The organism is Microvirga yunnanensis (assembly GCF_025460875.1).
In genome coordinates, this window is record NZ_JAMXFI010000011.1 from 1 (window position 1) to 56004 (window position 56004).

Genomic DNA, 56004 nt, shown 5'->3' on the forward strand with positions numbered 1-56004 from the left:
TGCGCCGGTCAAGAGAAGGAGCCTCGGATGAATCCCAAAAGTGGTGTCCACTTTTTGGGTCCGAGGCTCTAGCCGGCTCTCTGCAGACTCGAAGCCTGACTGAACAACCACCCGTTCGTCATCACCGGCCTCGTGCCGGTGATCCCGATCGGAAAGGCACGGCGCTCCAGACGATCGGGATGGCCGGGACAGGCCCGGCCATGACCTGGGAGGATTATGCGCCGAAGGCTGACAAACCCCTGCTTCCCGGCTCCGAGCCTCACCCGACGTGATCCCAGATGTCGTCCTGCGGCTCGTAGCCGATCATCCGGCGGGTGGTCTCGATGTCCCACGGCATGCCGCGGTTCGCCGACATGCCGTTGACCACGATGCCGGGCTGCCCCCAGGATCCGGCATCGGCGCGCAGCGCCCGCTCCATGACGGCCGTGAAGTCCCGGTTCGAGAGCCACATGTTGCGGAACCAGCGCAGGTCGCGCTCCGTGTCCGGGCCGACATTCGGCTCCTCGCCGGGCAGGCCCGACGTGTTGATCGTCTCCGGCCGGTTCTCCCCCGGCTGGCACCAGCCGATCCGCACGCAGACCGCCGTCAGCGTGCCGTTCGAGCGGTGCGCCTCCGCCAGGCAGGCGCGCTCGCCCATGAGCTTGGACGCCGCATAGGCGGTGCCCTGGAGCATCTCGCGGCCGTTGAACCAGCGCGTTCCGGGCCCCGGCTCGAGGGATGTCGTCAGGCCGCCCGGCGTCAGCGTATCGGCGAGAGGCGCATCCTTGTACTGCCCCATCACGTGGTTCGACGAGGCGAACACGATCCGCCGCAGTCCCGTCCGTCCGGCTGCGCCGAGCAGGGCCAGGGTCATGTCGAAGGACGCGCAGGCATCGCTCCAGGGCGCATCCGGGTACGGGTTCTGAGCCGCGAAATGAACCGCGGCGTCGACCCCGCCCAGGGCCTCGCGCCATGACGCGTCGGCGGGATCGGCGAGGTTCCCGGCGACCCATTGGACCCGGTCGCCGGGCGCGGGCGATGCGGGCGCCGAGCGGTCGAGGGCGACGATCCGCCCGCACCAGTCCTGCGCCAGGAGATGGGCGATCAGCTTTTGACCGAGATTGCCGCCTGCGCCCGTGATGAGGACGGAGCGGACCGGGTTCGGGGACGTCATGATCGTGCGGAATCTCCTGGATGATCGAGCGTGAGTATCGCGCCCCGGCGTCCGGCTGTCACCAGTTGGTCACCGAGCCGTCCCGTCTGCGCAGATGCGGCGCCTCCCAGAACGCGAAGCTCTGACGGGCAATCAGCTCCTCGTTCACCTCGATCCCGAGACCGGGCGCATCGGGCACGACGTAATGCGCGCCTGCGAGCCGGGGCTGGACCGGGAAGAACTCCGCATTGTCGAAGCCGAGATGCGTCTCCGCCGGGCTCGCGCGGGTTTCGAGCCAGGAGAAGTTCGGCACCGCGGCCGAGAAATGGATGGTCGCGGCCGTGCAGACGGGGCCGAGCGGGTTGTGCGGCATCATGTCGACGTAATGCGTCTCGCTCCAGGCGGCGACCTTCATCGACTCGGTCAGGCCGCCGACATTGCACACGTCGAGGCGGTTGAACTGATGGATGTCGCGCTCGATATAGGGCTGGAACTGCCATTTCGAGGCGAATTCCTCGCCGATGGCGAAGGGGATGTCGGTGAGCCGCCGCAGCGCCTCGTAGGAGCCCGGCGACTCGTCGCGGATCGGCTCCTCGAGGAAGTCGAGGGTGCCGGACGGCATCTTCTGGCAGAAGCTCGCCGCCTCCGCGACGCTGAGGCGGTGGTGGTAGTCGATGCCGAGCACGACGTCATCGCCGAGCGCCTCGCGGGCCTTCACGCACCACTTCGCCGTGGTGGCGATGTGCTCGCGCGGCTCGTAGATGTCCTTGTTCTCGTGACCGGCCGGCGAGAGCCGCATGGCCGTCCAGCCGTGCTCGACCAGCATCCGGGCCTGCTCGATCATCGCGGGACCGGGCTCCGCGAAGGTCGTGGCGAAGGTCGGGATCCGGTCGCGCTGCTTGCCGCCGAGCAGCTCGTAGACCGGCACGCCGAGGGCCTTGCCCTTGATGTCGTGGAGCGCGATGTCGATGGCCGAGATCGCCGCCTGCAGCACGCGCCCGCCCTCGAAATACTGGCTGCGGTACATCTCCTGCCACAGGCCGCCGATCCTGAACGGATCGCGGCCGCGCAGGAACTCGGCGTAGTGCTCGAGCGCGCCGACGACGGCCTTCTCGCGGCCGGACAGGCCGCTCTCGCCCCAGCCGAAAATGTCCTCGTCGGTCTCGACCTTCACCAGAAGCTGGTTGCGGATGCCGACCTTGACGGCATAGCTCTTGATCGCGGTGATCTTCATCGTGTCCTCGGATTACCAATGCCACAGGGTGCCGTCTTCGAGACGGTTCACCGGCAGATAGGCGCGCTGGTATGGGTACTTCTCCGCCAGCCTCTCGTCGATGTCGACGCCGTGGCCGACCGCCTCGCCCGGGTGCAGGTAGCCGTAGGACAGGCTCCAGGCGCCCGGGAAGACCTCGAGGATTTCCGGCAGGTAGCCGGAATATTCCTGGATGCCGAAATTGGGCACCCACAGGTCGAGATGCAGGTTGGCCCCGAGGCAGATCGGCGACATGTCCATGGCGCCGTGGCAGGCGGTGCGCACGTTGTAGACGCTCGCGAAATCCATGATCCGGCGCAGCGCCGTGACGCCGCCCGCATGCACGGTGGTCATGCGGATGTAGTCGATGAGCTGCTCCTCCATGAGGAGCCGCGCATCCCAGATGGTGTTGAACACCTCGCCGACCGCGAGCGGCGTCGTGGTGTGCTTGCGGATCAGCCGGAAGCCTTCCTGGTGCTCGGCCGCCACCGCGTCCTCGAGCCAGAACAGGCGGGCGAACTCCAAGTCCTTGCCGAGCCGGGCCGCCTCGATGGGCGTCAGGCGGTGATGGGTGTCGTGCAGGAGCTCGATGTCCGGGCCATGGGCCTCGCGCACCGCCTTGAACAGCTCGGGCACGTAGCGCAGGTATTTCGACGTGGACCAGGTCTCCTCGTGCGGGACCGCGTCGTCGAGGGCGTTGTTGGTGACCGATTTCGCCCCCGTGCCGTAGACGTCCGGGAGCCCGGGGATGCCGACCTGGACGCGGATCGCCCTGTAGCCCTGCTCCCTGCGCCGCCCGACCGCCTCGACCGCCTCGGCGATGTCGCGGCCCTGGGCGTGGGTGTAGCACAGCACCTTCTCGCGGCTCGCGCCGCCGAGGAGCTGATAGAGCGGCATGCCGGCCGCCTTGGCCTTGATGTCCCACAGGGCCGTGTCGATGCCGGCGATCGCCGCCATGGTGACCGGGCCGCGGCGCCAGTAGGCGCCCCGGTAGAAATACTGCCAGATGTCCTCGATGCGGCTCGGGTCGCGGCCGATCAGGAGCGGCGCGAGATGGTCCTTGAGGTAGGACGCAACCGCGAGTTCCCGGCCGTTCAGCGTCGCGTCGCCGACCCCGGTCAGTCCCTCGTCGGTGACGATCTTGACCGTGACGAAGTTGCGCCCCGGCGAGCAGACGATGATTTTGACGTCGGTGATTTTCATCGATTTATCCGTTGGCTGAAAGCGTGCGGCCGGGTTCGTACCGGAAGCGGTTGTGCATGCGCCGATGGTTGGGATCGGGATGGGGAATGGCCGAGAGCAGCGCCCGCGTGTAGCCGTGCTGCGGGTCGTTGACGACCTGGTCGGTCTCGCCCAGCTCGACGATCCTGCCGCGATACATGACCGCGACGCGGTCGCACATGTAGCGGATCACCGACATGTCGTGGGAGATGAACACATAGGAGAGGCCGAGCTCGTCCTGCAGCTTCATCATGAGATCGAGCATCTGCGAGCGCAGCGACACGTCGAGCGCCGAGGTCGCCTCGTCGGCCACGATGAGGCGGGGCTTCAGGGCGATGGCCCGGGCGATGCCGATGCGCTGGCGCTGGCCGCCGGAGAAGGCGTGCGGATAGCGCTCGCGCCAGGCGGGCTCCAGCCCGACCTGCCGCATGAGGTCGGCGACGCGTTCGTCGAGCGCCCTGCCCTTCACGCCGGCGATCCTGAGCGGCTCGGCGATGATTTGGCCGACGGTCTTGCGCGGGCTCAGCGACCCCACGGGATCCTGGAAGATCATCCGGACCTCGCGGCGGACCTTCTCCAGGTCCGCCTTGTCGGCCGTGCGGATGTCGACCGTCCGGCCATCGGGGCGGCGGTAGTCGATGGCGCCTTCCTGCGGGTCGTAGATGCGCAGCAGGCAGCGGCCCATCGTGGTCTTGCCGGAGCCGGACTCGCCAACGATGCCGAGGGTCTCGCCGGGACGGACGCTCAGCGACACGTCGTCGACCGCCTTGACGCCCGACGGGAAGGTGAGCGAGAGGTTGCGCACCTCGAGGAGCGGCGGGGTTCCGGCCGGGATCGGCGCGCGCGTCAGCCGGACATCGGCCTTTTTCTCCAGCTTGACGACCGAGCCGATCAGCCGGCGCGTATAGGCGTCCTGCGGGGCGTGGAAGATCTGCTCGACCGGTCCGCGCTCCATCACCTTGCCGCGATACATGACCAGGACCTCGTCGGCGATCTCGGCCACCACGCCCATGTCGTGGGTGATGAACAGCACGGCCATGCCGTGGCTCTTCTGCAGCTTCTTGACGAGGTCGAGGATCTCCGCCTGCGTGGTGACGTCGAGTGCCGTGGTCGGCTCGTCGGCGATGAGCACCGACGGGTTGCAGGCGAGCGCCATGGCGATCATGACGCGCTGGCGCATGCCGCCCGAAAACTCGAAGGTGTAGCGGTCGATGGCGGATTCCGGACGCGGGATCTCCACCTGCCGCAGGAGCTCGAGGACGCGCTCGCGCTGCTCGTGCCTGGGCGTGCCGAAATGGATGCGCAGGGCCTCGCCGATCTGCGTGCCGATGCGGTGGACCGGCGAGAGCGAGCTCATCGGCTCCTGGAAGATCATGGCGATCTCCTTGCCGCGCACGCTTCGGATCTCCCGGCCCCGCGGATCGAGCCTGGCCAGATCGGTCGTCGAGCCGTCGGGCCGGCTGAGCAGGATCGAGCCGCTCTCGATGCGGCCGGGCCGGTCGACGATCTGCAGGATCGACCGCGCCGTCACCGACTTGCCCGAGCCGGATTCGCCGACCACGCAGAGGGTCTGGCCGCGCTTCAGGTCGAACGACACGCCGTCGACCGCCCTGAAGAGACCGGTGCGGGTCGGGAAGACCGTCTTGAGATCCCTGACCTGCAGGATCGTATCCGTGATCGTGCTCATGATACCGACTCGTAGGGATCGGCCGCATCGCGGAGGCCGTCGCCGAGGAAGTTGAGGGCAAGGACCGAGATCACGATGGCGGCGGCCGGCGTGAAGAGCAGCCACGGCGCCTGTGCGACCGCGCGGATGTTCTGCGCCTCCTGCAGCAGGACGCCCCAGGAGATGATCGGCGGCTGCAGGCCGATGCCCAGGAACGAGAGCGCGGTCTCGGCCAGGATCATCGACGGGATCGCGAGCGTCAGGGTGGCGATGATGTGGCTGATGAAGGACGGCACCAGATGGTGGAAGATGATGCCGATCTCGCTCATGCCGTCGAGCCGGGCGGCGATCACGAAATCCTCGTTCCTGAGCGACAGGAACTTGCCGCGCACCTCGCGGGCCAGGCTCGTCCAGCCGATCAGCGAGACGATCAGCGTGATGACGAAATAGGTCCGCAGCGGCGGCCAGCCCACCGGGATCGCGGCCGCGAAGCCCATCCAGAGCGGGATGGTCGGGATCGAGCGCAGGAGCTCGATGAGGCGCTGGATCGCCAGGTCGACCCAGCCGCCGAAGAAGCCCGAGATGCCCCCGATGGTCACCCCGAGGATCAGGCTGATGAAGACGCCCACGAGCCCGATGGAGAGCGAGATCTTGGCTCCATGGACGACCCGCGAGAAGATGTCCCGGCCCAGCCGGTCGGCGCCGAAGACGTACAGGCTGTCGCCCGGCTTCGGGTTCGTGAGGCCGAAGAGCTTGGTCCGCATCGGGATGACGCCGAGCAGATAATAGGGCTGCTGAGCCGGCACGAAGAACGAGACCGACAGCGGCTTCGCCGGATCGGGCGTGAACTCGCGACGCATCGACTCGGTGTTGAGCGTCATCTTGAGCTGGTTCACGTGCGGCTCGAACGACCCGTCCCGGAACAGCGAGAGGCTCTGCGGCGGCGCATAGGTGAAGCGCGCGTTCGTGGCGTTGGGATCGAGGGGCGCGATGAAGTCCGCGAAGGCCGCGACGAGATACATGAACAGGATCACCACGAGGCTCAGAAGCGCGATCTTGTGCTTCTTGAACTTGAGCCAGAACAGGCGCCACTGGCCGGCGACGGCCATGTCCCGGCCATGCAGGTCGAGCGACGTGGTGGTTTCGGGCGGCAGGCTGGTGATGTCGGTCATTGGAGCCGGATCCGCGGGTCGGTAATGGCGAGCAGGATGTCCGAGATCAGCGTGCCGATGATGGTGAGCACCGAGATCAGCAGGATCAGCGAGCCGGCGAGGTACATGTCCTGGGCGAGCAGCGCCCGGAGCAGCAGCGGTCCCGTGGTCGGCAGGCTCATGACCACCGACACGATGATCTCGCCCGAGATGACCGCCGGCAGGATCCAGCCCAGGGTCGAGATCAGGGGGTTGAGGGCGAGACGAACGGGATAGCGCAGCAGGAGCTCCAGCTCCGACATGCCCTTGGCCCGGGCCGTGGTGACATAGGGCTTGGAGAGCTCGTCGAGCAGGTTGGCCCGCATGATGCGCACGAGCGCCGCGAGGGACCCGAGGCCGATCACCACCACGGGCAGCCAGACGTGCTGGGCGAAATCGGCCAGCTTGCCGAGGCTCCAGGGCGCGTCCACGTAGTCGGGCGAGAACAGCCCTCCCACGCTCTGCCCGAACCAGGCCGACATGACGTACATGGCCGAGAGCGCCATCAGGAAGTCGGGCACGGCCAGGAAGAAGAAGGCCAGGAAGGTGGCCGCGTAGTCGGAGATCGAGTACTGGCGCACCGCCGACAGGATCCCGATCGGGATGGCGATCGCCCAGACGAAGCACAGGGTCAGCAGCGAGAGCAGCAGCGAGAAGCCCAGGCGGTTCCAGATCAGTTCCGTCACGGGCTTGCCGAGCTCGAACGAGATGCCGAAATCGCCTCTCGTCAAGATCCCGGCGATCCACTTGAAGTACTGGACGTAGATCGGCTGGTCGAGGCCGTAGCGCTCGCGCATGGCCGCCACCGTGCCGGCCTCGACGGCGCCGCCCTGGCTCGCCCAATCGGCCATCAGGGTCGTGAGATAGTCGCCCGGCGGAAGCTGGATGATGATGAAGGCCACGATGGAGACGGCGAACAGTGTCGGAATCGCGAACACCATCCGCTTGGCTATGTAGCGAAGCATGAACCTGACCGCTCGATGGGATCGAAGAGGCCTCCGGCGGCAGGTTCGCTGCCGCCGGAACCGGACGGCGCCTTATTTGGCCGGCTTGTCGAAGTACCACTGGGTCAGCGTCGGGGCCGGATGCCAGAGGTTGCCGGTGATCGGGATGCCGTTGACGACGTTCTTCAGGTTGTTCGACGTCATCATGTATTTCGGCATGGGACGGGAGATGCCGATATTGAGGAAGTTGTCGGCCGACAGGTTCAGAAAGTCCTTCATCTTCTGGCGGCGGTCGTCGTCCGTGACGGCGGCGTTGACCTTGTCATAGGCGGCCATCAGGGTCTTGATCCCCTCCGGGGGCTCCTCGCCGGTGGCGTGGTTCGAGTACCACTCGCTCCACTTCATGGCGAAGAAGATGTCGGCCTTCTGGAACGGCATGTAGCAGCGCGGGTCCGTGTAGACCTCGGAGAGGCCGCCGACGCAGTTCCAGATATAGGCGTCCTGCTCGTTGGCCGACCACATGGTGTTGAGGCGGGCGCGGTCGGTGGTGCGCAGCTGGATGTCCACGCCCACGTCCTTGGCGTATTGCTGCACCATCTGCATCACGTCCGGATAGGACAGGCCGAACACGTCCGCGACCATGAAGTTGATGGTGAAGCGCTTGCCCGCCTCATCGAGGCGGAAGCCTTCGGGGTCCTTCTTCGGCATGATCCTGTCGAGGATCTCGGCCGCGCGCTTGGGGTCGTACTCGGTGTACTGGTTGGCCTGGCGCTCGTTGAAGAGTTCGTGCTCGGGCTGCACCGCCACCTGGGCCGGAGCGCCCTGCCCCACATAGACGAGGTCGATGATCTCCTGCCGGTTGATGGCATGGCTGAGCGCGATGCGGAAATCCTTGTTCTGGAAGATCTTGCGCTTGACCGGGTCGGTCGAGTTCAGGTTGAGCAGGATGACCGCGTCGTTCGCCGGCAGGTCCTTCACGTCCACGAAGTGATAGTTGCCGGTCTTCTGGCCGTCGAAGAGCACCGACTTGAAGGTGGAGTTGTTGATGTGCCGGAACGCGAAGTCGAACTCGCCCGAGGTCATCTTGAGCGCCATGAGCTGCGGGTCGTCGAGCTTGGCCCAGGTGATGCCGTCGATGTAGGGGAGCTGGTTTCCGGCCGTGTCGACCTTCCAGTAATAGGGGTTGCGGGTCGCGACCACGCGCTCGCTGTCCGCATAGGGAACCGTCAGCACCCAGGGATTGAGGGTGGGGAGCGCGAGGTTCTGCCAATAGGGCGGCTGGAAGGTCAGGGAGACCTTGGAGTTGAACAGCGCCACCCAGTCGCCGGCCGCCGGGTTGGCCTTCAGCAGCGCCGGGATGCCTTCCTTGTTGTACTTCTCGTGGAACTGGCTGAGGTAGTGCTTGGGATAGATGACCGGAAGGTGGCCCTGGCCGTAGGCGAGCTGCTGCAGGAAGAGCCCGTAGGGCGTCTCGAACTTGAACTCCACGGTCAGGTCGTCGATCTTGGTCACCTTCACGGGCTTGCCGGCCACCGTGAAGGTCGGGTTCTTGGCGGGCGACAGCGCGTTGTTCATGAACACGTCTTCGTACCAGAACATGATGTCGTCGACGGTGAACGGCTGACCGTCGCTCCACCTCAGGCCCTTGCGGAGCTTGAACGTGTAGGTGGTCGCATCCTCGGACGCCTTGAACTCCTCGGCGAGCGACGGCATGACCTTCTTCCACTGCGGATCCCAGCGCACGAGGAGCTCGTTGGCGATGGTGCGGGTCAGGTTGTACTGGTCGCCGTTGGCGAGGATCGTGGTGCGCAGGGTGCCGCCGTACTTGCCGACGCCGTCGACCATGGTCTCCACATAGGGGTGTTCCGGAAGGCGCTCGGAGACCGCCGGAAGCTTGCCGGCCTTGACCTGCTCGTCGAGCATCGGCGCCTGCTTGTAATCCGCCGCCCCGGCCGGGGACAGCGCGCCCAGAAGCATGGCGCCCAGCAGGCCCGTCGACATGACGAGGCCGGGCAGCTTGTGCGGATAGCCCATCGCGTTTTCTCCTCTTGGCCGGCTTTCCGCCGGTTCCCTCCCGAACGGCCGCCCTGGAGCGGCCGTATCGCGAGGCTTTCAAATCGTACATTATTTGTCAATGCGAATGTATCGTTTATGATGTTTCGTCCTTGGCAGAGCCGGGGAATGCGAATAAAGAAACACCGCCATGAGAACGATCGCCAGCATCCGACAAGCCGCTTCCGAGCGGGACGACGAGGACACCGGGTCCTCGGTCTACGACCGCCTGCGGGACGACATCATCCACGGGCGGGTCAAGCCGAACGAGCGCCTCAAGGTGTCCGAGCTGGCGACCCGCATGGGCACGTCAACCAATCCGGTGCGCGAGGCCCTGCAGCAGCTGCGTGGGGAAGGCTTCGTCGTCATGACGCCGAATCGCGGCGCGCGGGTGCGGCCCATCGACGAGGATTTCGTGCGGGACATCTGCGAGATCGAGGTTCTCATCGAGCCGGCCCTGACCCGCTGGTTCGTCGGGATCGTCACCAAGGCCGAGATCGAGGAGCTGGAGCGCATCCAGTCGGAGATCGAGGCACTGAACTTCGGCGACGAGATGAAGCACTCCAATCTCGACCTGCAGTTCCACCAGCTCATGTACGACCGGCACTACAACCGCCATGCGGTCGACCTGTGGGTGCGCCACCGGCAGATCCTCTGGGCGATCAGCCGGCGCTTTCCCACGTCGCTCAGCCGGCAGTCGAACGTGCTCGACGAGCACCGCGAGCTGATCGCCTGCATCAAGGCGCAGGATGCCGAGGGGGCCGCCCAGGTGATCGCCCGACACGTGGGCGGGTCCGGCCGTCACATCATGGAGCGCATGCGCCTGGCCCGCCTGTCGACACCGGCATGAAAAAGCCCAGGCTCCGGGGCGAACGGACAGGATGCCTTCGCATCTCCGCCTCGCGCACTACGGGCCTGGGCTGATCGGGTCCAGACGGGCGCCTGCATCGTCAGGCAAGCGCAGGAACAGCACGTGCCGGAGTACATCCGTCCTGGCACGGGCCCATCGACGCTGGCGGTGACGCCCGCCCGGTCGAAGTCCACAACAATGTCCGCTGGGTCAGCCTGATATGGGGATTGGATCGCCATCCGCAAGGGGCGCGTCGAACTCTTCTTGCAAGGCGAGTTCAGCCATGGGCATCCGCCGCCTGGCCCGGCCGGCGGCTTCCTCGGCATTCTTCTCCACATGGGCCGTCCGGTTGATCACCTGGAGGTTGGGCGCGCCCCAGAAGGCGAGCAGGGCCGGCCAAGGCGTCTGGCGATGCTCGGACCAGACGGCGAAGAGCGGAACCCGGTGGTCGACCTCGGCGGTCCTGAGCAGCCGGCGCCCGCTCGTCGCGCAGCGCCGCTGCTGGCGCAGCTTGAGGCTGCGGAGGTGGTCGGGCGGCGACGTCCAGAACTGCCAAGCGACCACGCAGGCGGCGTGCCAGGTGGCGTTCCGGTTCGGCTTGCGGTCGTCCCAGAGATCGCGATGCCAGCCCAGCCGGTAGACCGGCTGCCCGCACACGCAGCAATGCCCCGGTCCCCGGGCGAAGGCCGTCTCCCGATACGGGGCCGGCGGGGCGCGGAAGGATGCCGGCAGGCCGGTCTCCCGGTCGGAGCCGAGACGCCATTGCCAACCGGCCGGCTGTCCGCTCCGGGCCGCGAGCGCCCGGGCGAGCCGGTCGGCCAGGAGCGGCCGGTGGCGCCAGTAGGATTCCACCGCCCGGCGCTGGGTCGGCGGAATCAGCGGCTGCCGCAGCGCGTGCGACAGGACGCAGGCGGGAAAGAGCGCCGAGAGGCGCTTCTCGAGCCGCGCTCTCGCCTTCTGGTTCTTCTCGTCTCGCCAGGTCGACATGCGCAGGGCCGTCTCGTGTGAATCGCCGCCCGTCTGTAGCGGCAAGACGCGTCCAGGTGAATATGGGCATTGCGATTTGCCGCTCTCGCCATAAGCTCACGGACAACGAACACGAGACCCGCTGGGAGAGACGCCGATGAAAGCCCTACGCTGCGACGAGCCCGGACGCCTGAGCGTGATCCAGCGGGACGTTCCGAGCGCGGGCCCGGGCGAGGTGCTGGTGCGCATCCGGCGGGTCGGAATCTGCGGGACCGACTATCACATCTTTCAAGGCAACCAGCCCTACCTCGAATACCCGCGGGTGATCGGCCACGAGCTCGCAGGCGAGATCGCCGAGGCGCCGTCGGGCAGCGCGTTCAAGACCGGCGACATCGTGTGCATCGAGCCTTACCTGTATTGCGGAGCCTGCCGCGCGTGCCGGCAGGGCAAGACCAATTGCTGCCAGCGTCTGCAGGTGCTGGGCGTGCATCGCGACGGCGGCGCCTGCGAGTACATCGCCGTGCCGGAGCGCAACGTGGTGCCGGTCGCGGGCCTGGGCCTGGACGAGGCCGCCATGGTCGAATTCCTGGCGATCGGCGCCCACGGGGTGCGGCGCTCGGGAGCGGGTCCGGGAAGCCGCGTCGCCGTGGTGGGAGCCGGGCCGATCGGCATCGCGGCGTCGATCTTCGCCAAGGCCCGCGGGGCCGAGATTTCCGTGCTCGACATGAACGCCCGGCGGCTCGCCTTCTGCCAGGACGAGATCGGGGTCGACCACGTGGTGGAGGTGTCTCCCGACGTGGACGACCGCCTGAAGGCGATCACGGACGGCGATTTCTTCGACGTCGTCATCGACGCGACCGGCAGCCCGAAGGCGATGATGAAGGGCTTCTCCTATGTCGGCCACGGGGGCACCTACGTGCTCCTGTCGATCGTGCGCGCCGACATCGCCTTCAACGACCCGGAATTCCACAAGCGCGAGACGTCGCTGCTCGGGAGCCGCAATGCCACGCGGGAAGATTTCGAGACCGTGCTCGACGTCATGCTCGGCGGCGGCGTGCCGACGGCCGCGCTGGCGAGCCACCGCGGCGGCCTCGACGATGCGCCGGGCCTCATTCCCCTGTGGTCGGCGCCCGAGGCCGGGGTCATCAAGGCGCTGGTCGAAATCTAGCGCATCATGCGGACGAAAGCGGGCCACGCTCGTGACCTGAAGGGCCGCGCTCCTCCCGGAGAGGATGGAAACGCTCTCCCGTCATGGCCGGCCGGTCATCACCCTGCTCTCGCCGGCCATCCCGATTCGGTGAAGCGCGGCGCCTCTCGGAAGCGGGATCACCGGGACGAGCCCGGTGATGACGTGGAGAAGGTGGTAAGGGCCGGCGCTGCCACCCTCCACACGTCATGGCCGGCCTTGTGCCGGCCATCCCGATGCGGTGAGGCGCGGCGTTCCCAACAATCGGGATCACCGGCACAAGGCCGGTGATGACGTGGTGGTGGATTGGACGGGCCGGTGATGACGACGGGGTGACCATCCGGCCGAGCGATCAGGACAGGGGCCCGAACGATACGCCGCTTAAGGATGTGAGCATCGGACGGGAAACGTGGTGCCACTGTTCACGTCCGATGCTGCAAGCATTCGATTGAACGCATCTTTGCACGCAAAACCGGTTCCCACTTTTCCCGTCCGATGCTCCGGTCCCGGCCGATCAGGCCGGATCCTTGAAGATCCGGCATTTCGGCGGATCGAACTCGAACGGGACCTTGCCCTCGGGGGCGAAGAACGAGTCGAAGGCCTCCTTGACGCCGGGCCAGTGCGGATAGTCGTCGCCGATGAGCACGCCGCCGGGCCGGATCATCGGCCACCATTCGCGCAGGTCCGACGTGACCGCGTGCACGTCGTGGCCGCCGTCGATATGGACCACGTCCGGCCGCACGTCGTTGTGCTTCAGCACGTGCGCGGCATTCACCGAGTCGAGCGGCAGGGGCAGCACGTAATCCTGCAGCCCCTCCCCGACGATATTGGCCGCGAAGGTGTGGTAGAGCGCCGGATAGCCGTTGATGAAGTTCAGGTGCGCGAACCACTCGTCGTTGTTCCAGTGGTCCCAGGCGCCGAGCCAGGTATCGACCGCGATCACCACCCCGTCGAGCCCCAGGGCCTTCATGGTCGAGGCGAGCGAGATGACGGAACCGCCCTTCCAGACCCCGACCTCGACCACCACCGAGGGCCGCAGCGTCTCGATCGCGTCCGTCAGATAGGGGTGCTGCGAGCCCCAGCCCTGCTGGTCCTGCCGGTACAGCCGGGCCGGGAAATTCCGGAACGGATCCTGACCGCGCCACATCCGGCTCACCAGCGCGTCTCGGACCTGTGTCATTCGGGGCCTCGCTCGTCATTGTCGGGTGGGCATCGTGCCCGAGAGCATCGGACCCGCTGCTCACACCCCTGAGCGGCACATCCTGCGGCGGGGGCCCGGAGGGCCGCGTCGGCGACCCGCCGGGTCCGCATGATGTGCCAGGGGAACAACAGCGTTCCTGCCGACAAGGTTCAGAGAGCCCGCGGCGGACGGGTGGGAGCCGGGCGCGCCGGAATGCCCATCCCGGGGGCATTTCGCCTCCTGAACAAGCGCAAGGCGCATAGCAATAAAGCATTTACCTTTGTGACATGCGGAAGGTGCATATCGATTATGCCGATAACCGGTCTTTTGCAGCGCACAAAAGCGGTCATATTACCTATACCAAAGTATGAGACACGGGTTCGGGGCTCGACCTTAATGCCAAGCCGCCCGGATCCTCTTTCAGGAGACCATGATGATCATCGTCAGCTTGCTTCGCCTCTTCCGCAGCATCGTGTCGGAAGCCCGCCAGATGCAGCGCCAAGCCGCCCGCCGTCACCCCGGGCTCGACTGGTAGTCCCGAGCCCCGGATCACCCCTCAAGGAGACCTATCCATGATCACCTCCATGATCCTCGCCCGCCTCGCCTCCTGGCGCCGCTACCGCCAGACCTTCCGCGAACTCGAAGCGCTCAACGACCGCGAACTCGCGGATCTCGGCCTCGGCCGCCGCGACATCCGGGTCGTCGCCCGCCAGGCTGCCCGCTAAAGCATCGGACGTGAAAAGTGGACTTGCACTTTTGAGATCCATCCGATGCTTTCTTCTTGAATGAGAGCATCGGACCCGGGGGCCGATCCCCGGGCACGGGACCCTGCGAGAGCTGTATCCACTCGCGTGGGATCATCTCTCTTCTTTGGCTTGCCGCATTTTCAACGGCGAACCGGATCCCCTTCGCCGAAAAATGCTCTAGGCGGCCTGCGCGACGCCCTGGCACAGGAAGCCGACCGGCCGCGGCGCGCCGTCGAGGTAGTAGTGCTCGATGCGCCGGATCGTGAACCCGGCCTCGTCGAGAAGCTGCTGGACCGGACGGGTCAGGTTGCAGCCGACCGCGAGCCGGCGCCAGATCGGATTGAGCCGGTGCTGCCAGGTCGCCACGCCGGCATCGCTCGACAGGCCGTGCTCCAGAAACAGCACGCGGCCATCGGGCTTGAGCACGCGTCGCACCTCGCGCAGCGCCTGGGCCGGATCCTCCACCGAGCACAGGGTGTAGGTGATCACCGCCGTATCGATGATGCCGTCCGCGAGCGGCAGCGCCTCGGCCGGGGCCCGGATGACATCCAGGGGAACCGGCGAGTGGCGGCGGCGCTCGCGGCCCAGGTTCAGGAACTCCGCCATGGGATCGACCCCGATCACCCGCGTCACGCGGGCCGGGTCGTAGAGCGGCAGGTTCAGTCCCGGACCGATCCCGATCTCCAGCACCACGCCCGAGGCCTGCGGAACGACCTTCTCGCGCTCGGCCGTGATGCCCTCCATCCCGCACAGGCAGCTGACGAAGCGCGGGCCGATGTGACGTGCGTAGAACCCCATGCCGAGGTCTCCCCTTGAACGGTTGGAAAAGGCAACCCTTTTCCCATCCATATCCCTTGCCCGCGCGGCGATCTGTGAGCCAGCGCACGCCGTCTCGCCGCCGCGAATTGGGCAGAAGGGCGCCACATTCCTTCGACAGAAGCGCACCCGGTTATCCCTAATTTAACCAAGCCGTCGTCTAATCCGACTCGTGAAGATATTGCTTCACGCATGAACGCCCCGACCCGTCCGGCGTCCGTTACGCCGCCATCCCGGGCTCGACGCCGATCATGCGCCATCGGGTTGTTGCGTAGAGTTCGCCATGTTGCATTCCTCCTATCCGTCGGGCGGTCGCGCCCCGCGCGGCCCGCGCAGAAAGCGGCGCAATCTTCTGCCGACGGCGGCTCTCGTGGCGATCTCGATGAGCCCTCTCGCCTACTTCGTCGATTTCACCCGCCAGAACGACTCGCCGGCGGCCGCGCCCGTGAGCACCGTCGCCGCTCCTGCGGCGGTTCGGGAAGCCGCCGTGGCGAGCCTCGATCCGGCGCTGGTCAGCCCGACGCCGCTGATCGGCGCCGAGGCGCATCGCTTCGCGCGCAACGCCCCGCTGCCGGCCGAGCTCGCGGCGCCGGTGCAGCGCCAGGCGAGCCTTGCGCCGGTCGCCTCCCCGGCGCCCGTGGCGCCCGTGGCGCCCGACCAGCCGGCTCCGGTCCAGGCGATGGCGGAAGCCCTCCAGCCGATGCCTCTCTCCGCGCCCGTGCCGCTGCCGGTGCCGCGCCCGGCCGACCTGTTCCCGGCCAGACCCGCCCCGGCCCCGCAGATGGCGAATGCGCCGGTCCGCCCCCCGATGACGCAACGGGTCGCGGCCGCCGCCGCCCCGGTCGGCCAGCAGGCCGACAACCGCTCCTTCATCGAGAAATTCTTCGGCATCAAGCCCGCCTCCCCGCCCGCGGACGCGCTCAGCTACGCGTCCATCGACGGCGGCAGCACCGGCAGCATCGCGCCGACCTCGCGCTTCGTCCCCGCGCCCGAGACCGGCGGCGGGGGCACCGCCGTCTACGACATCAGCGCCCAGGTGGTGATCATGCCCAACGGCGAGAGGCTGGAGGCGCATTCGGGCCTCGGCGACATGATGGACAACCCGCGCCACGTGAACGTGCGGATGAGGGGCCCGACGCCCCCGGGCACCTACATGGTCACCGAACGCGAGGCGCTCTTTCACGGCGTCCGCGCGCTTCGGCTCACGCCGGTCGGCGGCAGCGGCGCCATCTACGGGCGCGACGGCATCCTGGCCCACACCTACATGCTCGGCCCGCGCGGCGACTCGAACGGCTGCGTGTCGTTCAGGAACTACGACCGCTTCCTGCAGGCCTATCTTCGCGGCGAGGTGAAGCGCCTGGTCGTCACCGCCGGGCGCGGGCAGGATCTGCTGCCGCCCCTGGCCTATCGAAGCCGCACGGCCCGGCGCTCCGACCGCGCCATTTGACCGCGACGGGCGCACCCGTCGTCACCGGCGGCCGGGCCGGCCTACCCCCAATGGACCGCCTACCTCGGAAGGTTCGGCGGTCTGGCATTGCGCGGTCCCGCACCTAGTTCATGATCGGCCCCGCCGACCGGGGACGGCGCGACGGGGGATTGCGAATGATGGTGGAATGGGCTGTGTCGCGTCCTGTGCTTCGACCCGTGCTCGCCGTCACGGCCCTTCTCGGTCTGCTCCTGGGCGGCGCACCGGCGCGGGCCCAGGGCGCCGGCTATCTCGTCCCGGCGCCGGCGAAGGACGCCGTGCAGGCCAAGCCGAAATACGAATGCGACGCGCCGGACGCGCCGGTGATCACCCTCGACACCCAGAGCAAGTACCGGCAGGACGACGCCCGGCGCGCGACCATCGACGAGGAGGCCGAGGAGGCCTATTCCGAAGCCGTCGAGCCCCTGCGCGCCTATGGCAAGACCCTGGCGCGGATCGCCAACGCCTATGTGAAATCCAGCCCGAAGAACACGGCCGCGGCCGCCTGTGCCCTCACCTGGCTCGATCATTGGGCTTCGGCGAAGGCCATGACCGACCTGCGCTCCCGGCAGGCGCATTTCAATCTGGGCCAGGCGCTCGCCGGCTTCGCCCTGGCCTATCTCCAGGTCCGCCAGGCTCCGGGCCTGGACGAGGAGCAGAAGAAGCGCGTCGAGGCCTGGCTCAAGGCCCTGGGCCGGCAGATCGCCGACGCGAAGGACGTGGGCAAGGGCGTCTCCGGCCGGAACAACCACCGCTACTGGGCGGGCCTGAGCGCCACGGCCGCCGGGATCGCCAGCGGCGACAGGCGGCTGACCGAGTGGGGCCTCGACAGCGCCCGGATCGGCCTCGCCCAGGTCACGCCCGACGGGACGCTTCCGCTCGAGATGAACCGCGGCAAGCGCGCCCGCGACTACCATGTCTTCGCCGCCGAGCCCCTGGTCGCCACCGCGGAGCTCGCGCACGCCCAGGGCGTCGACCTCTATGCCGAGCACGGGGGCGCCCTGTCGCGCCTCGTGAACCGGGTGGTGGAGTCCCTGGACAACCCGTCCTTCTTCGAGAAGGCCACGGGCACTCCGCAGGAGCCCTATTCCGGCGACGGCACCGTGCCGCCGCACCGCATCGCCTGGCTCGAGATCCACGAGAACCGCCACCCCTCGCCGAAGGCGGAGGCGATCCTGAGCGCGAAACGTCCCGTCGCGTCGAGCGGGATCGGCGGCAACACGACGCTGCTGTTCCACGACGAGGATTGAGCGGCGTTCCAAGAATCGGGATCACTGGGACGAGCCCGGCACTGACACCCGCCACGTCATGGCCGGCCTTGTGCCGGCCATCCCGATCGGAAAAGCGCGGCGCCCTACGGAAGCGGGATCACCCGGACGAGCCCGTCGATTGCACCCGTCCGATCCCTCATCGTCGCTCAAATCCCCTTGCCTCCCGGTCTCTCTCGTCTTACTGCCCGAGCCAACACGGGGTGAGCCATGACGACCGAGAAGCAGACGAACGGCCTGACCTATGCCCAAGCGGGCGTCGACATCGACGCGGGCAACGCCATGGTCGACCAGATCAAGCCCCTGGTGCGCTCGACGCGGCGGCCCGGCGCCGACGCGGAGATCGGCGGCTTCGGCGGGCTCTTCGACCTCAGGGCCGCAGGGTTCAAGGACCCGATCCTCGTCGCGGCCAATGACGGCGTCGGCACCAAGGTCAAGATCGCCATCGACACGGGCCTCCACGACACCATCGGCATCGACCTCGTGGCCATGTGCGTGAACGACATCATCGTGCAGGGGGCCGAGCCCCTGTTCTTCCTCGACTATTTCGCCACCGGCAAGCTCTCTCCCGAGGTCGGCGTCCATATCGTCAGGGGCATCGCCGAGGGCTGCCTCCAGGCCGGCTGCGCGCTGATCGGCGGCGAGACCGCCGAGATGCCGGGGCTCTATGCGAAAGGCGATTACGACCTGGCAGGCTTCGCGGTCGGCGCCGCCGAGCGCGGCACGCTCCTGCCCGGGGATGTGCGCGTCGGCGACGTGCTCATCGGGCTGCCCTCCTCGGGCGTCCATTCCAACGGCTTCTCCCTCGTGCGCCGGATCGTCGAGCAGTCCGGCCTCGCCTGGGATGCGCCCGCCCCCTTCGCGCAGGGCCGGAGCCTCGCCCAGGCCCTGCTGGAGCCGACCCGGATCTACGTGAAGGCCCTGCTGGAGGTCCTGAAGGGCAGCGACGGCATCAACGCCCTCTGCCACATCACCGGCGGCGGCTTCCCGGACAACATTCCCCGCGTCCTGCCGGACGGCGTCGGCGTGCGCCTCGACCTCGACGCGATCGCCGTCCCGCCCGTGTTCGGCTGGCTCGCCAGGGCCGGCGGCGTGGCCGAGGCCGAGATGCTGCGAACCTTCAACTGCGGCGTCGGAATGATCGTCGTGGCCGCGGCCGACCGGGCGGAGGCCGTGATGGAGCGGCTGCGCAAGGCCGGCGAGGCTCCGGTTCGGATCGGCGAAACCGTGGCCCATGCCGGCGGCGAGCGCGTCGGGACCGTGGGGCGCCTGGCGCTCTGATGACACGCCGCCGCGTCGCCATCCTGATCTCGGGCCGCGGCTCGAACATGGCCTCCCTGATCGAGGCCGCCCGCGCGGCGGATTTCCCCGCCGAGATCGCCCTCGTCCTGTCGAACCGCCCGGACGCGGCCGGACTGGAGCGCGCGCGGGAGGCCGGGATCGCCACCTGCGTGATCGACCACAAGGCCCATGCCAGCCGCGAGGCTTTCGAGCACGCGATGGATGCCGCCCTCGCGTCGCACGGCATCGCCTTCGTCTGCCTCGCCGGGTTCATGCGGGTTCTGACGGACGGGTTCGTGGAGCGCTGGGCTGGCCGCATGGTCAATGTCCACCCGTCCCTGCTGCCCCTTTATCGCGGCACCCGGACCCACCGCCGGGCCCTCGAGGACGGCGTGCTCGTGCACGGCTGCACGGTCCATTTCGTGGTGCCGGAACTCGACGCCGGCCCGATCATCGCCCAGGCGGCGGTGCCGGTCGTGCCGGGCGACACCGAGGAGAGCCTCGCGGCCCGCGTGATCGAGCAGGAACACCGGCTCTATCCGCGGGCCCTGCGCCTGATCTGCGATGGAACGGCACGGCTTGAGAACGGGCGCGTGGTGTTCTCGCACGCATGGGACGCGAGCGGCGCGCTCCATTCGCCGGCCTGAAGCCCATCCGCTCCCGGCCTTCGGTCGGTTGCGGCGATCGCGCTCAGCGCAAAGCCTCGACGAGGGCGGCATCGGGAAAGCAGGTCTCGTCGCGGCGACCTTTGCCCTGCCATTGGCCGATCGCCGTGCGGGTGGCGAAGCCGATCAGGCCGTCGACCTTGCCGACATCATAGCCCTGGCCCTTCAGCCTCTCCTGCATCGTCTGGATATCGCCGCGCCGCAGGGAATCGATCGGCCGCCACCGTCCGGCGAAGGCCGACGCGCCGCGCATGCGGTCGGCCAGATGGCCGATGAAGAGGGCGTAGAGGTCGGACTCGTTGTACTGCTTGAGGACGTAGAAGTTCTCCGACACCAGGAAGGCGGGCCCGAGGCGGCCTGCCGGCATGACCAGGAAGGCCGTCGTGTCGCCGCTCCACGGGGGCGGGGCCCCCGCGGCGGGCGTCAGTCCGAGCCGGAGCCAGTCCTGCATCGGCCTGCCCTGTCGCGGCCCCTCCAGCGTGCAGGAGAGGGCCTGCGGCAGGCTCGCCTCGAAGCCCCAGCCGGGACCCGGCTTCCAGCCATGCTCGCGCAGGTAGTTCGCAATCGAGGCCAGGCTGTCCGGCACCGAGTCCCAGACGTCCCGACGGCCGTCGGCGTCGGCGTCGACCGCGTAGCGCAGGAATTTCGAGGGAAGAAGCTGCGGCTGTCCCAGGGCTCCGGCCCAGGACGACAGCAGGGTCTCGCCGGAAAAATGATCCTCCTCGAGGATCACCAGGGCGGCGAGAAGCTCCGGATAATACAGCGCCTTCCGGCGCCCCATGAAAGCCTGCGTGGCCAGAACCCGCAGGGCCTGGTGTTTTGCCCGGACGCGGCCGAAATGCGACTCCCGCCCCCAGATCGCGACCACGATCTCCCGTGGCACGCCGTACCGACGCTCGATGTCGTCGAGAGCGGATCCCCAACGCTGCAGCAGCGCACGGCCGTCCTTGGCCAGGGCAGCGAGCTGGGATTCGGGGAAATACCGGCCGGGGCTCTGGAACTCCGCCTGGCGCAGGTCATCGGAGGGCGCCGCCTGCCCCGGCGGCAGAAGCTCCGGGAGAGCCCAGTCGAGCCCCGTCGCCGACAGGTTGCGCTCGAAGGTCTCTCGGGAGACGCCCTGCTTCTGCGCATCGGGCCAGACCGTCCCGTCCAGCCAGTTCCGGAACTGCCGTTCCGTCGTGGCGCGGAGATCCTGCGCCCGCAGCATCGAGCCCCCCGGCACCGGAGCGGCGCACGCCACCAGGGCGGCGAGAGCGACGGCCGAGACGCGGGACAGGTTGGCGAATGCAGGCATGGCCAGAAGACTAGAGCGTCGGACGTGAAAAGTGGACCCACTTTCGGGTCCGATGCTCACATCCTGAAGCGGGTATCGTCCGCAGGATACGCTCGGCGGCCTTCCGATCGAGATCACCGGCACAAGCCCGGTGATGACGTCGAGGGTGGCGTGGGCGGGTGATGACGTCGTGCGTGTAAGGTCCGATCCTGCCACCCTCCCCCGGTCATGGCCGGCCAGTCATGACCCACCTCTCGCCGGCCATCCCGATCCGGTGAAGCGCGGCGCCCTACGGACGCGGGATCACCGGCACAAGGCCGGTGATGACGTGGTGTGTGTGACCCGGTGCGAACACCCTCCGGCGTCATGGCCGGCCCTGTGCCGGCCATCCCGATGGTCCGATGCGCTCGCCCACGGGCCGAGACCGGCAGAAGCCCGGCGTCGGCTCCGGTGCCAGGATCCTCGGCGCCTCTTACATCTGCGGCCGCGGCAACCGGCACGCGTCGAGAGCGGTGAGCGCCTTCTCGCGGGCGGTATCGTTGAACAGGCCCGTATCCCGGTAGGCTTGGAGTTCCGTGGGGCTCAGGGACCGCATGGTGCGACCCGCATAGCAATCGCAGCTGCGTGCCAGCGATGCCTCGCTGGCGCCACTCTGGAGGCGAGCTTGGGTGATCGCGCAGGCCTGACTCACCCGGACGCGCAGCTGGCCGACATTCTCGGCCTTGAGCGCCGGATCGACCTGGTATTGCGTGGGCGTGTTGGAGGCGGCCGCAAAGGCCGATGCCGCACCGACGGAAACAGCCGTGGTCACGAGCAGGGCGCGAAGGATCGAGGTCATGGATGGTTCCCCAGAGACGAAATCACGTTCGGCTTTAAGAATAGGCTTGGCCGTTCGGGATCAAGGGGCAGCTGCGGATAGGCTTAAGAAGGTCTGACCAGGCTGGGCCGGGGCCGGCGAAAAGGGAACGGCACCGGCGTGCCGTTCCCGACACTTTCAAGGTTGTCGCAGCCGATCCTTACCGGTGCTGCCCTTCGTACTCGTTCACTTTCCTGGTCAGGAGACCGCCGGCCGCCCATGCGAGGTCTTCGGCATTCAGAACGACCGGGGCAACGGCCTCCTCCATCGCGAGGGCGGCCCTGTCCTCCATCTCCAATGAAACCGCATCGCGATCCTGATGCGAGCGACCATCGGTCGCCATCACTTCAAGCATGCCCCACTCCTCATGGTTGGGATGATCGCATGGGGCGGAACGGGCCCTCACGCGAGCCTCGAACAAGATGTCCGAAGCCTGACCATGATCTTTCGTTACAGAGTTACATGAAATAAGACGTTGGTCGGATCACCCAATGTCAGGCGTGGCCTTTTCCAAAGCGACCCGGTTGTCGTGGAAGGCGGCCCCGCCGTAGGGGGCCACCTGATCGCCGCCGGTGAGCGTGTTGATGCCGCGTCCGAAAGGATGGGCGGCGTTGGGCCAGATGCCCTCGGCGATGAGGACGCCGCGCCGGACTCCGTCGAAGAGCCGGGCGCGCAGATAGACCTCGCCGCGGTGGTTCCTGAGCTTCACCCAATCGCCGTCTGCGATGCCCTGCGGCTCCGCGTCGCCCGGATGGATCATCACCTCGGGCCGCCGCTCCTTCTCCAGGGAAGTCGGGGTTTCGTTGAAGCTCGAATTGAGGAAGTTCCGCGCCGGGCTCGTGGCGAGCCGGAACGGATGCTCGCCCGTCGCCGCCTCGATCACGCCCCAATGGTCCGGGAAGGCCGGCATGCTGGCCCATGGCCCCATGGCGCCGTTGTTGTAGGACGGGACGTTCGTCCAATCGGGCTTGAAGCGGAATTTGCCGTCCGGATACCCGAAACCGTTGAGGAAATGCGCCTCCTCGAAGGGCGGCTGGGCGTCGAAATGGACGTGCGCCTCCAGGGTTTGGAGATCGCCCCAGCCGGAGTTCCGCAGCGTCCAGTCGATGATCTCGCGCGGCTCCATGGCGAAGCCGCGGTGCTCCGCGCCCAGGCGCGCTGCCAGCCCGCGGAACACCACGTGGTTGGAGCGGCACTCGCCCGGCGGGTCGATGAGCCGGGGTCCGACCTGGAAGTGCTGGTGCCCGCCGCCGGAATAGAGGTCGTCGTGCTCCATGAACATGGTCGCGGGCAGGACGATATCGGCCATCAGGGCCGTCTCGGTCATGAACTGCTCGTGGACGCAGACGAAAAGATCCTCGCGGGCGAAGCCCTGCTTCACCAGCTCCTGCTCGGGCGCGACCGAGACCGGATTCGTGTTCTGGATCAGCATGGCTTTGACCGGCGGTCCATCGTAGAGCGCCTGCGGATCGCCGGTGAGAACCCGGCCGATCTGCGACTGGTCGAGGATGCGGATGCTCTTGTCGATGGCGTCGTGGCCTTCGATCAGGGCCTTGTTCCAATGGAAGATGCCGCTGTTCGAATGCAGGGCGCCACCGCCCTCGTAGCGCCATGCGCCGGTGACCGCGGGGATCGACAGGGCGGCATGCATGTTGACCACGCCGTTGCGCTGGCGAGCGAAGCCGAAGCCGAGGCGGAAGTAAGTGCGTTTGGTCGTGCCCACGAGCTTGGCGAAGGCCTCGATCTCCTCCACCGACAGGCCCGTGATGGCGGACGCCCACGCCGGATCCCGCGTGCGCAGATGCTCTTCGAGCTCGCGCGGATGGTCGGTGTAGCGCTCGAGATAGTCCCAGTCCGCGAGCCCATCGCGGAACAGCACATGCATCACCGCGCAGGCCAGCGCCCCGTCCGTCCCCGGCTTCACGAGCAGCGCCATGTCGGCCTGCTTCATGGTGGCGTTCTGATAGATGTCGACGGCCACGATCTTGGCGCCGCGCTCCTTGCGGGCCCTCATGGCGTGGGTCATCACGTTGACCTGGGTATGAACCGGGTTCGTGCCCCAGATCACGATGCAGTCGGAGACCGCCATCTCGCGAGGGTCGGCGCCCCGCAGATGGCCCGTGCCGGCCACGTAGCCGGTCCAGCTCATGGCCGTGCAGATGGTGGAGTACTGGCCCGAGTATTTCTTGACGTGGCGCAGGCGGTTGATGCCGTCGCGCATCACGTAGCCCATGGTGCCCGCATAGTAATAGGGCCAGACGGATTCCGAGCCGAACTCCCGCTCGGCTTCGAGGAATTTTTCGGCCACGATGTCGAGGGCCTTGTCCCACGAGATGCGCTCGAACTGCCCCGAGCCCTTCGGGCCCGTGCGCCGCAGCGGATGGAGCAGCCGGTCCGGATTGTGGATGCGCTCCGCATAGCGGGCCACCTTCGCGCAGATGACGCCCGCCGTGTAGCTGTTGCTTTTCGCGCCGTGGACCCGGCCGATGGAGCGCCCGTCGATCACCTCGACCTCGAGGGAGCAGACGGACGGGCAGTCGTGCGGGCAGACGGAGGCGCGGCGTTCGATGCGGGGAGCTTGGTTCATGGCGGGCGCATGATGGTCGAAGAGCCGCGAAATGAAAAGGCCGCCCGGGGGCGGCCTGAACATGCTGGCTATGCCATGAAAGCTTAGCCGACGATCTCGTTGCCCGAAAAGAACTGGGCAATCTCGATCTTGGCGTTGTCCTGGCTGTCCGACCCGTGGACCGAGTTTTCGCCGATGGACTTGGCGTAGAGCTTGCGGATCGTGCCCTCGGCGGCGCTCTCCGGGTTGGTGGCGCCCATGATCTCGCGGTAGCGCAGCACCGCGTTCTCGCCCTCGAGAACCTGAACGACGACCGGAGCCGAGATCATGAAGTCCACGAGTTCGCCGAAGAAGGGGCGCTCCTTGTGGACCGCGTAGAAGGTTTCGGCCTCGCGGCGGCTCATGAGGATGCGCTTCTGCGCGACGATGCGCAGGCCGGCCTTCTCGATGACGGCGTTGATGGCGCCGGTGAGGTTCCGCTCGGTCGCGTCGGGCTTGATGATGGAGAAGGTACGCTCGATGGCCATGGCAACTCGCTTTGATCTGAGATGGGAATGGATGAAGTGCGGCGCTTATAGCGACCAGCCCCCCGGGCCTCAAGCGCCTTTTGCCCCGCCGGCTTGGAAAGCTTGACCGCCTCCCCTACTCTTCTGGAGGAATGGCCCGGCGAACACCGGCACAGAGGAAGTCTCCCATGAAGCACGCGATCCTGGCTGCTTTCGGCCTTGCCCTGTTGAGCGTCCCGGCCCAGGCCCAGGCCCAGTCGGCCGACCCGAGCGGGACCTGGCTGACCCAGAGCGGCGATACCCGGGTGAGGATCGCCAGGTGCGACGCGGGCTATTGCGGCACCATCGTGTCCTCGACCTACGAGAAGGACACGAACAATGCGGATCCGAAGCTGCGGGACCGAAACATCGTGGGAGTCCGGATGATCTGGGACGTCAAGCCGGAGGCGGACGGCTATGTCGGCCAGCTCTACAACCCGCAGGACGGCAAGACCTATACGGGCAAGCTCAAGGTCATGAGCCCCACCACCCTTCAGCTTTCCGGCTGCGTCCTCGGTGGGCTGATCTGCCGGTCGCAGACCTGGACGAAGACGAAGTAGCGCCTCGTGCGGACGACAGCGAACCACGCGCGTGGTCCACAGGGCCGCACCACCCTCTCCACGTCATCACCGGGCTTGTCCCGGTGATCTCGATCGGAAGACCGCCGAGCGCATCCTGCGGACGATGCGCCCCTCAAGGATGTGAGCCTCGGGCCCAAACCTGGGTCCACTTCTCCCGGCCGATGGTCGAGGACCCTAGCGCGCCCTCTGGCCGAACAGCACGGCCTGAACCTTGGGGTCGGTCAGGTCGGTCTTCTCGCGGTCATCGGAGCTCACCTTGATCCCGCGCTGAACCGCCGGGCGGGCGAGCACGGTCTCGAGCCAGCGCTTCGCATGCGGGAACTCGTCGATATTCTGCCCCTGGCGGTCCCACAGCTTCGCCCAGGGGGCGATGGCCATGTCGGCGATGGAATATTCGCCTGCCACGAACTCCCGATCTTCGAGGCGCTTGTTCAGAACGCCGTAGAGGCGGTTGGTCTCGTTGGTGTAGCGGTCGATGGCATAGGGCACCTTCTCCGGCGCGTAGATGCGGAAATGGTGCGTCTGGCCGAGCATGGGGCCGAACCCGCCCATCTGCCAGAAGAGCCATTGATCGACTTCGACCCGCCCGCGCTCGTCCTGCGGATAAAACCGGCCCGTCTTGCGTCCGAGATATTGCAGGATCGCCCCGGACTCGAACACGGAGATCGGCTGGCCGCCGGGGCCGTCCGGGTCGACGATCGCCGGCATCTTGTTGTTGGGAGAGATCGCCAGGAACTCGGGGGCGAACTGGTCGCCCTTCCCGATGTTGATCGGATGGATTGCATAGGGGAGCCCGCATTCCTCGAGCATGATGGTGATCTTCCACCCGTTCGGGGTCGGCCAGTAGTAGAGATCGATCGGGTTCTGCGCGGCAGCCGCCATGGAAAGCCTCTCCTTGCGTGACGACACGGGTCGGTGACGGGACGTTAAGACATAAGATCGGAACTCGCACCCTCGTGTGCAATGAAATTCGGTGGAAAGGGCGCAGGGCTGCCTTCAGGCGCTTGCATGTTTCATTGTTTCATCATGAGATGCTGCCTGCGCCTGACGGCGCTCGAGAGGATGTCCCATGATAAACCGAAGACTGAGTTTCGCTCTCGCGGCCGCAATGGCCCTGTCCATGGCCGGCGCCGCCCAGGCGGCCGCCGAGATGAAGCCGAAGAAGGAGCCGACGGCCGCCCAGATGGCCGCCCGCGAGCGCATGAGCAAATGCAGCGCGGAGTGGAAGGAGGCCAAGGCCGGCGGCAAGCTTGCCAAGGACGCCAAGTGGCCGAAGTTCTGGAGCGAGTGCAACACGCGCCTCAAGGGCGGGATGAAGGCTTAGAGCATCGGACGGGAAGCGTGGACCCGGGTCTGGGATCGGATCCGATGCTCAGTTCCTGAAGCGGCGCATCGTTCGAGCGCCTGTCCTGGTCGCACCGCCCCGCACCACCCTCCATGGCGTCACCGGGCTTGTCCCGCTGGTCCCGATTGTTCGAGGCGCGGCGCTTTTCCGCATCGGGATGGCCGGCACAAGGCCGGCCATGACGTGTGGGGGGTGTCATCACCGCCTCATACCACCCACCACGTCATCACCGGGCTTGTCCCGGTGATCCCGCCTCCGAGAGGCGCCGCGCCTCACCGGATCGGGATGGCCGGGACAAGCCCGGCCATGACGTGGGGAGGGTGTTGTCACCGGGCCGAGGGTGCCGCGACGCGGGAGGGTGTCATCACCCGCTCACACCACCCGCCACGTCATCACCGGGCTTGTCCCGGTGAACCCGATCGGACGAACGCCGCACCCCACCGCATCGGGATCGCCGGCGCGAGGCCCGCGATGACGGGCGGATCCGGTGACGATCACACCTTCTTCTTGAACCCCTCATGGCTGCGGACGAAGCCGATGCGCTCGTAGAACCGGTGCGCATCCTTGCGGGTCTTGTTGGAGGTCAGCTCCATGGCGGCCGCCCCATGGGACCGGGCATGGTCCTCGGCGAACGCCATCATGCGGGCGCCGATGCCGCCCGAGCGCCGCGCAGCCTTCACCTTGACGCTCTCCACCTTGACGCGCAGGGCGCCGCGACCGGTGAGGTTGGGGATGAAGGTGAGCTGGAAGGTGCCGACGACCTCATCGCCATCGACGGCCACGAACAGCCGGTTGTCGGCGCTTTGCCGAATGGCCGCGAAGGCGGCCTCATAGGCGGGCCGGGTCTCGGGCGACCAGACGTCGCCATGGGAACCCAGCTCGTCTTCCTCGTGCAGGCGAATGATCGCTTCGAGATCCGCCGCCCGCGCCTCCCTGATCGACAGAGCGCTCATGCGGCCGGCCGCGATTCCATAGGCAGGAGCTCGGCACGGGCGTGGAAGCCCGGCAGAGCCTTGATCCGCTTCGCCCATGCGCCGACCTGGGGATAATCCGCCGCGTCGATGCCGGCTTCGCCCGCAAAGGCGACGACCCCATAGACGTCGATATCGGCGATGGTCACGCCCTCCCCGACCAGCCACGCGCGGCCCGCAAGATGACGCTCCAGAACCCCCAGGGCGGCCTTGGCCGCCACGATGCAATCCTCGACGACGTCGGGAGGCGCCTGACGAAAGCCCGCCCTGACCACGCGCGCCCTGTACAATGGCGCCGCGAGACGGTCGAAATCCCAGTACATCCATTCGCGCACCTGCAGGCGCTCGTCGAGAGTCGCGCCGCCGAACCGGCCCGTCAGGTCGGCGAGATATTCCAGGATCGCGGCCGACTGGCACAGGTGCCGCCCGTTGTTGCGGTCGACCAGAAGGGGAACCTGGCCGTAGCGCTGCCGGGACAGGTGGGGAGGCTGCTTGTGCTCTCCTTCCATCATGTTCACATGCACGTAATCGAACCGCTCCTGCATCAGCGACAGGGTGAGAGCCACCTTGTAGGTCGGCCCCGAATAGCCAAACCCATGCAGTTCGAACCGTGCCGGCATGATGCGATCCCCCATGAAGACATATCTGTGGTCGGGGACCCTAGAGCATCGGACGTGAAAAGTGGAATCCACTTTCGGGATCGGATCCGATGCTCCCCGCCTCAAGGGGCGCATCGTCCGGGACCCTGTCTTGATCGCTCGGCCGGATGGCACCCCGTCCTCACCGGGCCCTTGACCATCTTCTCCACGTCATCACCGGGCTCGTCCCGGTGATCCCGATCCCGAGAGGCGCCGTGCTCAAGACAATCGGGATGGCCGGCACAAGGCCGGCCCTTCCTGGCGCGCTGATGGGCTCCGGCGTGAACCGCCTCGACATGGATAGGGTACCCCCCTATATTATCGGGTGGGGGGTCCACATGTCCCATTCGGTTCAAGCCAAAGCCAAGCTGCTCGCTCGCGTGCGCCGCATCCGCGGCCAGGTCGAGGCCATCGAACGGGCTCTCGAGAACGAACTCGGCTGCGCCGACGTTCTTCAGCTCGTCGCGTCCGTGCGAGGGGCGATCAGCGGCCTTACGGCGGAACTGATCGAAGATCACATCCAGCATCACGTGGTGGAGCCCTCGCAGGAATCCGACCGGATGCGCGGGGCCGACGAACTGATCGACGTGGTCCGGACCTATTTGAAATAACGAGACCTTTTCATGCCTGATATCGCTCAACTCATTCAGGCCGGTGCGGCCAATCCCTGGCTTTATCTGCCGGCCGCGATCCTGCTCGGCGCCCTGCATGCCCTGGAGCCCGGCCATTCCAAGTCCATGATGGCAGCCTTCATCGTGGCCGTTCGGGGCACACCCGCCCAGGCGACCCTGCTCGGCATCTCGGCCGCCATCGGTCACACCATCGTCGTATGGGCGTTGGCGCTCCTCGGTCTGTACCTGGGGGACAGGCTGATCCTCGACCGGGCGGAGCCGTGGCTCGTTCTGCTCTCGGGGCTGCTGATCATGGCCCTTTCGTTCCGAATTTTCTGGATGCTGAGGGCCGCGCATCACCACCATCACCACGGCCACCATCATGGGCACGATCATGGGCATCATCATGGGCACGATCATTCCCACGATGCGCATCACGGCGACCATCAGCATCGCGACGCCCATGCCGAAGCCCATGCACGCGAGGTCCGGGAGCGCTTCGGCGGCAACCGGCACGTGACGAATTTCGACATCGCCTGGTTCGGCTTCACCGGCGGGCTCCTCCCCTGCCCGGCAGCGATTGCGGTGCTGCTCATCTGCCTCCAACTCAGGGCGTTCACGCTCGGGATCGGCATGGTGGCGGCCTTCAGCGTCGGCCTCGCGATCACCTTGGTGACGGTGGGGATCGTGGCCGCCTGGGGAACGCGCGCCCTGCGGACGCGATGGTCGGGCCTGGAGGAATGGGGGGAGCGGCTGCCCTCTATCTCGGCCGGGCTCGTCTTCGTCATCGGCAGCACCATCGCTCTCCAGGGTCTGTGGAAGCTTGGCCTTCTGGCGTGACGGTGTCCCGTGATGCCCAGCCTCGGCGTGGACCGACGAAGGAGCGACAGGCCGCGGAAGCCCCATCGGGCCGCTCCTTGATTACGTGCCTGTTGGCCCCAGCTTTGCTATCATGGAGCCCGAGGATCGGGCTATCGGCTGCGCGTTCCGCGCCTTGACGTCATCGCATGGGCGGAGCCGGTCCTGCACCTCGAAGGAGGCTGCCGCATGAGCGAAGACGAGAGATTCCTCGCGATCCTTCGGCAATCCGCCGAGGTCGACACGGATGTCGTTGCGGCATTCGAGCGCCTGATCCGTGAGGCACCGGATCACGAGCTGAACCGCATCAACGCGCTCGCCTTCGCGGCGAGGCACGGCCTCGACGAGGATCGCGTCATCGCGGCGTTCCTCCACGCGGCGCGGCTCGGGGTGTTCGAGATGTCCTGGAACGTGCTCTGCCCCGGATGCGGCGGGGTGCTCGAGTCGGGCATGAGCCTCAAGTCGATCAATCGGAGCGAATACAGCTGCGCCCTCTGCGCCGCCGGCTATGAGCCGACGCTCGACGAGATGGTGGAGGTCACGTTCAGCGTGAACCCGCGCGTCCGGAAGATCGCCGCCCATGACCCGGATACGCTCCCGATGGACGAGTACATGCGGCAGATCTTCTGGGGATCGGGGGTCGACCTGCCGGAGAATTTCGATCGCCTGATCGACGAGATCGTCCTCGATGCCGTCGAGCTCCCGCCCGGCGAGCGTGCCATCCTGTCCCTGCAGCTACCCGCGGAATTCGTCATCGTCATGGATCCGGTCACCCATGCGGCCCATTTCATCGACGTCAAGGGCGAGCCGACCCGCGAGCGCCAGAGCCTGTCGTTCGTCCTCAACGAGAGCCATCCGCAAAACGAGACCCTGGTCATGCAGCCGGGCCCGTTGCGGATCTCTCTCGAGAACCGCACGAACCGGCGCGTCCTGCCGGCCGTCTGGGTGGCGGGTCACGAACTGCACCACCTGCTGGCGCAAAGGCGCCCCTTCCTCACGGCGAAGCGCCTGCTGACGAACCAGACCTTCCGCGATCTCTACCGCACCGACACGCTCGACATCGATCAGCGCCTGAAGATCACCAGCCTTACCTTCCTGTTCACGGACCTGAAAGGCTCGACGGAACTCTATGAACGCGTCGGCGACCTCGTGGCCTATGATCTCGTGCGTGAGCATTTCCGCGTGCTCAACGAGATCGTCGCTGCCGATGGCGGTGCCGTGGTCAAGACCATCGGAGACGCGGTCATGGCGACGTTCCCTACGCCGGACCATGCGATTTCGGCGGCCCTGCGCATGCGCGAGGCCATGCGCAGCCTCAACGAGCAGCGCGGCAGCGAGGACCTGCTGCTCAAGATCGGCATCCACGAAGGCCCATGCCTCGCCGTGACTCTGAACGACCGCCAGGATTATTTCGGCCAGACGGTGAACATCGCGTCCCGCGTCCAGGGGCTTGCCGTATCGCGCGCGATCTTTGCGACCGACTCGGTGGTCGAGAACCGGGAAGCCTCGCAGATCATCGAACTCAAGGGCCTGCGGCCCACTCTTCAGAAGACGGCGCTGCGCGGCATCAACGACGAGTTCCTGGTCTACGAGATTCCGTGAGCGGCCGGCTCGGTCCTGCGCAATGTCGGGATCGGACGGTGTCATGTCCAGCCGGAGAGTGGGCGGCCGGGCGGCAATTCACACCGGAGTTCGTCAGGGGACATCCTGCTTCCCTCCCGGGTGGATCGGGCCTGACAGCCTCCGCGTCATGACCGGGCTCGTGCCGGCCATCCCGATACGGTGAAACGCCGCGCCCTTCCGATCGAGATCACCGGCACAAGGCCGGTGATGACGTGGTTTTCCGGTCATCATCAGTCGCGCCCGCTCACATCCTCGCCGATGTCTCTCAGCAAATGCGGACTGAGCCTCGCGCGAAGGGATGCCCGCAGCTCGGACGGAGGATGGGTTTTCCGGGGGACCGGGCCGCGCTCGCGGACGTTCGGGATCAGATCAATGCGAACGGTGAGCCAGACGAGAGATAGCGTAATCTGCTTCATCGAAACCTGCAGCTTTGTCGAAGGAAAGGAGGGCGGCGTTGGGGCATGGAGCAAGAATATTGGCCATGTGACGCCTCCTTGGGCTGAGGTTGATGAAAAGGCGGCCGGGAGACCGGCCGCTGGAGCAGATTACTCCAAATCGAACGGTTTTGCCAGACGCGGGGCCTAAAGCATCGGACGTGAAAAGTGGACTTGCACTTTTGGGATCCATCCGATGCATTCTTCTTGAATGAGAGCATCGGACGTGAAAAGTGGACCCGCTTTTCACGTCCGATGCTCCCAGCTCCTTGAAGAGCGCATCGTTCGAGCGGACCCGAAGGGCCGCACGATGCGCTAAAGTTCCTTCTCGAACCGGTATTCCGCGGATCTCGAGATATCGGCGAGCCGGCGCTGGCCGTCGATCTGCGTGTAGCCCGATCGCCTGTAGAGCCTGTGCGCGGTGGTGAACCGCGTATCGGACCACAGGACCAGGCGGTTCGCGCCATGGGCGCGGGCGTGGCGTTCGGCGTGGCGCACGAGCAGGGAGCCGAGCCCCTGTCCGCGCCGGTCGGATCGCACATAGAGCCGGTGCAGTTCCGCCGTGCCGCGCTCCGGGAAATCGACGGCCACGCAGGCGCACACCCGGCCGCGCTCGTCCTCGATCGCCCAGAACGCTCCATCGGTCGCGGCATAGGACGCACCCGGCGCGCGCAGGTCCGGCAGGTCGTCGTGCGGGTCGACGAAGCAGCCTGGATACTCCGCGTAGCAAAGCGCCAGGAGACCGAAGAGATCCTGCGAGTCGGCATCCACGACGGGTCGGATCACCGGCTGGTCATGGATGTGTCGTGCCGCTTCGGTCATGGCCCCTCTCCGCATTGATTGTGGCGATTGTGGTGTCGAGCATGTCGTGCAGCCGACGATAGGCCTCGCTCGACAGGTGGATGCCGTCGGTCGTCATCCCTGCCCGCGCGGCTCCATGTCCGTCGGCAAAGGCGTTCTGCAGATCGATGACGGCGGCCGCGCGTCCCTCTGCGATCGTCACCATGCTTCGGCTCAGCGACGCCATGGCGTCGGGAGAATAGAAACTCGTCAGGCGCTTGGCCTGCTCGATGGGCGGTGGCGTCAGCACGATCACGGGAACCTGCGCAGCGTCGAAGGACCCGACGATCCGATCGAAGTGCTTCGCCGCCCCTGCGAGGGAGCTCTCGGTGCAGTCCTTCTTCGCATCGTTGGTGCCGACCAGCAGCACCGCGATGCGGGGCCTCGCCGACTCGAGGAGAAGCGGCACCCGCGGCTCGAGCGCCTCCGTCCAGATGCCGGAAAAGCCCGCATTGAGCACCGGGAGTGCGCCGAGCCGGTTCCAGTAGAATCCTTCGACGATGGAATCGCCGATGAAGAGGAGCCCGCCCGGTCCGACCGCAGCCTTATGGGCGCTGATCACGATGTCGCGGATCAGCCAGTGCGGGGCGAACGGGTTGGGCTGCGAGGTCACGAGGCCGGCGCCGAGGACGATCCCGGCGGATCGGATCCGCCGGGCGTGACCCTACTCGATCCCGAGCTTCTGCTTCAGGATCTCGTTGAGGGCCTGCGGGTTGGCCTTGCCCCCCGTGGCCTTCATGGTCTGGCCGACGAACCAGCCGAGCAGCGTCGGCTTCGCCTTGGCCTGCTCGACCTTGTCCGGGTTGGCCGCGATGATCTCGTCCACGGCCTTCTCGATGGCTCCCATGTCGGTCACCTGCTTCATGCCGCGCTGTTCCACGATCTCGCGCGGATCGCCGCCCTGCGTGAAGACGATCTCGAACAGGTCCTTGGCGATCTTTCCGGAGATCACGTTCTCGCCGATGAGCTCGATGATCGCGCCGAGCTGCGCGGCCGAGACGGGCGATTCCGTGATGTCCTTGCCCTCCTTGTTGAGGCGGCCGAACAGCTCGTTGATCACCCAGTTGGCCGCGGCCTTGCCGTCGCGGCCCTTGGCAACCTCCTCGTAGAAGTCGGCTGAGGCGCGTTCGGCCACGAGCACGCCGGCATCGTAGCTCGGCAGGCCGTAATCGGCCATGAAGCGGGCCTTCTTCTCGTCCGGCAGTTCCGGCAGATGCTGGGCGAGATCGTCCACGTAAGCCTGGTCGAACTCCAGCGGCAGGAGGTCCGGATCGGGGAAGTAGCGGTAATCGTGCGCCTCTTCCTTCGAGCGCATGGAGCGGGTCTCGCCCTTGCCCGGATCGTACAGGCGGGTCTCCTGCTCGATGACGCCGCCATCCTCCAGGATCGCGATCTGACGGCGCGCCTCGACCTCGATGGCCTGGCCGATGAACCGGATGGAGTTGACGTTCTTGATCTCGCAGCGGGTGCCCAACTCCTCGCCGGGGCGGCGGACCGACACGTTCACGTCGGCGCGCAGGTTGCCCTTGTCCATGTCGCCGTCGCAGGTGCCGAGATAGCGCAGGATCGTGCGCAGCTTGGTCACGTAGGCGCGCGCCTCGTCGGCCGAGCGCAGGTCCGGCTTCGAGACGATCTCCATCAGGGCCACGCCCGAACGGTTCAGGTCGACGAAGCTCAGGGTGGGATGAATGTCGTGGATCGACTTGCCGGCGTCCTGCTCGAGATGCAGGCGCTCGATGCGCACCGTGATGGTCTCGCCCGTCTCGGGCACGTCCACGATCACCTCGCCCTCGCCCACGATCGGGCTCTTGTACTGGCTGATCTGATAGCCCTGCGGCAGATCCGGATAGAAGTAGTTCTTGCGGTCGAAGGTGCTGCGCAGGTTGATCTCGGCCTTGAGCCCGAGTCCGGTCCGGATCGCCTGACGGACGCATTCCTCGTTGATCACGGGCAGCATGCCGGGCATGGCGGCGTCCACCAGGGAAACGTGGCTGTTCGGATCGCCGCCGAAAGCCGTCGAGGCGCCGGAGAACAGCTTGGCCTGGCTCGTCACCTGGGCATGGATCTCCATGCCGACGACGATTTCCCAATCGCCTGTCGCGCCTTTGATGAGCTTCTTCGGGTTGACCGGAGCGTTCATGGACCTTGCGCCTCTATCTCTCGCTTTCGCCAAAGCATCGGACCCGAAAAGTGAATTCGCACTTCCTGGGACCCATCCGATGCTTCCTCCATCAATGAGGGCATCGTTCAGCACGGAAAACCGGGTCCGCTTTCCCGCGCGATGCTCGCCCCGGAGTACGAGCGCCCCTTGAAAGGGTCAACCCCTTTCCGGATGAACGGGCGTTCAGAATGCCTAACCTAACGTTAAGATTAGCAACAATTTATGCACAGATTCCGAAAATAATTGCCACGCTCGGGTGAAACCCGATCCCACATGACGCGTTGTTCGGGAGGTAAAACGGTCAAGGAGTTTCAAAATGGCTATGGATCCTATGGATCGCGAACCGAACGTCTACAATCGCGAGACCAATGTCTACGATAACACGGGCCGGGGTTCGAACACTCTTGCTTATGTGATCGGCGGTCTTGTTGTCGCGCTGGGCCTCCTGGCCTTCCTCTTCTATGATGGCGGCAGCAACGAACCGAGCACCACCGGCAGCACCGGTACCCAGACGGAAAGGTCTTCGCCGAGCACCGGCGCGACCGCTCCGGCCACGCCGACCTCCCCGGCGGCCCCGGCTGCGCCCGCAGCTCCGGCGACCCCGTCCTCCCCGTCGGCCCCCGCCAATCCGCAGTAAGCTCGCGTCCCGCGTAACACTGCGCATGATGGGTCTGACCTCCGGGTCAGGCCCATTTTCCGTTCAGGCGCCTCTCCCGTTCCCGAGGAACCAAGCGGAAGCAACGGCGGTTAGGCTTGAAAAATCGCCCGCCCTGCTCCCTGGAGGACAACCCGCATGACCGGCAAATCGAACTTCACCCCGGAGGAATGGTCCCGCGTCGTCGCGAGCCCCGTCGTCGCCAGCATGGCCATCACGGCGGCGGATCCTGGCGGTCTCTGGAGCCTGCTCCAGGAATCCATGTCGAGCGGCTGGGCGCTTCTGGAGGCGAAGCAGGACGCGCAGGCCACCCCGCTCGTGAAGGCGGTCGCCGATGACATCGCCAACACCGAGACCCGCAACGCCGTACGGGAATCCTTCCAGGCCCAGTTCAAGGGCAGCCAGTTCGCCGACATCAAGCGCAAGGCCGTCGAGGAGCTCCACGCCGTGTCCGGGCTGCTCGACGCCAAGGCGCCCGACGAGGCGGCTCCATTCAAAGCCTGGCTGTTCAGCGTGGCGCGCAAGTCCGCGGAGGCCGGCAAGGAAGGCGGCTTCCTGGGTTTCGGCGGCGTGGCCGTGAGCGATGCCGAAAAAGCCACGCTGGCGGAGATCGCCACGGCGCTCGGCAGCCCGGCGGGGTCGGGCGCCGGCCCCGCGGAAACCTGAAGACAGACCTCACGCGGCCTGAACGGCTGCCTTCCGGATCTTGTCCGGCACGGTCATGAAGGCCACGCCGGCCAGGATGCAGAGCAGGCCGATCCAGGCCGTTTCGCTGAGGGTCTCCCCCAGGATATACGCCCCGATGGCGATCCCGATGGGTGCCCGCAGATAGGCCTGGGCCGTGGTGCCCACCGAGCCGAGGGTCCGGATCAGGCGGAAATAGATCGCGAAGGCCAGGGCGGTCGAGAACACGGCCAGTCCGACCAGCGCCAGGATCGAGGCTCCCGACGGCGCCAGCGTCCATGGACGGTCGACGATCAGACTCAGGGGCAGCAGGATCACGGCCCCGGACAGGAGCGACCCGGTCGCGGGCGCCATCGGGTCGAGGTTCTTGAACGTCCGGCCGAAGATGGCCGCTCCCGCGTAGCAGATCGTGGCCAGCACGACGGCGAGTTGAGCGGCCAGTTCCTGGCCGACATGGGTGAGGGCTTCGCCCCCGACGATGATGCAGGTGCCGCCGAGACCCAGGACGATGCCGGCGAGCGTCCGGGGCGATGTCGCCTCGTGCCGGGACCAGAGCCAGGTGATCAGGAACGTGAAGACCGGAGTCATCGCGTTGAGAATGACGGCTAGGCCCGCGTCGATGGATTTCTCCGCCCAGGCGATCAGCGTGAAGGGAATGACGCTGTTGAGGCAGGCCTGAACGGCGAAGTTGCGCCAGCTCGCCCCATCCCGGGGCAGCCGGATCCCGCGCCAACGCATGGCCAGCACGAGGATCCCTCCCGCGATCAACGTGCGGGCGGCGATCAGGGTGACGGGCGGGATCGTGTCGATCCCGATCTTGATGAAGGTGTAGGACGAGGCCCACAGGGTCGCGAGGACGAGCAGGAGCGTGAGCTCGACGGCGTGATGGGGCTTGGCGGGGTCCGTCATCATGAAGGGAGATCCGTGCATCGCAGGGGAAAGCAGCACGAATCTGACACAGGCCCAGACCGATGTCGCGTCATGACGCTTCGGCGCCGATCGAACTATTGCGGCTCAGGCGCCCGGTCTGCTTAGAGCATCGGATGGATCCCAAAAGTGCAAGTCCACTTTTGGGTCCGATGCTTTACCGCCTCGCCACGCGCCTGGCCGCAAACGCGGCGCTCGCCCAGAGCAGCGCGGCGACGAACCGGACCGGGAACAGGGTCAGGGCGTCGGAGCGCACCGGAGCGATCCAGGGCAGGCCCAGGCTGCTGATCACCCATGAGACGAGAGCCGAGATGGCCAGCGCCGCCATGCCGACGATCAGCACCTTGCCGAACTGGTCGGCCCTCCAGCCGAGCCAGACCGCGACGAGGATCAGGACGGGATCGAAGGCGGCGGGCAGCCAGTCCCAGAGGTGAATGACGGGAACCGTGGGATGCACGCGCTTTACGCCCACCAGGCCTGCGGCAGCGTCAGGCGCCCGGCGGAATCCTCGATCACCTGACCGGCCGCGAAGAGGGTTTCCTCGTCGAAGGCCCGGCCGATGAGCTGGAGCCCGAGCGGCAGCCCCTGGCCATCGAGCCCGGCCGGGACGGCGATGCCCGGCAGGCCCGCCATGTTCACCGTCACGGTGAAGATGTCGTTGAGGTACATCTCGACCGGATCGCCCGAGCCCTTCTCGCCGATGCCGAAGGCGGCGGACGGCGTGGCCGGGGTCAGAATGGCATGCACGCCCCGAGCGTAGACCTCCTCGAAGTCGCGCTTGATCAGGGTGCGCAGCTTCTGGGCCCGGACGTAATAGGCGTCGTAATAGCCCGCCGAGAGCACGTAGGTGCCGATCATGATGCGGCGCTTGACCTCGCGGCCGAAGCCCGCCGCGCGGGTCTTCTCGTAGAGATCCACGATGTCCCGGCCGTTCTCCCGCAAGCCGTAGCGCACGCCGTCGTAGCGGGCGAGATTCGACGAGGCCTCGGCCGGCGCCACGATGTAATAGGCGGGCAGCGCGTACTTGGTGTGCGGCAGCGACACCTCGACGATCTCGGCCCCGGCGGCGCGCAGCCATTCGGCGCCCTGGTGCCAGAGCTGCTCGATCTCGGGCGACATGCCGTCGACCCGGTATTCCTTCGGAATGCCGATCCTGAGGCCCTTCACGCCCCGGGACACCGCAGCCTCGAAATCCGGAACCGGCAGGTCGACGCAGGTCGTGTCCTTGGGGTCGGGGCCGGCCATGGAGCGCAGCATGATGGCGGAATCCCGGACGGAGCGGGTGATCGGGCCGGCCTGATCGAGCGACGACGCGAAGGCCACGGTGCCCCACCGGGACACGCGCCCGTAGGTCGGCTTGATGCCGACGGTTCCGGTGAAGGCCGCCGGCTGGCGGATCGATCCGCCCGTATCGGTCGCGGTGGCACCCAGGCACAGGCGAGCCGCGACGGCCGCCGCGGAGCCGCCCGAGGAGCCTCCGGGCACCAGATGAGTGCCCTCGATCGCCCCGGACGCGCCGGCGCTCACGTTCGAGCCCTCGCGCCGCCAGGGCGACACCACCGGCCCGAAGGCGCTGGTCTCGTTGGAGGAGCCCATGGCGAACTCGTCCAGGTTGAGCTTGCCGAGCATCACCGCGCCGTCGTTCCAGAGGTTCCGGGTGACCGTCGACTCATAGGGCGGATTGAAATTGCCGAGGATCCGGGAGCCGGCCGTCGTGGTCACGCCCTCGGTGCAGAACAGGTCCTTGATGCCGAGCGGGATGCCCTCGAGCGCACCGCCCTCGCCCTTGGCGATCTTCTCGTCCGAGGCCTTGGCCATGGCGAGCGCCTTCTCGGGCGTCTCGATCAGATAGGCATTGAGCGCCCTCGCCTTCTCCATGGCGGCGAGATGGGCCTGCGCAAGCTCCGACGCGGAAAACGTCTTGGCCTTCAGGCCGTCGCGGGCTTCGGCGATCGTGAGATGGGTCAGTTCGGTCACGGGACTGGATCTCTTGTCTCGACGCTGCGGCCGGGCTGTCCGGGCCGTCCACGCCATCATTTCAGGATCGGTGGGAGGGCGCGCCCTACTCGACCACCTTCGGCACCAGGAAGAAGTTGTCTTCCGTAGCGGGAGCGTTCTGGACGATCTTTTGCGGGATCCCGCCATCGGTTACGCCGTCCTGGCGCTTCTTCATGACCATGGGCGTGACCGAGGTCATCGGCTCGACGCCCTCCACGTTCACCTCGTTGAGCTGCTCGACGAAGGAGAGAATCGCGTTGAGCTCCCCCTGGAGATGGGGCACCTCCGCATCCGTCACGGCAATGCGCGCCAGATGGGCGATGCGGCGGACCGTTTTCTCATCGACCGACATGAATGGTCATACCCTTTGGAAATCTGATGGCCGGCCTATAGCACCCGCCCGCCTCGCGGGGCAACGTTGGATATGCGGGACGTCCCTGCACCGGCCGGGCCGGCCGAGAGCGCAGGCCAGACGCTCCCGGTCCTGCCACCCTCCCTACGTCATGGCCGGCCTTGTGCCGGCCATCCCGATCGGGAGAAGCACGGCGCCCTACGGAAGCGGGATCACCGGGACGAGCCCGGTGATGACGTGGAGAAGGTGGGATGGGCCGGCGACAACACCCTCTCACGTCATGGCCGGGCTTGTCCCGGCCATCCCGATCCGGAGAAGCACGGCGCCTCTCGGAAGCGGGATCACCGGCACAAGGCCGGTGATGACGTGGAGAGGTGGGATGGGCGGGTGATGACGTGAGAGGGTGACCATCGCGGTGGCGTGACCCTCCCCCCGTCATGGCCGGCCTTGTGCCGGCCATCCCGATGCGGTGAGGCGCGGCGCTCCCGACAATCGGGATCACCGGGACAAGCCCGGTGATGGCGTGGCGGGGCATTCCTAGACCGTGACGCCCACGGTCTTGTGGGGCACCACGACCTGGATGCCCTTGCCGTCCAGCGCCGCCACGAAACGGTCCGCGTTGGGCACGAGCGGCGGGAAGGAGGCGTAGTGGCAGGGGATGGCCGCCTTGGCGCCGCCGAAAAAGCGCTCGACCGCGAGCGCCGCGACCTCCGGCCCCATGGTGAAGCGGTCGCCGATGGGCACGATCACCACGTCCGGCTGATGGATCTCGGCGATCAGCGCCATGTCGCCAAAGATGTCCGTGTCGCCCATGTGGTAGATCGTGGGCTCCCCGGGCGCCTTCACGACGATCCCGTTGGCACTGCCGAGCGGGAAGTTCACGTCCATCTCCACCAGGCCGGCGGAATGGTCCGCCCGTACGAGCGTGACCGTGAAGCCGCCCTGATCGGTCGTGCCGCCGGTGTTCATGGGGTCGACGTTCTCGACGCCCTGCTTGGCCAGATACATGCAGAGTTCGAAGTTGGTCACCACCTTGGCGCCGGTCGCCTTCGCGATCTCGGCCGTATCCCCCACATGGTCTCCATGGCCGTGGGTGAGCAGGATGTGGGAAATCCCCTCGGTGATTGTCGCCCGGTCGCCCTCGAAGGCCGGATTGCCGGTGAAGAACGGATCGATGAGCACGGCCTTGCCGGCGAAGTCGAGACGGAAGGCGGAATGACCGAACCAGGTGATTTTCATGGGTTGACCCTCGTTTTCGGCATGATGAGATGGAGCGGAAGCGGCGCCTGACCACGTTCCACAGGAACAAATCCGCCAGTGGGGCTTTAAGAAGCTAAGCAATAAACATCAAGTCTGCAGGAGGATAGCCATGTCCCGCCTCATCGCCAGCCTCGCAGCCGCCGCGGGGCTTCTCGCCACCACGAGCGCCCGGGCGGTGGAGATCTCGATCTCGTGCAGCGCCCTGGGCAAGGAATACGAGATCTGCAAGCAGGGTGTCGATGCCTGGGCGGCCAGGACCGGCAACACGGTCAAGATCGTCTCGACGCCCAACTCCGCGACGGAGCGTCTGGCACTCTTCCAGCAGCTTCTCGCGGCCGGCGCGGGCGACATCGACGTGTTCCAGATCGACGTGGTCTGGACGGGCACCCTGGGCAACCACCTGCTCGACCTGACCGCCAAGGGGCAAGCCGTCATCGGCGACCATCTTCCCGCCATGGTCGAGACGAGCCGCGTCGAGGGCAAGCTCATGGCCATCCCCTGGTTCGCCGATGCGGGCCTGCTCTACTACCGCAAGGACCTTTTGGACAAATACAAGCGGCCCGTGCCCGAGACCTGGGCGGACCTCACCGAGACCGCGCGCCTCATCCAAGACGGCGAGCGCAAGGAGGGCAAGGGCGAGTTCTGGGGCTACACCTGGCAGGGCCGCGCCTATGAAGGGCTGACGACGAACGCGCTCGAATGGGTCGCCTCGCACAACGGCGGAACCATCGTGGACGAGAAGGGCGAGGTCACCATCGAGAACCCGAAGGCCGCTGAGGCCCTGAAGACGGCCGCCGGCTGGGTCGGGACGATCACCCCCGAGGGCGTGCTCAACTACACCGAGGAGGAAGCCCGCGGCATCTTCCAGGCCGGCAACGCCGCCTTCATGCGCAACTGGCCCTATGCCTGGGCGCTGGCGCAGGGCGGCGACAGCGCCATCAAGGACAAGGTCGGCATCGCGCCCCTGCCGAAAGGGGGCGCCGACGGGCGCCATGCGGGCACGCTCGGCGGCCAGCTTCTCGCCGTGTCGAAATACTCGAAGAACCGGGACGCCGCGACGGATCTGGTGATGTACCTGACGGGCGAGGCCGAGCAGAAGCGCCGGGCCGTCGAGGGCTCCTTCAATCCGACCATCGTGTCGCTCTACAGCGATACGGATATCGCCCGGGCCAATCCGTTCATCGGCGACCTCGTGGACGTGTTCAGCAATGCGGTCGCGCGCCCTGCCACCGCGACGGGACAGAACTACAACAAGGTGTCGACCGAATTCTTCAACGCGGTCCACCAGGTGCTGTCGAAGAAATCCGATCCCGCGCAGGCGCTCAGCCGCCTCGACCGGGACCTCAAGCGGATCAAGCGCAACGGCTGGCAATGATCATGAGCGGTGCCGTCGCCGGAGCCGGCGCGCCTGTGCAGGTGACGGGTCGGGGACGCCGCTCCTCCCTCACGCGCTCACGCATCAGGGCGGCCTGGCTCTTCATCGCCCCGAGCCTGATCGTGGTCGCGCTCATCGCGGGCTGGCCCCTGGCCCGGACGATCTGGTTCAGCTTCACGGATGCCAGCCTCGATGCGCTGGGCGACTACGCGTTCATCGGCCTCGAGAACTACCTGGCCCATGATGACGGCGGGTGGTTCGGGATCCTGGCCGAGCCCGACTGGTGGCATTCCGTCTGGAACACCCTGTGGTTCACCGCCGTGTCCGTCTCCCTGGAGACCGTGCTCGGGATGGTGGTGGCCCTGATCCTGAACGCCGCGTTCCCGGGCCGGGGCCTGATGCGGGCCATCATCCTGATCCCCTGGGCGATCCCCACCATCGTGTCGGCCAAGATGTGGAACTGGATGCTGCACGACCAGTTCGGCGTCATCAACGACCTCCTCCTGCGCCTCGGCCTGATCGCCGCCCCGGTGCCCTGGACGGCGAATGCCGACACGGCCCTGTGGGCCGCCGTGATGGTGGATGTCTGGAAGCACACCTCCTTCATGGCCCTGCTCATCCTGGCGGCTCTCCAGATGCTGCCGCAGGACATCTACGAGGCCGCGAAGGTGGATGGCGTCTCGCCCGTCCGGGTGTTCTTCCGCGTGACCCTGCCGCTCATCAAGCCGGCGCTCCTGGTCGCGGTGATCTTCCGCTCCCTCGATGCCCTGCGGGTGTTCGACCTGATCTACGTCCTCACCTCGAACGCCAAGGAGACGGCCTCCATGTCGGTCTATGCGCGCCAGCAGCTCGTGGACTTCCAGGAGGTGGGGCTCGGCTCCGCCGCCGCGACCCTGATCTTCCTCATCATCGCCCTCGTGGTGGTGATCACGCTCGCGGCCGGGCACGTGCGGCTCGGGGAGGACCCGCGATGAAGCGTCTCGCCCGGGCCGGATTCTGGCTGCTCGTGATCGCCATCGCGCTGTTCGCCCTGTTCCCGTTCTATTACGCGGTCGTCTCGTCCTTTCGCTCCGGGAGCGACCTGTTCACGATCGCCTACCGGCCGGAGCGCTTCGACCTCTCGAACTACGTGGCGGTGTTCGAGCGCCAGCCCTTCGGCCGGAACATCCTGAACTCGGTCCTGGTGTCGGGCTCGGTCGTCGCTCTCTCCCTGGGCCTGGGGATCACGGCCGCCTACGCGTTCGGACGTATCGCCTTTCGCGGCCGGTCGCTGCTGCTCATGACGATCCTCGCCGTGTCGATGTTCCCTCAGGTGGCGGTGCTCGCCGGCATGTTCGAGCTGATCCGGGCTTTCGGCCTTTACAACACGCTGCCAGGCCTCATCCTGGCCAATCTCATGCTCACCCTGCCCTTCACGGTCTGGGTGCTCACCACCTTCATGCGCGAGCTGCCGAAAGAAATCGAGGAGGCGGCTTTCGTGGACGGGGCGACGCCGTGGATCGTGGTGCGGCGCGTGTTCCTGCCGCTCATGGCCCCGGCCGCCGTGACCACGGGGCTCCTGGCCTTCATCGTGTCGTGGAACGAGTTTCTCTTCGCCCTCACCTTCACGCTCACCAACGAGCGCCGCACGGTGCCGCCCGCCATCGCCCTCATGAGCGGCTCGACCGCCTACGAGCTGCCCTGGGGGACCATCATGGCCGGGTCGGTGGTCGTGACCATCCCGATCATCGCCCTGGTGCTCCTGTTCCAGCGCAAGATCGTGGCCGGGCTGACGGCGGGCGCGGTGAAGGGCTAGTTCAAGGAAATCCAGGCCATGGCCGACGTCGTCCTCAAGAACCTGCAGAAATCCTTCGGCCGGGTGAAGGTCGTGCACGGCGTCGATCTCCATATCGGCGACGGCGAGTTCGTGGTCTTCGTCGGCCCGTCCGGCTGCGGGAAATCGACCCTTTTGCGGCTCATCGCGGGCCTCGAGGACATCACGGCGGGCGATCTCTTCATCGGCGGCGAGCGCGTGAACGACCGTGTGCCGGCCAAGCGCGGGATCGCCATGGTGTTCCAGTCCTACGCGCTCTATCCGCACATGAGCGTCTACGACAACATGGCCTTCGGCCTGGAACTGGCGAAGTCCTCGAAATCCGAGATCGACGCCAAGGTGCGGGAGGCTGCGCGCCTGCTCCAGATCGATGCCCTGCTCGACCGCAAGCCGAGGCAGCTCTCCGGCGGCCAGCGCCAGCGCGTCGCCATCGGGCGCGCCATCGTGCGCGATCCGAAGGTGTTCCTCTTCGATGAGCCGCTCTCGAACCTCGACGCGGCGCTGCGCGTCCAGACCCGCATCGAGATCGCCAAGCTCCACACGGACACCCGTGCCACGATGATCTACGTGACGCACGATCAGGTGGAGGCGATGACGCTCGCCGACCGGATCGTGGTGCTCAATGCGGGACGGATCGAGCAGGTCGGCACGCCGCTCGAGCTCTATCACCGTCCGGCCAACCTGTTCGTGGCCGGCTTCATCGGCTCGCCGCAGATGAACTTCATCCCCTGCCCGGTCGCGGGCGTCGGGCCGGACGAGGTGACGGTCGCGCTGCCGAGCGGCGGCACCCTCGCCCTCCCCCTGGCACCCGAGGGCGTCCGGCCGGGCGATCCCGTCACGCTCGGGGTGAGGCCCGACCATGTGCGCGTGAGCGCTCAGGGTTCGTTCACGGGAACGGTCGAGCTGGTGGAGGAGCTCGGCGAGAACCATCTCCTCTACGTGGATGTGGGCCAGGGCCGCCGCCTGACATTGCGCGAGCCGGGCAACGCGCGGCATGCGGTCGGGGCCACGGTGAGCCTCGAGCTCGACCGGGAATCCTGCCACCTGTTCACGCAATCGGGAGAAGCCCTGCGGTCCCGCGCCGACAGCGCAACTCCCGCCCCATCGTCTCCCGATCCGGCCAGCCGCGCAGCCTGATCTCGACGCGGAGCGACTTCCCCTGTACTGGCTGGATCCGGCAGGCTCGACGAGGAGACGGTCCATGATCTCACGCGACGACGAACTGGTCGCCTTCATCGACGGGCTGGCGCCACGGGCCCGCCTCATGGGATTCGATCTGGGCACCAAGACCATCGGCCTTGCCCTCTCCGACGTGGAGCGGCGGATCGCGACGCCGCTCGAGACGATCAAGCGGGTGAAGTTCACCCCGGATGTCGGCCGCATCAAGGATCTCGCCGCCCGCTACGAGGTCGGCGGGCTGGTCTTCGGCCTGCCGCTCAACATGGACGGCACGGAGGGCCCCCGTTCGCAGGCGACCCGCGCCTTCGTGCGCAACATGAAGCCCCTCCTGCCCCTTCCGGTCCTGTTCTGGGACGAGCGGATGTCCACCATGGTGGTGACCCGCACCCTCCTCGACGCGGACGCCTCCCGGGCCAAGCGGGCCGATGCGGTCGACAAGATGGCCGCCGCCTACATCCTTCAAGGGGCTCTCGACCGCTACGAGCGCATCGCCGCCGATGCCGAGGCCGCGGAGGACGAATCGCGCCTCCGGTCGGACCTCGACCTGGACGCGGGGCCGGAAGGCGGCTCGCTCGACCCGTAAGGGGTTGCCCAGGGGATGGCTCGGCCCGGATCGATTTGAAGGCTTGACGACGCGTCAAAAGCCCCCTATCTCACCGCCAACCGCGACGCCGGTTCCGAACCCCGCCTGACATGCTGAGACACGATCCAGACAAGGCAAGGGGTTCCCATGGCTTCGATGGGGGATAGTTTAATGGTAGAACAGCGGACTCTGACTCCGTTAGTCTTGGTTCGAATCCAGGTCCCCCAGCCATCTCTTCTTTCAAAGACTTGAGAGGCCTCCCCTCACATCCAGGTGAGAGTTCTGGATGCCGGCTCTCGGACTGCTGAGCGCATCATGTTCCAGGTTCGAACCCTCGTAAGGGTATGACGCGGACCGACAGGCCCTCGGCGAAACGAATTCCGCTCCACGGCCGTCCAGAACGCTGCCGAGACCCTCTCGTCCGATTGGCCGGCGCCGCGATCGCGGCTTGTGGTGGATCCCGGCTCGGTTCCAGCCGCCCGTGCAGGACGGTTCATTGGCGGCTCACAGCAAAGCGCAGGACGCCGGGATTCGGCCTCCCGGAATTCGACCTGCCAAATTCGACCTGCCAGGTGCAAGGGTTCCGTTGCCCATGGTGGTCCGGCCATTCTTTCGCCTGCTCCGTGCCGCGGGCGACGAGAGACCCGATCCCCTCGGGAATGAAGCCCCGGCCGGATTCGGGCGAACCGCCTACGGTTCGACGAGCTTGTTGCGGATCGCGTAGCGCACCAGGGTGGCGGTGGAGTTGACGTTGACCTTGCGCATGGCCGCGGCCCGGTGGCTTTCCACGGTCTTGAGATTGACTCCCAGGATCTGGGCCACCTCCTTGTTGCTGTGCCCCTCGGCGATCAGCTGGACCACGCTTCGCTCGCGGGTGGTCAGGGCGCCGTCGGCCGCGTGGCCCTGCGCCAGATAGGCGTTCAGAAGCGTCTCGGAGATCTTTCCCGTGAAGAACGGCTTGTGGTGGGAGAGCGACTCCACCGCGGCGATCAGAAACCTGCGGGCATCGGACTTGAGCAGGTAGCCCCGCGCGCCGGCCTGAAGCAGTTCCCGCAGCAGGGGCTCGCTCTCGTGCATGGTGAAGATCAGCACCTCGGTCTGGCGCTGGGCGGCGCGGATCTCGCGCGTGGCGTCGACGCCGTTGAGAAGCGGGAGCTGATAATCGAGGATGGCCACGTCCGGCTGCGTCTCGCCGGCAAGCTGGACGGCCTGGCGGCCGTTCTCGGCCTCGGCCACGACCTCCCAGCCCGGCTGGGCGCTCAGGATCGTGTGGAGCCCGGAACGGACCACGTCGTGGTCGTCGGCGATCAGGATCCGCACCATGACACCGCTCTCCTGCGAACATCCCTCCATAGCGCGAAACCACCACCACGGCACCTGGGGAAAACCCCGAAGAGCATGAGGAAAACACCTAGCGCATCGTGCGAACCCGGCCGGGTGCGCTCGTAGCCCGAACGATCCGCCAGCCGAGAGTGGAGCCTCGGTCCCAAACCTGGGTCCCCTTGTCACGTCCGATGCTCCAGGTCCGCGCCACTCACGGATCGCGCTCCACCGTCCCACGTCATGCCGGGTTTGTGCCAGCCATCCCGATGCGGTGAGGTGCGGCGCTTCAGACAAGCGGGATCACCGGGACGAGCCCGGTGATGACGTGGAGACGGCGGCATGAGGCGGTGCGAACACCCTCCCCCGTCATGGCACCCTCCGCCCTTCCTGCCATCCTCCACCCTTCCTGCCACCCTCCCACGTCATGGCCGGCCTTGTGCCGGCCATCCCGATACGGTGAGGCGCGGCGCTTCACCGGATCGGGATCACCGGCACAAGGCCGGTGATGACGTGGGAGGGTGACCATCCGGCCGAGCGGTCGAGACAGGGTCCCGGACGATGCGCCGGTCAAGAGTGGAGCATCGGACCGAAAGCGGGTCCCCTTTCGGGTCCGATGCCCTAGTCTTCCGCCCGTCGTGCCGGCCAGGCCGGACCCGTCTCCCGCGGCGCGTCGCGGCCGATGACGGTCCAGCCCTCATGCGGGACGAAGGCCCGTACGACCGTGCCCCGCCGGCTGCTCCGGATGCGCAGGCTGCCGCCGAACTGGTGCAGCCGGATCCGCATGCCGGGAATGCCAACGCCCAGGGTCTGGTGGCCCGAGGACGGTGCGCGCCGCATGCCGCGCCCGTCGTCGCCGATGCACAGGATCACGCCGCCGGACGTCATGCGCAGCGCCACCACGACCCGGCTCGCCCCCGCGTGGCGATGCACATTGGTCAGGGCTTCCTGGGCCAGGCGCAGCAGGGTCCGCTGGAGGTCGAGCGGAAGGCCGTCGATCCGCTCGGCGACCCGCACCGCGACGGGGAGCGCCGTCCGGTCGGAAAAGCCGGCCGCGAACGAGCGCACGGCGCCGGCCAGCCCCTCGGTCGCCAGCTCGCGGGGATGCATCAGGTACGTGAAGACCCGGAGCTCCTTCAGGGCCGTTTCGAGGGAGCGGTCGATCTCGTCGATGATCCGCTTGCCGGCCGAGCGCTCGACGAAGGGGTCGACCTGCATCAGGTGCAGGCCCGCCGCCACCAGGTGCTGCGCGGTGGAATCGTGCAGCTCGGCCGCGATGCGCTGGCGCTCCTCCTCCTGGAGCGTGAGCAGGCGTTCCGACATCTCGCCCATGGCCACCCGCGCGTCGATCACGTCGGTGATGTCCTCGTGGGCCACGATGATCCGGACCTTTCCGCCCGCCAGGAAGCGGTTCGCCCGAAGCTGGAACCAGCGGCGGCCCTCGGGGGAGTCGCAGCGATAGACGGTGCGGAACTGCGTGTCCGTGCCGGCGATCAGGGCCTCCATGCCCCTGAGGATCGGCGCCTCGGCCGCGCAGGCGGCGAGATAGCTCGCCCCGATCCCGTGCGCCGGGTCGCCGAGTCCGTTGTCCCGGGCGAACCGCCGCCAGGCCGCGTTGACCGCGAGGATCGTGCCGCGTTCGTCCAGGAAGGCGACGTGCGCCGACAGCGCATCCAGGGACGATTGCAGGAGTTCGCGCTCCTCCCGGATGGCGAGAAGGGCCGCGTTGCGCTCCGTGACGTCGCTGAAGAAGATGCTGGCGCCCTCCGCCGAGGGATAGACCCTGTAATCGATGGTGCGGCCCGGATGGTAGAGCGACGGCAGCTCGCCGCGGAATTCCCTGCGGTGCTCGATGGCCTGCTTCAGGGCCTCGTCGATCGCCGCGTCGTGCCCCACCAGGGCGAAGTAGGACCATCCCGATGCCGGGCCGCGGGGCAGCCCCCACCACCGCATGGCCGCCGCGTTCACGTTGGTGATCCGGTAGCTGCGGTCGAGGGTGAAATGGCAGTCGCTCACGCTCTCCAGGATCGCGTTGAGCCGGGCGTTCGCCGCGGCAAGCTCGCCCCGGGTCGCCGCCGCGTCGGCCCGGAGCGCATCGACCGGGCCGACCCGGCGCATCAGCGCCGCGGCCGAAGCGATCCCGAACAGGAGCAGCACGGAGCCGGCCAGGGCGATGCGATGAAGGGCTTGGCGGACCGGGCCTTCGGCAAGGGCCGCCGGGGCGAGCGCCAGAGCGGTGTAGCCCGACGCGCCCGACCGGGAGAAGGCCCCGATCGTCCGGCCGTCGCCGGCGCCGGCCGTGAAATGCCCGCCCGGCTCCCGGCCGGACAGCCGCTCGACCACGTCCGGCGGCAGCGCCGGCCCCGCCAGCGGCTGGAGCCTGCGGTCCAGTATGAGCGTGCGCCAGCCGTCGGCGGCAACCGCATCCTGCACGGCCGCGGCGAGATGCTCTTCGGGCACCACCAGGGTGAGCGCGCGGTCGGGTCCGTCCCCGGGATGGCCGAGCCACAGGCTCACGGCGACGACCCACCGTCCGTCCAGGGGGCTGCGCAGCCGCTCCGACAGGAGGAGCCCGGCCTGCCGCAGCCGCGCCATCCGCTCCTCCGCCCCCGGCTCGTCCGGCACGGGGGGCATGGGCGCGCCGGCCGGGATGCCCGTATTGAGAAGCTGGCCCCGCGCCGTCCAGAGGATGAAGCGGGAGCCCTCCGGGCGCGGCGTCGCGGCGAGCTGGCGTCGGAAGGACGCGAGATCGTCCGCCTCGAGCAGCGGCGATCGCGACAGGCCTCTGAGCGTGTTGCCGAGGGCCTGCGTCTCGCGCTCCACCATGACGGCAGCGGCCGCCGCGGCCGCGAGCCCCCGGTGGATCAGGTCATGCCTCTCGTGCTGGGCCTGCCAGAGCAGGACCACGGCCGCGACCAGGAACGACATCAGGGCCGTCCCGGTGACGGCGCCATTGACCCAATGCGCGATCCGCTGCGGCCGCGGCAGGAGCCGCGCATGCAGTCCGATGGGGCTCACGTCATGCATGACACGCCTCCCGGCCGGATCGACGACGAGGCCCTCGGGGCGATCCGGCACCGCATCCTGCCGCAACGTTAACATGGGTTAAGCCCGGAATGAACTCCCAGGGAGCGCGGGACCGAGGGAGGCCGGGACCGCCGGCCGGACTCGGCCGGTGGCGTCGATCCCTCACCGGCCGGAGCCCGAACGGCGCCGGCCTGCAGGGAACCGGGTCGCCTGTCCTCCGGTGAGACAGGGGCCGCCGCGCGCGTCGGGCCCGCGACAGGGGCTTCACGAGCTTGGCACTCGGAACCGTCCTGGAGCCCGCACATTGAGAGGCTACGCGCTTACAACACTGGAGAAGAACCTTGATCCGTCTCGGCTTCACAACACTCGCCGTCCTGTCGGCCCTGGCCACCGGCGCCGTTGCCCAATCCACGAACTCTCAAAGCTCGGGGTCCTCGGCCGCGCAGCCGATGAACGGCAACGGCTCGTCCAATCCCGCCGTTACTCACAAGCCGGCCGACAGCCCGCAGACCACGGGCGCCGTCGAGCCAGGCGCCAACAGCTTCACCGAGGCGCAGGCGCGCTCCCGCCTCGAAGCGCAAGGCTTCAGCAACGTCACCGAGCTGCGCAAGGACGATCAGGGCATCTGGCACGGCAAGGCGCAGCGCGACGGCAAGTCCGCGAGTGTCGCCATCGACTACAAGGGCACCGTGCAGGCTCAATAATCGCGAGCCCATCCGGCATTCGTGACGACACCCGTCCGGCCGCCGACCGCCGGGGATTTTTTCGCAAGAAGTGGAACAGACATGACCAGCAAAACCATCACGGCCTTCTTCGACAAGTACGAGGACGCCTCCGAGGCGGTCCGCCGCCTCGAGTCGGCAGGCGTCCCGCAGCGCGACATCAGCCTCGTCGCCAGCAACGAAGGCGACCGTTACTCGTCCCATGCCGGCCGGACGTTCGACGGCACCAACCATCATGACGACGATGTGGGCGACGGCGCCGGCACGGGCGCGACCGTGGGCACCCTGGCGGGCGGCGGCGCAGGGCTTCTCGCCGGCCTCGGCATGCTGGCCATTCCCGGGCTCGGCCCCGTGGTGGCGGCCGGGTGGCTGGTCTCCACGCTGGTGGGCGCCGGCGCCGGAGCCGCCGTGGGCGGCGTCGCGGGTGCGCTGATCGATGCCGGCGTCGACGAGAACGACGCCCATGCCTATGCCGAGGGCATCCGCCGCGGCGGCGCCCTGGTGACCGTGCGCGCCTCCGAGGCCGAGGTGGACCGGATCGTCGACATCCTCGACGACGAGGGCACGGTCGACTTCGACGAGCGCGAGACCACCTGGCGGTCCGAGGGTTGGACCGGCGCCGGCGCCACGACGGCCGGCACGGCTTCTGCCGCACCCGCCGGTGCGGCATCCGCCGCCGGGCTGACGGACCGCACTTCCGCCGCCGCGCGGCAGACCGATGAGGTGATCCCGGTCGCCGAGGAAGAGCTGCATGTCGGCAAGCGCGAGGTGAATCGCGGCCGCGTGCGCATCAACGCCCGTGTCGTCGAACGGCCCGTGCAGGAGCAGGTCACCCTGCGCGAGGAGCGCGTCGACGTGGAGCGCCGCCCGGTCTCCGGCACGACCCAGGCTGGCGCCATCAGCGGCGATCCGTTCCAGGAGCGCACCATCGAGGTCGAGGAGCGCGGCGAAGAAGCCGTCGTCTCGAAGGAGGCGCGCGTGGTCGAGGAGGTCGTGGTGCGCAAGGAAGCCGATCAGCGCACCGAGACGGTTTCCGACACCGTGCGCAAGACCGAAGTGGACGTTGAGGACGACCGCAACGTCCGCGGCACCGGCACCACCGGCCTGCCCGGCGACCGCAAGCTCTAAAACGACAGCGGAAGCCCGGCCCTCCCGCCACCCTCCACGTCATCACCGGCCTCGTGCCGGTGATCCCGACGCAGGAAAGCACCGCGCTTTCAACAATCGGGATGGCCGGGACGAGCCCGGCCATGACGGGGTGGGCGGGCGTGAGGTCGCGACGCGGCCTCGTCACGTCACCGGCGGCTGAGGGTCATTGATCGCTTTCTCGGCCTGGACCAACACGTTGAGGCCACGCCAGGGCTTGGGCATGAAGGTCACGCAGTCCGGCAGATCATCGGCCTGGACAACGGGATCTCCGGAGGTGAGCACGATCCGGATCGTCGGCCAGAGCTTGCACGTGGCCCTGGCGAGCTGAACGCCGTCCATCTCTCCCGGAAGCCGCACATCGGCGAACATCATCGCCACTTCGCCGCCGCGCTCCTGGAGGCACTGCAACGCTGCCTCTGCGCTCTCGACCTCCAACACCTCGAGGGCTGTCTCATCCAGAAGGACGGCCGCGAGAGCGCGGACCTCAGGGTCGTCCTCGACGATCAGGGCGAGATGGGGCTCAGGCTGGAGAGCGGTCATGATCAGCCTCGCTGGTTTCCATTTGGCGCAGGATCGCGACGAGCCTGTCCGGGATCGGCGCATCGATCACATCCCGGTAGGATTCGGCGAAGGCCCGCCCGATGATCAAGGTCGCGACGCGTGGATGGAGATCGTTGACATGGGGCAGACGCGCGTCGCCTGGGGCGTCGTGGGACATCGGCTCACTCCTTCGGGTTTTCATGTCCTGGTGCCGGTCCCGGCGCACGGGCTGCGCCGGAATAACATACGTTAACGAGAGGAACCGCTGATCCCGCGATGGGTTTCAGCGTGGCGGCAAGAGTTACGCCAAATCATGCTTCCAGAGGCTCTCCCGGTCGTGAGGGATGGCGGAAGCCGCCTACGCCAACATCCAGCAGGTCGGCATGCCGCAATGGACCCAGGACGAACAGGCCTTTGCCAGAGCGGTGCAGCGCACCGTCAAGGGCAAGGAGGAAGGGCTCGCCACCACGGTGAAGAAACTCGAGCCGCCCGCCGACAAGCCGGAGAGCGGCGGTTCGGACGACATCGGCGACATCTCCTGGACCGTGCCGACGATCACGCTGAACTATCCGGCGAACATCCCGAACCTGCCTGGGCATCACTGGTCGAACGCCATGTCCATGGCGACCCTGATCGCCCACAAGGGAGTCGTCGCCGGCGCGAAGGTGATCGCCATGACGGGCATCGACCTGCTGGCGCAGCCAAATCTGCTGGCGCAGGCGAAGGGCTACTTCACCAACGAGCAGCAGAAGAACCAGACATACGTCTCGATGATCTCGGCCGAGGACAAGCCCCAGGTGCAGATCAACGCGGACGTCATGGCGCGGTACCGTCCCGAGATGAAGAAGTACTACTACGACCCGTCGAAGCACGCGACCTATCTCGATCAGCTGGGGATCAAGTTCCCGGTGCTGGAGAAGCCGAAGAACTGAGGCGCCTTCCGGCTCCTTGAGTCCTCGCACGCGAACGGCCGTGACGACGATGGGACCGGGCGCGGGCCGCCGGTCATCGATCCCGGGGCGAGTGCATCGTGCGGACGAAAGCCGGCCATGACGCGGGAGGATGTTGTCACCGCCTCATGCCACCCTCCCCGTCATCACCGGGCTCGTCCCGGTGATCCCGATCGTCCGGAACGCCGAGCCTCACCTAATCGGGATGGCCGGCACAAGGCCGGCCATGACGTGCGGAGGGTGTTGGTGCCGGCCCTTGCCACCTTCTCCACGTCATCACCGGGCTTGTCCCGGTGATCCCGATACGAGAGGCGCCGTGCCCTTCCGATCGGGATGGCCGGCACAAGGCCGGCCATGACGTGGGAGGGTGTTGTTACCAGGCTTGTCCCGGCGAACGCGATCGGAAAACCGCCGGGCGCATCCCGCGGACGAAAGCTGGTCCGCACTCAACGATGCGCCGCTTCAAGATGGGAGCATCGGGTCCGAGGCTCTAGAGCATTTTTCGGTGAAGTGGATCCGGTTCACCGTCAAAAAATGCGGCTCGACAAAGAAGAGAGCTGGTTCCACGGGAGTGGAAACAGGTCTAAGGCCCGGCCGGGGGCGGGGCGAGCGTTCCGGACTCCAGGCCGATCCGCGTGCAGTTCCGTCCCTCCGCCTTCGCGGCATAGACGGCCCGGTCCGCCCGGTAGAGGATCGTGCTTCGATCGTCCTGCGGCAGGGCCTCGGTGAGGCCGGCGCTGAACGCGACCGGCCGGCGCGTCGCCTGGTCGGGCAGCATGGCCGGCGCGAAGCCCGACCGGATCCCGTCGAGCAGCCGGGCCGCATCGTTGAGGCGGACGTCCGGCAGCAGCAGCAGGAACTCCTCGCCGCCGATCCGTCCGAGGTGATCGCCGGGCCGGAGCTTGTCGCGGAAGACCTGCGCGAAGTGACGGAGAACGGCATCTCCGGCCTCGTGGCCATAGGTGTCGTTGACCAGCTTGAACCGGTCGATGTCGATGATGGCCGCGCACAGGCCGGCGCCGGAGAGCCGTCCCGCCGAAAGCGCCTCGTCGAGGAGTTCGAGGATGTAGCGGCGGTTCGGCAGGCCGGTGAGCAGATCCGTCCGCGAGGCCAGGAGCGCCGCATCGTGGGCCTGGCGCAGGGACTTCTCGCTATGCTTCAGGGCGGATACATCCGTCCCGACCGTCATCACCCATCCGTTGGGCAGCACCGTGTGCTCGATCCAGAACCAGCGGCCGTCGAGGAGATCCGTCTCGAAGGACTTCCGGCGGGAGGTCCTGCGCCGGGGCAGCGTCCGGGCGATCAGAGCCTCGACGTCGCCGTCGTCGATCCTGACGCCGAAACCGTTCGCAGCGCCATGCCGGAGGATGTCGCTGAACGTGAAGGGACCCTCGTAGCCGCGCAGGAACATGCCCCGATAGGTCTCGTTGGCGTAGCGGAGGTTGTCCTCGGCATCGTAGAGGGACACGGCCTGCCCGGAATCGGCGAGCGCCTCCACGATGCTCCGCAGCGTTTCGTCATCGGGATCTGAGAGGAAAGGCTGCATCCGAAGGGCGGGAGTTCGCGGGTGGCAATTCGCGGGTGGCAATTCGCGGGTGACATGTGGCTTTCTGCCCGGATCGTCCGGTCCGGGCCACCCTCGAACCTTAAGGGAGGCCCATGTGGCTGGCAAGGTCGGCGCGGGGCCTCTCGCCGGAACAGCCTCCTCCGGGCCGTGCCCTGCGGGGATCACTCCTCCCGGAAGGCGCGCTTGAGGTTGTCGGCCAGGGGCTTGGTGAGATAGGAGAACACCGTGCGGTAGCCCGTCTGAATGAAGCCCTCGACCGGCATGCCCGGCAGGAGCTTCGCCGTCCCGAGGCGCTCGTACTCGCTGTCGGGAATGGCGATCCTGACCGGATAATGGGACATCCCGCTGCGCTCGTCGGTCACGAGGTCGGCGGCGATCCGGGTGACGTGCCCCTTGATCTCCGGCGTCGTGCGCTGGTTGAAGGCCGACAGCCGGAGGACCGTGTCGAGCCCCTGCCGGAGCTGGTCGATGTCCTGCGGGGCGACCTTGACCTCGATCGACAGGTCGTCGCCCTCCGGCATCACGAGCATCAGGGTATCGCCGGGGCCGATCACGCCGCCGACCGTATGCACGGCCATCTGGTGCACGATGCCGTTCTGGGGCGCCCGGATGTCGATGCGCTTCAGCTGGTCCTCGGCCGCGACCCTGCGCTCCACGAACTCGGCGATCTTGGCCTGCACCTCGCGCAGCTCCGTGGAGACCTCGCTGCGCAGGTCCTGGT

The 56004-nt window shown here is 67.3% G+C and carries 54 protein-coding genes and 1 tRNA gene (1 of these 55 only partly in view); 23 read left to right on the plus strand and 32 right to left on the minus strand.

Translation table 11 applies throughout. From position 1 onward, the window contains the following. Positions 1-259: 259 nt before the first annotated feature. From NF876_RS07710 to NF876_RS07740, 7 genes are all read right to left on the minus strand, one after another. Positions 260-1153, minus strand: a complete 894-nt coding sequence (locus tag NF876_RS07710; RefSeq protein WP_262268224.1) for an NAD-dependent epimerase/dehydratase family protein — start codon at positions 1151-1153, stop codon at positions 260-262. A 58-nt stretch (positions 1154-1211) separates the two neighbouring features. Further along, the gene (locus NF876_RS07715) at positions 1212-2366 is read right to left on the minus strand and encodes a mandelate racemase/muconate lactonizing enzyme family protein (protein ID WP_262268225.1); all 1155 of its coding nucleotides are present in this window, start codon (positions 2364-2366) and stop codon (positions 1212-1214) included. Between the two features lie 12 nt (positions 2367-2378). Next, the gene (gene manD / locus NF876_RS07720; RefSeq protein WP_262268226.1) at positions 2379-3587 is read right to left on the minus strand and encodes a D-mannonate dehydratase ManD; all 1209 of its coding nucleotides are present in this window, start codon (positions 3585-3587) and stop codon (positions 2379-2381) included. 4 nt (positions 3588-3591) lie between these two features. Continuing rightward, the gene (locus tag NF876_RS07725; RefSeq protein ID WP_262268227.1) at positions 3592-5292 is read right to left on the minus strand and encodes an ABC transporter ATP-binding protein; all 1701 of its coding nucleotides are present in this window, start codon (positions 5290-5292) and stop codon (positions 3592-3594) included. Next, positions 5289-6443 carry an ABC transporter permease gene (locus NF876_RS07730; RefSeq protein ID WP_262268228.1) on the minus strand — a complete coding sequence of 385 codons (1155 nt, stop codon included), beginning with the start codon at positions 6441-6443 and terminating at the stop codon, positions 5289-5291. The genes NF876_RS07725 and NF876_RS07730 overlap by 4 nt, the downstream gene beginning before the upstream one ends. Further along, the gene (locus NF876_RS07735; RefSeq protein WP_262268229.1) at positions 6440-7426 is read right to left on the minus strand and encodes an ABC transporter permease; all 987 of its coding nucleotides are present in this window, start codon (positions 7424-7426) and stop codon (positions 6440-6442) included. Before NF876_RS07735 ends, NF876_RS07730 begins: the two co-directional genes overlap by 4 nt. Before the next feature lie 72 nt (positions 7427-7498). Beyond that, the gene (locus NF876_RS07740; RefSeq protein ID WP_262268230.1) at positions 7499-9439 is read right to left on the minus strand and encodes an ABC transporter substrate-binding protein; all 1941 of its coding nucleotides are present in this window, start codon (positions 9437-9439) and stop codon (positions 7499-7501) included. Positions 9440-9608: 169 nt separating this feature from the next. On the opposite strand from NF876_RS07740, the gene NF876_RS07745 reads away from it, so the two are divergent. Beyond that, on the plus strand, positions 9609-10307 hold the full coding sequence (locus NF876_RS07745) for a GntR family transcriptional regulator (RefSeq protein ID WP_262268231.1): 699 nt from the start codon (positions 9609-9611) through the stop codon (positions 10305-10307). A 210-nt stretch (positions 10308-10517) separates the two neighbouring features. On the opposite strand, the gene NF876_RS07750 is transcribed toward NF876_RS07745, so the two are convergent. Further along, a complete protein-coding gene (locus tag NF876_RS07750) occupies positions 10518-11294 on the minus strand; it encodes a hypothetical protein (protein ID WP_262268232.1) in 777 nt (258 codons plus the stop codon). A 136-nt stretch (positions 11295-11430) separates the two neighbouring features. Between NF876_RS07750 and NF876_RS07755 the strand changes: the two genes are divergently transcribed. Then, complete coding sequence (locus NF876_RS07755) at positions 11431-12441, plus strand: zinc-binding alcohol dehydrogenase family protein (RefSeq protein WP_262268233.1); 1011 nt, start codon at positions 11431-11433, stop codon at positions 12439-12441. Between the two features lie 532 nt (positions 12442-12973). Here NF876_RS07755 and NF876_RS07760 read toward each other — a convergent pair. Next, positions 12974-13639, minus strand: a complete 666-nt coding sequence (locus tag NF876_RS07760; RefSeq protein ID WP_262268234.1) for a class I SAM-dependent methyltransferase — start codon at positions 13637-13639, stop codon at positions 12974-12976. Positions 13640-14211: 572 nt separating this feature from the next. On the opposite strand from NF876_RS07760, the gene NF876_RS07765 reads away from it, so the two are divergent. Next, positions 14212-14364 carry a DUF1127 domain-containing protein gene (locus NF876_RS07765; RefSeq protein ID WP_373371376.1) on the plus strand — a complete coding sequence of 51 codons (153 nt, stop codon included), beginning with the start codon at positions 14212-14214 and terminating at the stop codon, positions 14362-14364. A 198-nt stretch (positions 14365-14562) separates the two neighbouring features. On the opposite strand, the gene NF876_RS07770 is transcribed toward NF876_RS07765, so the two are convergent. Beyond that, positions 14563-15183, minus strand: a complete 621-nt coding sequence (locus tag NF876_RS07770; RefSeq protein ID WP_262268235.1) for a class I SAM-dependent methyltransferase — start codon at positions 15181-15183, stop codon at positions 14563-14565. A gap of 301 nt (positions 15184-15484) precedes the next feature. Between NF876_RS07770 and NF876_RS07775 the strand changes: the two genes are divergently transcribed. From NF876_RS07775 to purN, 4 genes are all read left to right on the plus strand, one after another. After that, positions 15485-16648 (plus strand): DUF2778 domain-containing protein, encoded by a 1164-nt coding sequence (locus NF876_RS07775; protein WP_262268236.1) that lies wholly within the window; start codon positions 15485-15487, stop codon positions 16646-16648. Between the two features lie 110 nt (positions 16649-16758). Next, positions 16759-17916 carry an alginate lyase family protein gene (locus tag NF876_RS07780; RefSeq protein WP_262268237.1) on the plus strand — a complete coding sequence of 386 codons (1158 nt, stop codon included), beginning with the start codon at positions 16759-16761 and terminating at the stop codon, positions 17914-17916. Positions 17917-18144: 228 nt separating this feature from the next. Further along, on the plus strand, positions 18145-19215 hold the full coding sequence (gene purM / locus NF876_RS07785) for a phosphoribosylformylglycinamidine cyclo-ligase (RefSeq protein ID WP_262268238.1): 1071 nt from the start codon (positions 18145-18147) through the stop codon (positions 19213-19215). Continuing rightward, on the plus strand, positions 19215-19862 hold the full coding sequence (gene purN / locus NF876_RS07790; protein ID WP_262268239.1) for a phosphoribosylglycinamide formyltransferase: 648 nt from the start codon (positions 19215-19217) through the stop codon (positions 19860-19862). Before purM ends, purN begins: the two co-directional genes overlap by 1 nt. Positions 19863-19905: 43 nt before the next feature. Here the strand turns inward: purN and NF876_RS07795 are convergent, their stop codons facing one another. The 5 genes from NF876_RS07795 to ndk form a co-directional block, all read right to left on the minus strand. After that, complete coding sequence (locus tag NF876_RS07795; RefSeq protein WP_262268240.1) at positions 19906-21174, minus strand: lytic murein transglycosylase; 1269 nt, start codon at positions 21172-21174, stop codon at positions 19906-19908. Between the two features lie 451 nt (positions 21175-21625). Further along, positions 21626-21991, minus strand: a complete 366-nt coding sequence (locus NF876_RS07800) for a hypothetical protein (protein WP_262268241.1) — start codon at positions 21989-21991, stop codon at positions 21626-21628. Between the two features lie 178 nt (positions 21992-22169). Beyond that, the gene (locus tag NF876_RS07805) at positions 22170-22364 is read right to left on the minus strand and encodes a hypothetical protein (RefSeq protein ID WP_262268242.1); all 195 of its coding nucleotides are present in this window, start codon (positions 22362-22364) and stop codon (positions 22170-22172) included. A 129-nt stretch (positions 22365-22493) separates the two neighbouring features. Next, entirely contained in the window at positions 22494-24596 is a 2103-nt protein-coding gene (locus NF876_RS07810) for a molybdopterin-containing oxidoreductase family protein (protein ID WP_262268243.1), read from the minus strand. 83 nt (positions 24597-24679) lie between these two features. Continuing rightward, positions 24680-25102 (minus strand): nucleoside-diphosphate kinase, encoded by a 423-nt coding sequence (gene ndk / locus NF876_RS07815; RefSeq protein ID WP_173948225.1) that lies wholly within the window; start codon positions 25100-25102, stop codon positions 24680-24682. 167 nt (positions 25103-25269) lie between these two features. Here ndk and NF876_RS07820 point away from each other — a divergent pair, with 167 nt between their 5' ends. Then, positions 25270-25680: a DUF2147 domain-containing protein gene (locus NF876_RS07820; protein WP_262268244.1), complete on the plus strand. Its 411-nt coding sequence runs from the start codon at positions 25270-25272 to the stop codon at positions 25678-25680. 195 nt (positions 25681-25875) lie between these two features. On the opposite strand, the gene NF876_RS07825 is transcribed toward NF876_RS07820, so the two are convergent. After that, the gene (locus NF876_RS07825) at positions 25876-26583 is read right to left on the minus strand and encodes a glutathione S-transferase N-terminal domain-containing protein (protein ID WP_262268245.1); all 708 of its coding nucleotides are present in this window, start codon (positions 26581-26583) and stop codon (positions 25876-25878) included. A gap of 187 nt (positions 26584-26770) precedes the next feature. On the opposite strand from NF876_RS07825, the gene NF876_RS07830 reads away from it, so the two are divergent. Beyond that, complete coding sequence (locus NF876_RS07830; RefSeq protein ID WP_262268246.1) at positions 26771-27025, plus strand: hypothetical protein; 255 nt, start codon at positions 26771-26773, stop codon at positions 27023-27025. Between the two features lie 515 nt (positions 27026-27540). Here the strand turns inward: NF876_RS07830 and NF876_RS07835 are convergent. Both NF876_RS07835 and NF876_RS07840 read right to left on the minus strand, forming a co-directional pair. After that, entirely contained in the window at positions 27541-27999 is a 459-nt protein-coding gene (locus NF876_RS07835; protein WP_262268247.1) for a GNAT family N-acetyltransferase, read from the minus strand. Next, positions 27996-28637, minus strand: coding sequence for a glutathione S-transferase family protein (locus NF876_RS07840; RefSeq protein ID WP_262268248.1), 642 nt, complete (start codon positions 28635-28637; stop codon positions 27996-27998). The genes NF876_RS07835 and NF876_RS07840 overlap by 4 nt, the downstream gene beginning before the upstream one ends. A gap of 356 nt (positions 28638-28993) precedes the next feature. On the opposite strand from NF876_RS07840, the gene NF876_RS07845 reads away from it, so the two are divergent. The 3 genes from NF876_RS07845 to NF876_RS07855 all read left to right on the plus strand — a co-directional run bounded on the left by NF876_RS07845 (position 28994) and on the right by NF876_RS07855 (position 31726). Beyond that, on the plus strand, positions 28994-29266 hold the full coding sequence (locus NF876_RS07845; RefSeq protein WP_262268328.1) for a metal/formaldehyde-sensitive transcriptional repressor: 273 nt from the start codon (positions 28994-28996) through the stop codon (positions 29264-29266). Positions 29267-29278: 12 nt separating this feature from the next. Beyond that, positions 29279-30106, plus strand: a complete 828-nt coding sequence (locus tag NF876_RS07850; protein WP_262268249.1) for a nickel/cobalt efflux transporter — start codon at positions 29279-29281, stop codon at positions 30104-30106. A 207-nt stretch (positions 30107-30313) separates the two neighbouring features. Continuing rightward, entirely contained in the window at positions 30314-31726 is a 1413-nt protein-coding gene (locus NF876_RS07855) for an adenylate/guanylate cyclase domain-containing protein (protein WP_262268250.1), read from the plus strand. A gap of 770 nt (positions 31727-32496) precedes the next feature. On the opposite strand, the gene NF876_RS07860 is transcribed toward NF876_RS07855, so the two are convergent. From NF876_RS07860 to gatB, 3 genes are read right to left on the minus strand one after another with little or no spacing between them, the layout of a single operon-like run. Continuing rightward, positions 32497-33003, minus strand: a complete 507-nt coding sequence (locus NF876_RS07860; protein WP_262268251.1) for a GNAT family N-acetyltransferase — start codon at positions 33001-33003, stop codon at positions 32497-32499. After that, positions 32975-33634: an SGNH/GDSL hydrolase family protein gene (locus tag NF876_RS07865; protein WP_262268252.1), complete on the minus strand. Its 660-nt coding sequence runs from the start codon at positions 33632-33634 to the stop codon at positions 32975-32977. The genes NF876_RS07860 and NF876_RS07865 overlap by 29 nt, the downstream gene beginning before the upstream one ends. 51 nt (positions 33635-33685) lie before the next feature. Continuing rightward, a complete protein-coding gene (gene gatB / locus NF876_RS07870) occupies positions 33686-35161 on the minus strand; it encodes an Asp-tRNA(Asn)/Glu-tRNA(Gln) amidotransferase subunit GatB (RefSeq protein ID WP_262268253.1) in 1476 nt (491 codons plus the stop codon). Between the two features lie 337 nt (positions 35162-35498). Between gatB and NF876_RS07875 the strand changes: the two genes are divergently transcribed. Beyond that, on the plus strand, positions 35499-35819 hold the full coding sequence (locus NF876_RS07875; RefSeq protein ID WP_262268254.1) for an LPXTG cell wall anchor domain-containing protein: 321 nt from the start codon (positions 35499-35501) through the stop codon (positions 35817-35819). A gap of 156 nt (positions 35820-35975) precedes the next feature. After that, positions 35976-36503 carry a hypothetical protein gene (locus NF876_RS07880; protein ID WP_262268255.1) on the plus strand — a complete coding sequence of 176 codons (528 nt, stop codon included), beginning with the start codon at positions 35976-35978 and terminating at the stop codon, positions 36501-36503. A gap of 9 nt (positions 36504-36512) precedes the next feature. On the opposite strand, the gene NF876_RS07885 is transcribed toward NF876_RS07880, so the two are convergent. The 5 genes from NF876_RS07885 to NF876_RS07905 all read right to left on the minus strand — a co-directional run bounded on the left by NF876_RS07885 (position 36513) and on the right by NF876_RS07905 (position 41037). Continuing rightward, complete coding sequence (locus NF876_RS07885; RefSeq protein WP_373696630.1) at positions 36513-37430, minus strand: DMT family transporter; 918 nt, start codon at positions 37428-37430, stop codon at positions 36513-36515. Between the two features lie 175 nt (positions 37431-37605). Beyond that, the gene (locus NF876_RS07890; protein ID WP_262268257.1) at positions 37606-37920 is read right to left on the minus strand and encodes a hypothetical protein; all 315 of its coding nucleotides are present in this window, start codon (positions 37918-37920) and stop codon (positions 37606-37608) included. After that, entirely contained in the window at positions 37911-39425 is a 1515-nt protein-coding gene (gatA, locus tag NF876_RS07895; RefSeq protein WP_262268258.1) for an Asp-tRNA(Asn)/Glu-tRNA(Gln) amidotransferase subunit GatA, read from the minus strand. The genes NF876_RS07890 and gatA overlap by 10 nt, the downstream gene beginning before the upstream one ends. An 85-nt stretch (positions 39426-39510) precedes the next feature. Then, positions 39511-39798 carry an Asp-tRNA(Asn)/Glu-tRNA(Gln) amidotransferase subunit GatC gene (gatC, locus tag NF876_RS07900; RefSeq protein WP_262268259.1) on the minus strand — a complete coding sequence of 96 codons (288 nt, stop codon included), beginning with the start codon at positions 39796-39798 and terminating at the stop codon, positions 39511-39513. 537 nt (positions 39799-40335) lie between these two features. Next, the gene (locus tag NF876_RS07905; RefSeq protein WP_262268260.1) at positions 40336-41037 is read right to left on the minus strand and encodes a metal-dependent hydrolase; all 702 of its coding nucleotides are present in this window, start codon (positions 41035-41037) and stop codon (positions 40336-40338) included. A gap of 130 nt (positions 41038-41167) precedes the next feature. Between NF876_RS07905 and NF876_RS07910 the strand changes: the two genes are divergently transcribed. The 6 genes from NF876_RS07910 (at position 41168) to NF876_RS07935 (ending at position 46239) form a co-directional block, all read left to right on the plus strand. Then, positions 41168-42433: an ABC transporter substrate-binding protein gene (locus NF876_RS07910; RefSeq protein WP_262268261.1), complete on the plus strand. Its 1266-nt coding sequence runs from the start codon at positions 41168-41170 to the stop codon at positions 42431-42433. Positions 42434-42435: 2 nt separating this feature from the next. Next, positions 42436-43407, plus strand: coding sequence for a carbohydrate ABC transporter permease (locus NF876_RS07915; RefSeq protein ID WP_373696628.1), 972 nt, complete (start codon positions 42436-42438; stop codon positions 43405-43407). Beyond that, positions 43404-44228 carry a carbohydrate ABC transporter permease gene (locus tag NF876_RS07920; RefSeq protein WP_262268263.1) on the plus strand — a complete coding sequence of 275 codons (825 nt, stop codon included), beginning with the start codon at positions 43404-43406 and terminating at the stop codon, positions 44226-44228. Before NF876_RS07915 ends, NF876_RS07920 begins: the two co-directional genes overlap by 4 nt. Before the next feature lie 18 nt (positions 44229-44246). Continuing rightward, entirely contained in the window at positions 44247-45383 is a 1137-nt protein-coding gene (locus tag NF876_RS07925; RefSeq protein ID WP_262268264.1) for an ABC transporter ATP-binding protein, read from the plus strand. A 64-nt stretch (positions 45384-45447) separates the two neighbouring features. Further along, complete coding sequence (ruvX, locus tag NF876_RS07930; RefSeq protein ID WP_262268265.1) at positions 45448-46008, plus strand: Holliday junction resolvase RuvX; 561 nt, start codon at positions 45448-45450, stop codon at positions 46006-46008. 157 nt (positions 46009-46165) lie between these two features. Further along, positions 46166-46239, plus strand: a tRNA-Gln gene (locus tag NF876_RS07935). Positions 46240-46698: 459 nt separating this feature from the next. On the opposite strand, the gene NF876_RS07940 is transcribed toward NF876_RS07935, so the two are convergent. Together NF876_RS07940 and NF876_RS07945 are read right to left on the minus strand one after the other, a co-directional pair. Next, complete coding sequence (locus tag NF876_RS07940) at positions 46699-47331, minus strand: response regulator transcription factor (RefSeq protein WP_262268266.1); 633 nt, start codon at positions 47329-47331, stop codon at positions 46699-46701. 618 nt (positions 47332-47949) lie between these two features. After that, positions 47950-50430: a PAS domain-containing sensor histidine kinase gene (locus tag NF876_RS07945; RefSeq protein WP_262268267.1), complete on the minus strand. Its 2481-nt coding sequence runs from the start codon at positions 50428-50430 to the stop codon at positions 47950-47952. A gap of 266 nt (positions 50431-50696) precedes the next feature. On the opposite strand from NF876_RS07945, the gene NF876_RS07950 reads away from it, so the two are divergent. Both NF876_RS07950 and NF876_RS07955 read left to right on the plus strand, forming a co-directional pair. Beyond that, positions 50697-51059 carry a PepSY domain-containing protein gene (locus tag NF876_RS07950; protein ID WP_262268268.1) on the plus strand — a complete coding sequence of 121 codons (363 nt, stop codon included), beginning with the start codon at positions 50697-50699 and terminating at the stop codon, positions 51057-51059. An 81-nt stretch (positions 51060-51140) separates the two neighbouring features. Further along, on the plus strand, positions 51141-52205 hold the full coding sequence (locus NF876_RS07955) for a YsnF/AvaK domain-containing protein (RefSeq protein ID WP_262268269.1): 1065 nt from the start codon (positions 51141-51143) through the stop codon (positions 52203-52205). Positions 52206-52367: 162 nt separating this feature from the next. Here the strand turns inward: NF876_RS07955 and NF876_RS07960 are convergent, their stop codons facing one another. Together NF876_RS07960 and NF876_RS07965 are read right to left on the minus strand one after the other, a co-directional pair. Beyond that, a complete protein-coding gene (locus NF876_RS07960) occupies positions 52368-52766 on the minus strand; it encodes a response regulator (protein WP_262268270.1) in 399 nt (132 codons plus the stop codon). Next, entirely contained in the window at positions 52747-52944 is a 198-nt protein-coding gene (locus NF876_RS07965; protein WP_262268271.1) for a NepR family anti-sigma factor, read from the minus strand. Before NF876_RS07965 ends, NF876_RS07960 begins: the two co-directional genes overlap by 20 nt. A 166-nt stretch (positions 52945-53110) precedes the next feature. Here NF876_RS07965 and NF876_RS07970 point away from each other — a divergent pair, with 166 nt between their 5' ends. Continuing rightward, the gene (locus tag NF876_RS07970; protein ID WP_262268272.1) at positions 53111-53698 is read left to right on the plus strand and encodes a zinc-binding metallopeptidase family protein; all 588 of its coding nucleotides are present in this window, start codon (positions 53111-53113) and stop codon (positions 53696-53698) included. Positions 53699-54299: 601 nt separating this feature from the next. On the opposite strand, the gene NF876_RS07975 is transcribed toward NF876_RS07970, so the two are convergent. Together NF876_RS07975 and NF876_RS07980 are read right to left on the minus strand one after the other, a co-directional pair. Then, entirely contained in the window at positions 54300-55262 is a 963-nt protein-coding gene (locus NF876_RS07975; protein ID WP_262268273.1) for a GGDEF domain-containing protein, read from the minus strand. 182 nt (positions 55263-55444) lie between these two features. Further along, positions 55445-56004, minus strand: partial view of an HlyD family type I secretion periplasmic adaptor subunit gene (locus NF876_RS07980; RefSeq protein ID WP_262268274.1) — the end only. 751 nt of this gene lie beyond the right edge of the window; the window shows 560 of its 1311 coding nt (coding positions 752-1311); its start codon lies beyond the right edge, outside the window; its stop codon occupies positions 55445-55447.

Bases quoted from the DNA above. Each gene is read 5' to 3' on its own strand.
- NF876_RS07710 (WP_262268224.1), bottom strand. From the start codon at position 1,153: ATGACGTCCCCGAACCCGGTCCGCTCCGTCCTCATCACGGGCGCAGGC.
- NF876_RS07715 (WP_262268225.1), bottom strand. From the start codon at position 2,366: ATGAAGATCACCGCGATCAAGAGCTATGCCGTCAAGGTCGGCATCCGC.
- manD (WP_262268226.1), bottom strand. From the start codon at position 3,587: ATGAAAATCACCGACGTCAAAATCATCGTCTGCTCGCCGGGGCGCAAC.
- NF876_RS07725 (WP_262268227.1), bottom strand. From the start codon at position 5,292: ATGAGCACGATCACGGATACGATCCTGCAGGTCAGGGATCTCAAGACG.
- NF876_RS07730 (WP_262268228.1), bottom strand. From the start codon at position 6,443: ATGACCGACATCACCAGCCTGCCGCCCGAAACCACCACGTCGCTCGAC.
- NF876_RS07735 (WP_262268229.1), bottom strand. From the start codon at position 7,426: ATGCTTCGCTACATAGCCAAGCGGATGGTGTTCGCGATTCCGACACTG.
- NF876_RS07740 (WP_262268230.1), bottom strand. From the start codon at position 9,439: ATGGGCTATCCGCACAAGCTGCCCGGCCTCGTCATGTCGACGGGCCTG.
- NF876_RS07745 (WP_262268231.1), top strand. From the start codon at position 9,609: ATGAGAACGATCGCCAGCATCCGACAAGCCGCTTCCGAGCGGGACGAC.
- NF876_RS07750 (WP_262268232.1), bottom strand. From the start codon at position 11,294: ATGTCGACCTGGCGAGACGAGAAGAACCAGAAGGCGAGAGCGCGGCTC.
- NF876_RS07755 (WP_262268233.1), top strand. From the start codon at position 11,431: ATGAAAGCCCTACGCTGCGACGAGCCCGGACGCCTGAGCGTGATCCAG.
- NF876_RS07760 (WP_262268234.1), bottom strand. From the start codon at position 13,639: ATGACACAGGTCCGAGACGCGCTGGTGAGCCGGATGTGGCGCGGTCAG.
- NF876_RS07765 (WP_373371376.1), top strand. From the start codon at position 14,212: ATGATCACCTCCATGATCCTCGCCCGCCTCGCCTCCTGGCGCCGCTAC.
- NF876_RS07770 (WP_262268235.1), bottom strand. From the start codon at position 15,183: ATGGGGTTCTACGCACGTCACATCGGCCCGCGCTTCGTCAGCTGCCTG.
- NF876_RS07775 (WP_262268236.1), top strand. From the start codon at position 15,485: ATGTTGCATTCCTCCTATCCGTCGGGCGGTCGCGCCCCGCGCGGCCCG.
- NF876_RS07780 (WP_262268237.1), top strand. From the start codon at position 16,759: ATGATCGGCCCCGCCGACCGGGGACGGCGCGACGGGGGATTGCGAATG.
- purM (WP_262268238.1), top strand. From the start codon at position 18,145: ATGACGACCGAGAAGCAGACGAACGGCCTGACCTATGCCCAAGCGGGC.
- purN (WP_262268239.1), top strand. From the start codon at position 19,215: ATGACACGCCGCCGCGTCGCCATCCTGATCTCGGGCCGCGGCTCGAAC.
- NF876_RS07795 (WP_262268240.1), bottom strand. From the start codon at position 21,174: ATGCCTGCATTCGCCAACCTGTCCCGCGTCTCGGCCGTCGCTCTCGCC.
- NF876_RS07800 (WP_262268241.1), bottom strand. From the start codon at position 21,991: ATGACCTCGATCCTTCGCGCCCTGCTCGTGACCACGGCTGTTTCCGTC.
- NF876_RS07805 (WP_262268242.1), bottom strand. From the start codon at position 22,364: ATGCTTGAAGTGATGGCGACCGATGGTCGCTCGCATCAGGATCGCGAT.
- NF876_RS07810 (WP_262268243.1), bottom strand. From the start codon at position 24,596: ATGAACCAAGCTCCCCGCATCGAACGCCGCGCCTCCGTCTGCCCGCAC.
- ndk (WP_173948225.1), bottom strand. From the start codon at position 25,102: ATGGCCATCGAGCGTACCTTCTCCATCATCAAGCCCGACGCGACCGAG.
- NF876_RS07820 (WP_262268244.1), top strand. From the start codon at position 25,270: ATGAAGCACGCGATCCTGGCTGCTTTCGGCCTTGCCCTGTTGAGCGTC.
- NF876_RS07825 (WP_262268245.1), bottom strand. From the start codon at position 26,583: ATGGCGGCTGCCGCGCAGAACCCGATCGATCTCTACTACTGGCCGACC.
- NF876_RS07830 (WP_262268246.1), top strand. From the start codon at position 26,771: ATGATAAACCGAAGACTGAGTTTCGCTCTCGCGGCCGCAATGGCCCTG.
- NF876_RS07835 (WP_262268247.1), bottom strand. From the start codon at position 27,999: ATGAGCGCTCTGTCGATCAGGGAGGCGCGGGCGGCGGATCTCGAAGCG.
- NF876_RS07840 (WP_262268248.1), bottom strand. From the start codon at position 28,637: ATGCCGGCACGGTTCGAACTGCATGGGTTTGGCTATTCGGGGCCGACC.
- NF876_RS07845 (WP_262268328.1), top strand. From the start codon at position 28,994: ATGTCCCATTCGGTTCAAGCCAAAGCCAAGCTGCTCGCTCGCGTGCGC.
- NF876_RS07850 (WP_262268249.1), top strand. From the start codon at position 29,279: ATGCCTGATATCGCTCAACTCATTCAGGCCGGTGCGGCCAATCCCTGG.
- NF876_RS07855 (WP_262268250.1), top strand. From the start codon at position 30,314: ATGAGCGAAGACGAGAGATTCCTCGCGATCCTTCGGCAATCCGCCGAG.
- NF876_RS07860 (WP_262268251.1), bottom strand. From the start codon at position 33,003: ATGACCGAAGCGGCACGACACATCCATGACCAGCCGGTGATCCGACCC.
- gatB (WP_262268253.1), bottom strand. From the start codon at position 35,161: ATGAACGCTCCGGTCAACCCGAAGAAGCTCATCAAAGGCGCGACAGGC.
- NF876_RS07875 (WP_262268254.1), top strand. From the start codon at position 35,499: ATGGCTATGGATCCTATGGATCGCGAACCGAACGTCTACAATCGCGAG.
- NF876_RS07880 (WP_262268255.1), top strand. From the start codon at position 35,976: ATGACCGGCAAATCGAACTTCACCCCGGAGGAATGGTCCCGCGTCGTC.
- NF876_RS07885 (WP_373696630.1), bottom strand. From the start codon at position 37,430: ATGACGGACCCCGCCAAGCCCCATCACGCCGTCGAGCTCACGCTCCTG.
- gatC (WP_262268259.1), bottom strand. From the start codon at position 39,798: ATGTCGGTCGATGAGAAAACGGTCCGCCGCATCGCCCATCTGGCGCGC.
- NF876_RS07905 (WP_262268260.1), bottom strand. From the start codon at position 41,037: ATGAAAATCACCTGGTTCGGTCATTCCGCCTTCCGTCTCGACTTCGCC.
- NF876_RS07910 (WP_262268261.1), top strand. From the start codon at position 41,168: ATGTCCCGCCTCATCGCCAGCCTCGCAGCCGCCGCGGGGCTTCTCGCC.
- NF876_RS07915 (WP_373696628.1), top strand. From the start codon at position 42,436: ATGAGCGGTGCCGTCGCCGGAGCCGGCGCGCCTGTGCAGGTGACGGGT.
- NF876_RS07920 (WP_262268263.1), top strand. From the start codon at position 43,404: ATGAAGCGTCTCGCCCGGGCCGGATTCTGGCTGCTCGTGATCGCCATC.
- NF876_RS07925 (WP_262268264.1), top strand. From the start codon at position 44,247: ATGGCCGACGTCGTCCTCAAGAACCTGCAGAAATCCTTCGGCCGGGTG.
- ruvX (WP_262268265.1), top strand. From the start codon at position 45,448: ATGATCTCACGCGACGACGAACTGGTCGCCTTCATCGACGGGCTGGCG.
- NF876_RS07940 (WP_262268266.1), bottom strand. From the start codon at position 47,331: ATGGTGCGGATCCTGATCGCCGACGACCACGACGTGGTCCGTTCCGGG.
- NF876_RS07945 (WP_262268267.1), bottom strand. From the start codon at position 50,430: ATGTTAACGTTGCGGCAGGATGCGGTGCCGGATCGCCCCGAGGGCCTC.
- NF876_RS07955 (WP_262268269.1), top strand. From the start codon at position 51,141: ATGACCAGCAAAACCATCACGGCCTTCTTCGACAAGTACGAGGACGCC.
- NF876_RS07960 (WP_262268270.1), bottom strand. From the start codon at position 52,766: ATGACCGCTCTCCAGCCTGAGCCCCATCTCGCCCTGATCGTCGAGGAC.
- NF876_RS07965 (WP_262268271.1), bottom strand. From the start codon at position 52,944: ATGTCCCACGACGCCCCAGGCGACGCGCGTCTGCCCCATGTCAACGAT.
- NF876_RS07970 (WP_262268272.1), top strand. From the start codon at position 53,111: ATGGCGGAAGCCGCCTACGCCAACATCCAGCAGGTCGGCATGCCGCAA.
- NF876_RS07975 (WP_262268273.1), bottom strand. From the start codon at position 55,262: ATGCAGCCTTTCCTCTCAGATCCCGATGACGAAACGCTGCGGAGCATC.